Below are 57,671 nucleotides of genomic sequence, written 5' to 3' on the forward strand. Positions count from 1 at the left end.
CAATTTTTGAGATTCGAACCACTTATCCTCCTAAGGTAAAAAAAACAAAAACAGAGATGCAGCTACGCATCTCTGTTGCGGACAAGTTATTCCGTCACTTGATTCAAGAATGGTGTGATATCGACGTTGAGTGCTTCCGAGAGACGCGCGCCGAGGTCGCGGTCGGCCCGGTAGAAGTTGCAAATCAAGAGCAGCACCGTATTCTCGTGGCGAACTTTTTTAATGTGTGCCACCAAGTTGTTCACGAGCGCCGTTTTCTCTTCTTCCGAGTAGCGACGGTACACTTCACCCGCTTGACCGAAGTCGTTCGTCTTCTCGATTTTTTGACGACCGGCTACGCCTGTGAGCGGTTGTTCCGTCTCTATATAAGCCGCGTCCGGTTTCGGTGCGTCCTCATAGCGGTTTGGTTCATAGTTGACCGGGCTCGTCTGTTGTTTGAACGGCATCGAGCCATCACGCTGATTGTTCGACACTTGTGCGAACGGGCAGTTGATTGGGAGCTGCAAGTAGTTTGCCCCGATGCGGTAACGTTGCGTGTCCGAATACGAGAACAAGCGGCCTTGGAGCATCTTGTCTTCAGACGGTTGAATTCCAGGAACGAGCACACCCGGGTTGAAACCGACCGACTCTGTCTCGGCGAAGAAGTTGTCGACGTTCTTGTTGAGTGTCATCGTACCGACAAGTTGATACGGGATGACGTCTTCGAACCAATCTTTCGTCGCGTCGAGCGGATCGAAGTCAAAGTTGTCCATATCGGCCGGGTCGAGAATTTGGACGTAGAGATCCCATTCTGGGAAGTCGCCTTCCTCGATGGCGTTGAACAAGTCGCGTGTCGCATGGTTGAAGTCTTCGGCCTGCACTTTCGCCGCTTCTTCCATCGACAAGTTTTTAATACCTTGTTTCGGGACCCAACGGAGTTTTATGTACACCGTGTTTCCGTATTCATTGACCCATTTGAAGGAATGGACCGATGAGCCGCGCATATGACGGTATGACGCTGGAATTCCTTCATCGCTGAACAAGTGGATGAGCATGCTCGTCGATTCCGGCGTGAGCGACATGAAGTCGAAGAAACGGTCCGGATCTTGCAGGTTCGTCCGCGGGTCCGGTTTGAGTGAGTGAATCACGTCTGGGAATTTGATGGCGTCACGGATAAAGAAGACCGGCAAGTTGTTTCCGACGAAGTCGTAGTTCCCTTCTTCCGTGTAAAACTTGACCGAGAATCCACGTGGGTCACGAAGCGTCTCTGGTGAGCCGAGACCATGAATGACGGTCGAGAAGCGAGCAAAGATTGGTGTCTCTTGTCCCTCTTCCTGCAAAAATTTGGCTTTTGTATATCGTTTCATGCTATTTTTAACTTTGAAGACACCGTGGGCTCCGGCGCCACGGGCATGAACGACCCGTTCCGGTACGCGCTCACGGTCAAAGTGGGCGAGTTTCTCAATTAGCTGATAATCTTCGAGAAGTGTCGGGCCGCGACGACCCGCTGTGATGGAGTTGGCGTTATCCCCGATTGGGACGCCTTGGTTAGTAGTTAGATGACGGTGTTGATCCATTAATATTGCCTCCTCTTAATAATCATTATTACAAGATTAATAATATTAAAAGATAATAATTATTACAAATAAAACGCTCGATGGACTCGAGCGTTTTTGAAATCGCTTTCAATTTTTATGTTTGTTACGTTGTTCTTTCCGATGGATTTCGGTCACAAGGAGAGCCGCAATGATACCTCCGAGTGATCCCGCGACGATGTCGACCATCGTGTCATCATTCCCGTTCCCTTGCATCGTCGTGTTCAACACCAAGTCCGATGTGAATTCATACATTTCCCAAAGCGCTGCCCCGGCCATTGCGAAAACAACGATATAGACGAAGACGAACCGCTTCGGCATCTCGAGCCGGATGTCCTCATCAAGTCGACTTAAGAAATCGAAGCCGAGAAACGCCAAGAACACGCCGCTCAACACGTGCAGAAACGTGTCCCACCATCCGTTCGAATATAAACCGACGATCGAGCCCAAATATTGCGATGCGAACAAGAACAAGATATAGGCGACTTTCATCTTGGCGTCGAACTCGGTCTTGAACGTTTTCTCGAGAATGAACGGAATCAATCCCGACACAATCCCCGCCCCAGCGACGCTCGCGTCAAACCATTCCCCTTCGATAATCGACGTGATGAGAATGATTGCCATGAACAACACGAACCCGAATTCCAATAGACGTCCTCGTGTCAGTTTCAATGTAACGCGCCTTCTTTCGTTAGAATGTCTCATCTTGTTCATTCCCGTTTCAGCGAACATTTCAACAACCCAGTTCGAAAATTCGTGCTTTTGTCGGATTCTTCAAGCGTCCATATGTTCCATACTGAAAAAAAACGATTCAAGGAGGAACTCTCATGCCGATCAATCCTTATCTCAACTTCAACGGTGACTGCCGCGACGCCGTGCTATTTTATGCGGACGTGTTCGGCGAGCCCGCCCCGGACATCATGACGTTCGCAGCCCAGCCTGGACCGGACGGCGAACCGGTACCAGACGAGCTGGCCGACCTCGTGCTCCATGCCCGTCTGAGCGTCCATGGTACATCGCTCATGTTTTCGGACGCGATGTCGGACGGTCCGGTGACGTTCGGGCAAAACATTACCCTCGCCGTCGTGACCGACGACCTCGAGGCGATTCGTCGCGAATTCGAGGCCTTGTCAGACGAGGGCCGTGTCCTCATGCCGCTCCAAGAGACGTTTTGGAGCAAGGCGTACGGCATGGTCGAAGACCGTTTCGGTGTCCAATGGCAGTTCAGTCACGAGGCGTGACTATGACAAAGACCCCATCGCAGTTTAATCCGCGATGGGGCCTCGTTTATTTCTGGGCGACAAAAAAGATTCGTTCTGCGTTCGGGCCCGGGGCTTGGTCCGTGAAGTCAGCGGTGACCGATTTCACATGGAAGCCGGCCCCGATGAGCCATTGCATATATTGCCCCGGTTCGTACGTCCGTTGCTCATGCGTCTCTTCAACACGCTCATACGTGCCATCTTCGAGGGCGACGAAGAACGTCAAATCGTGCACGACCGAGAGCGGTGCTTCGCCTGGGTCGGCGAACCAGATATACGAGCAATCTTCTCCGTTCGAGGCATACGTCTTCTGATTGAAGAGCGTCTGCATCTTGTTCGGCGAATGCACATCGAAGATGAACATGCCGCCCGGTTTCAATTGTTCGTACACCGCCTCGAACGTGTCGATGACGTCGGCCTCATCCTCGAGGTAGCAGAGCGAGTCACAAAGGATCGTCACGGCGTCAACCGGGTGTGGCAATTCAAGCTCCCGCATGTCCTGTTGCCAGAGCGGGAGCGTGATGCCTGCCTCGAGCGCCTTCTCTTGGGCGACTTCGAGCATCGACTCGGATAAATCGAGTCCGATCGTCTCGTAATGTTCCGCCAAGCGAATCGTCGCCGAGCCCGTCCCGCATCCGACGTCAGCAAGCGATGCACCGTCTTGGACGTGGCGACGCACAAAGGCGACCCAATCCTCGTACGGGGCATCTTTCATTAACTCATCGTAGACGTAGGCGAACCCTTCGTACGCCATTAGCCGACTTCCACTTCAACGTGTGGCGCATCTGCCCACAATTTTTCAAGGTTGTAGTAGTCGCGGTCATCGCGATGGAAGATGTGGACGACGACGTTTTCGAGGTCAGCGAGCACCCAACGTGCCGAGTCCATGCCTTCGAATTTGTGGAGCGGAAGCTCATGCTCGCCGGCCACGTCTTTGATTTCGCGTGCGATCGCTTGGACTTGCTTCTCTGAGTTACCATGGCAGATGACGAAATAATCTGCGACCGGTGAGATGCCTTCCATGTCGAGGACGACGATATCTTCGGCACGCTTATCGTCAGCGGCCTTCACGATCAATTCTAATTCTTCTTTTACAGTCATACTGTACCTCCTATGGTGTTTTCACAAAATGGTTATACGTCTCAATCGTCAGTGGAAAGATTCGCACCGACTTCTTCAATAAATAATCGATTGTCTGACGCAACGTCGCGACGACGGCCGCTTCGAGCGAACGGTCCGCGAGGTCACGCAACGTGTCGACGCCCGGATACGACCGGTTCGGTTCAATCGCGTCCGCGACGAATAAAATCTGGTCGAGGCGTGACATGCCAGGCTCTCCGGTCGTATGGTTCTTAATGGCCGATACAACGGCCGGGTCAAGGTCATACGCCCGGTCTAATAGAATCGCGCCGACCGGTGCATGCAGCAGTTCGTCATCGAACGCAAGCAAGCTCGGGTCAAGGTTTTCCTCGACCACGACTTGGCGCATCATATCGCTATCCAAATATTTCGCATAGTCATGCAACATCGCCGCGAGACGTGCTTGCTCCACATCGGCACCGTATAAACGGGCCAATCGATCTGCCGTCTCAACGACACCGAGCGTGTGGATATAGCGTTTCTCCGGCAATGTCGCCTCAATCAATGATTGTGCTTCCTCATACGTCATACAAGTTGCGCTCCTTGATATAAGTTTCGACATCGCGTGGGACGAGATATTTGATTGACTTGTCCCGCTTCGCTCGTTCCCGGATATCGGTCGATGAGATCTCGAGTTGCGGCATATCGATTGTGCGCACATCTGCCTGTCTCGGGATGCGGTACCGGCTACCCGGACGCGCAACGGCCCCGAACGTGACGAGGGTCACGAGCGTGTCGTAATCGTACCACTTCTCGAGCGACTCGAGCGAGTCCGCCCCGATCAAGAAGAAAAACGTGTCATCTGGGTACATGTCCCGCAACCGTCTCATCGTCTCGACCGTGTAAGACGGTTCGTCGCGTTCAAACTCGATCAAGCTCAGCTTGAAATCGGCTTGGTCCGCGATCGCCCGTCGTGTCATCTCGATCCGATCCTCGGCCAGACTGAACCCCGCCTTGTGAGGCGGGATCGCCGCCGGTAGAAACCAGACCTCGTCGAGGGCGAGCTGTTCACGTGCCTGCTCGGCAATCAACAAATGACCGAGATGCGGCGGGTCGAACGTGCCTCCCATCAGGCCGATGCGGCTCATGGGAGTTTGATTTGGCGATTTTCTTTCTCAGTCGCCTGTTTGTACAAGACGATGACTTTTCCGATCACTTGAACGACTTCGGCTTTCGTGCCCTCAGCCAATTCACCGGCTACATCTTTCGGCGTATCGGCACAGTTTTGGAGCACTTGAACTTTCAAGAGCTCACGTTTTTCGAGCGCGTCGCTGATGTCTTTGCACATCGCTTCGCTGACTCCATTTTTCCCGACCTGGTAAATCGGTGAAAGGTGGTGTGCTTCAGCACGTAAAAAGCGTTTTTGTTTACCTGATAACATACTATTTATTCCTCCAATAAGCTTTCAATTAACTTCATTCCGACAAGTTGATCCGGTCTCACACCTGTCCAATATTCAAACGCCAAAGCACCTTGTCCGACGAACATGGCAGTTCCGTTGACGATTTTCGCGTCATTTTTGGCGGCTTCCTTTAAAAACGGTGTGACGAGTGGACGATATATGATATCACAAACGACGGTGTTTTGTCGTAAACCTTTTAATGATCGAGGCGAATGGATACCATCCATCCCCACCGAAGTCGTCTGGATGATCACGTCATAGCATGAGGAATCAACGTCGGTGAGCGCCTGCGCTTCAATGCCGAACGTCTCCGCGAGGCGCTCCGCTCGTTCAATCGTTCGGTTCGTGACCGTGACGGCTCGGGTCGGCAAGGCGCTGATAATCCCGCGCGCTGCCCCACCTGCCCCGATAACGAGCACACGTCCCGTCCAATCGGTATGACGGTCGAGTGCGCTGACTAGACCCACACCGTCCGTATTCGTCCCAATCAGCTTTCCGTCCCGTTTATAGACGGTGTTGACGGCACCGGCGGCTTCAGCCGCCTGATCAAGTTCGTCGAGATACGGGATGACCGCCTCTTTGTACGGAATCGTGACGTTAAAGCCGTCCCAGACGCCGTCCCGCATCGCTTGAAACAAGTCCCCGAGCTCGTCCGGGGCGACATCGAGTGCCTCATAGCGCCCGAAAAGCCCAGACGCGCTCAGCCACTGCTCGTGCAGGACGGGAGAGAGCGAATGAGCAATCGGGTGACCGAGAACGGCCAGTCTCATACGAGCGCCTCACGCAATGTGACGGCCACTCCTTTTGGTGCCCATGCGGCGATGCGTCCACCTTTTCCGTGAATCGCAACCCAACCGAGTCCGCTGAAGACGATGTCGGTCTTGACGCCGTCACGGAGACTGAACTCGTGACGCACGAGCGGAGGCAACATTTGTAATGTCTTCTCGTTCGGCGGGTTGAGCATCTTACCGATATGGTTTTCGTATAGTTCATCTGCTTTGTCGAGCTTCGTCCGGTGTGTCTTCAACTCGTTTGACATGTAGACAACGAATGAGCGCTTGTTGCCTTCCATGTAGTCGAGACGGGCGAGTCCACCGAAGAAGAGCGTCTGTTGCGGGTTCAACTGGAACACGTGCGGCTTGATCTCTTTTTTCGGGGTGATCGTTTTCAAATCTTTCGCATCGACGTAATGCGCCATTTGGTGACGATTGATAATCCCTGGCGTGTCATAAAGGTTCGCATCATCATCGAGCGGGATATCGATCAAGTCGAGCGTCGTTCCCGGGAAATGACTGACCGTGATGATGGCCTCGTCCTCTGCCCCGAAACGTTTGATGACTTGGTTGATGAGCGTCGACTTCCCGACGTTCGTACAACCGACGACATAGACGTCCTTGCCTTTCCGATAATATTCGATCTTTTCGGCAAGCTCGTCGATCCCGTGACCTTTTTTCGCACTGATCAAATGGACGTCGATCGGTTCCAAACCGAGCTCTTTCGCTTCGGCCTTCATCCAGTTAGACATCCGGTTCGGGTTAACCGATTTCGGCAACAAGTCGACCTTGTTCCCGACCAAGAGGACGGGGTTTGTGCCGACCGAGCGTTGGAGCCCCGGCAACCAGCTACCGTTGAAGTCGAAGATGTCGACGATTTTGATGACGAGCGCTTCTTTCGCGCTGATGCCGTTTAAGATACGCAAGAAGTCGTCATCTGTCAGTTCGACGTCTTGAATTTGATTGTAGTGCTTCAATTTGAAGCAGCGTTGGCAAATGACGATCTCGCGATCGAGTGCCGATTTTGGTGCATAACCGACACCGGTCGGGTCTTCCGTTTGAATGGCGACGCCGCAACCGGCGCAATAACGTTTTGTTTCTTCCATAATGTTGTCTGCTGTCATTTGAGTTACCTCTTCTTCATTCACCGTAGCGCCTCGCCGCTACTCCTGAAGCGTTAATTCCGACGCCTTACGCGCCGTACATGGACAGCCTCCTTCTTCCTGTGCGTTCGAGGTCCTTATTCATCTTTTTTATGTGAATCTTCGGAACGAGAGTGCATCGCTTCACCGATTTTCTCAGCGACCGCCACTTTGGCGCGCTTCGCATCGACAGCGATTTCCTCAACTTTTTTCGTGATCAACACGTACTTCCCGCGACGTTTCATATGGGCGAACACGACTTTTTCAAGCATGCGATTGAACTTGGTGACGAGTCCGTCCGTCTTGACGACCGGTTGCACGTGGATGACGTGAATCCCGGCCATATTGGCGCCGAGCACGTCCGTGAACAATTGATCGCCTAAGAAGATGGCTTCTTTCGTCGAGTATCCATATTTTGCGAGCGCCTGTTTGAATCCAGACGGCAACGGCTTTTTCGCACGCGCCACATAGTGAAGGCCGAGCGGTTCCGTGAACGTACGTACGCGGTTCTCGTTGTTATTCGAGACGACGATGACATCGAGTCCGTGTGATTTCACTTTTTCAAGCCATAGCAAAAGAAGCTCTGGTGCGTGCGGGACGTCCCAGGCCACGAGTGTATTATCAAGATCCGTCAAAATGACGCGAACCCCACGGTCTTTCAATTCTTCAAGGTCGATGTCAAAAACTGACGCGACGAACTGTTTCGGATAAAGTCGATTAAACACGTTTAAATTCCTCCAATTAGCTAAAGCGATTCAACTACTATACATGTAGTGATATCCCTTCTATGGTAAACGAAAACCGACCAAACGACTAGTGTATCGTTCGGTCGGCCTGAAAAAGTTTTAAAAATCAATCGTTTTGCATCGTACCGATGACTTCTCCGAGTCGCACCGGACCGATTTTGGCTGGGTCGATCGTGACGCGGTCTTTCTCAAAACATAGGATGACGGTCGAACCGAACGAGAAGTATCCGACCTCTTCTCCTTTAGCAGCGCGGTCGCCGTCGAGCGTCCATTCGATCGTGTTGACGTTTAAGGCGCCGACCATGATATGTTCGTACAACCCTGCCGTCGTTTCAAAGCGTGTGACGCGGCGATAGTTTCGTGAGAGCGGACGAACCGTCTCCGTCAAGCCGATGTCATTGACCGGGGCCGAACGGTCACCGAGCTCGTAGTGGCTGAGCACCCGTCCCGCGAGCGGGACGTGGACGCGATGATAGTCGCGTGGGCTCAAGTAGAGGACACAGACCGTGCCGCCGGCGTAACGTCTCGCTTCTTGTTGCGACCCGAGCAGTTCGGCGAGCGTGTACGATTGTCCCTTCACTTCGAAGCGGCTATCGTCCGTGATATCGGCCACGATGGATAATTTCCCGTCACATGGCGAGACGACCGAGTCCGGACTTGCATCGATTGGCCGGACCCCTTCTTTCAAATGACGTGTAAAAAAGGCGTGCAGGCTCGGATAAGCCTCGATCGGCTCCGCCGCTTCATCAAGATTGATTTGATACGTTTTCGCAAACGAAGGGATGAAGGACCGGCTCGCTGACGATTCAGCGAAGGCACGGAGTCGTTTGGCAATGACCGGGGTCGCGTTCAACTCAAACAAAGTCTGATACAAGCGGCTTTTGATCACTGTGCGCCCTCCTCGTTTTTAAAGAACGTCTCGTATTGTTGTTCAGAGACGGCACCTTCCACACGACCGACTTCTTTTCCATCTTGGAAACGAATCATTGTCGGTGTTCCGTTGATGCCGTAAGTCGTCCAGACGTTGTGGTCGGCCAAGTTGATCGACACGGCGTCGTATTCTTCGATGAGTGGCTCGACGTACGGTTTGACTTGCTCACAGTATTCGCAACCTGTCTGCCAGAAGTAGACGACGACTTCCTCTTCTTCTGAAATCTTCGTCTCAAGCTCGTCCGGTGTGACAGCGTTGACGCCTGTCTCCTCGTTCGCATTGTTCAAGAAGAACAAGAGAGCGATCCCGACGATGATGATGACACCGATGATGGCGAACGTGATGAAGTTCGCCCGTTTGGCACTATTTTTCATATTCGATTCCTCCTAAATAATATAAAAAGAACTGACTCGGATATGAGCCAGCTTGGTTGTAGACGTCTTACTTCTCTTGTGCGACGTCGCTAATCCCCATATCTTGGTTAAGCGTGTCCAAGAGTACAATAAAGATCGTGATGACGACGCCAAAGAATGTCGCGAGCATCGCGTTGAACGACACGCCATCGACAGCAGAAATGATAAAGATTGCTGTATTCGAAAGCAAGATCGCCCAGAACAATGTGACTAAGTAACGCATCGATAGTCCCCTCCATCTCACAGATGATTCATGAAAAATTCATACGACCTTAGTATAGCATTGTTACCGTAAAATGTGCGACCTCGATTGTATATTCTTTCCGTCGAAACGGGAAATATGGTACGGTTTGAGAAATAAGCATCTCGTAGAAAAGAGGAACCCTTTATGTCACGTTATTTAATCGCAGTCGATTTAGATGGAACGTTGTTGCGCGACGACAAGACGATCAGTGAGCGCAACGTGCGCGCGCTTCAAGCGGCCCGTGAGGCCGGTCATGAAGTCATGATCGCGACCGGACGCCCACAACGCCATTCGATCATGTATTACGAAGAGCTCGGCTTGACGACACCGCTCATCAACTTTAACGGAGCGCTCGTCCATCACCCGAAAGATCCGTCATACAAAGTGACGCACCGGCCGATCCCGCTCAAGACGGCGCACGAGATCATCGAAGAAGTCTCGGACACGAAAGCGCACAACATCGTCGTCGAAGTGACCGACCACGTCTACTTCCATAAAGACCCGCAAGAGTTTTATAGCCCGTATGCCGAGCGCGCGCTCAGCGTCACGTCAGGCAACTTGCTCAAGCATTTGCAGGATGAGCCGACATCGCTCCTCATCCACGCGACGAAAGAGCACGTCGACAACGTCCGCGCTCGTTTGAATAAAGTCCACGCCGAGGCCGTCTTGAACCGCCAATGGCGCATGCCGGAGCACATGATTGAGGTCATGAGCCAGAACACGTCGAAAGCGCTCGGGTTGCGCGAAGTGTCGAAACATCTCGGCATCAACCGCAAAAACATCATCGCGTTCGGCGACGAGGAAAACGACCTCGAGATGCTCGACTACGTCGGCACCGGCGTCGCGATGGGCAACGCCATCAGCCAGTTGAAAGCCGTCGCGGATGAAGTGACCGCGTCGAACATGGAAGACGGCATCGCCATCTACCTCGAAGAAAAACTTGGCATCAAAGCATAATCCACACACCGACTGTTCCTGCAGTCGGTGTGTTTTGCGATTTGCCTACAGAAAGCGCATCAAATAGTCGTCAAAAATCTTGGTCATGACTTTCGGGGTGTTCGCGATGTACACATTGATTTGCTCCGCGTTCGAGTCATACGGATCCGCGTCGCGTTCATCCGTCGGGAAGTCAGAGATGCCTTTGATGATGATACACTCGACGTCATTTTTCTTGCAGATATAGGCAATGGCGCCTGCTTCCGTATCCGCGATGGTGACGTTATGCTCTTTGAGTTCTAGATAATCGTTCCACATCACGACCGCTCAATCAACCGTCCTCATGAAGTACTCGCCATACGGGTAGCTGAACCACTCATCCGCTTTGACGTCATAATACTCCAATGTCGCTTCATATTCCCACTTCGTCGCAATACTGACTCCAATCATCACACGTCCACCCCATCTCTTTTTATTCCTATCTATAGAATAACCCCCGCTGAGCGTTCAGCGGGGGTTCATTTCAGCGTCGGAACGCACCTTCGACATTTTCAGTCGGAACCATGTTGATGAAGACGCTTGGATCGGCGTCTTTACAGATTCGCGTGATTTCACGCACTTCGTGGCGCTGGGCGACCATCATGAGCGTCGCTTTCTCGACTTTCGAATACGTACCGATTGCCGGCATGAGCGTGATGCCGCGGAAAACATGCTGATGCAGTTCTTTCGTCACTTCGTCCGGATGACTCGTGACGATGAAGAGCGTCTGCCGCTGCGTGTTCGTATAAATTTCGTCGATGACTTTCGACGTGACGTATAAGAAGACGATTGTATAAAGCGCGGTCGGCCACCCGAACAAAGCACCAGCCCAAAGCGCGATCATCATGTTCATGAGGAAAAGATAGACGCCGACCGAATTGTTCGTGAACTTCGCCAAGATGAGGGCGACGATATCAAATCCACCGGTCGAGGCACCGAAGCGAATCGTGATCCCCGAACCGATGGCGAGCAAAACCCCGCCGAACACAGCGTTCAAAAGCGGGTCGTCCGAAATGATTGACGACTGCGGAAGTACGCGAATAAACACGGTAACTGCCGCAACACTGATCAACGTATGAATCATCATGTTCTTGCCGAGCATGAAGTAGCTGACGATCAAGAGCGGCACGTTCAAGACGAAGAACCAAATCCCTTCTCCGAGCTCAAATGGTGTCCCCGCAAACAGTTTCGTAAAGATTTGGGCGAGCCCTGTAAATCCGGTCGAGTATACCCCCGCCGGGATTAAGAATAATGTCATAGATAATGCAACGAACACTCCCCCGATAATCGAAACGATCCCGATGCGTGCGTGTTCTTTAACGGCTTCCGTCAAGTCCTGTCTCCCCTTTCAAAAATGGCTAAGAATCAAGATAACATAGTTTTCTAGTGCTGCCTACCATAAAAATAATGGGATGTGTCCGCGCTTCTCATAAAAAAACAAGCCGGCCGGAGCCGACTTGTTGAGCTGATGCATTTGGTCACGCTTTCACTGTCTCGATGGTCACCGCATCGTTTGCCGGGACTGTGACGACGTTTCCGTAGACGCGGATTGACACGTCCGTACCGCCCGTCTGTTTGATCGTCACTTGTTCACGCGTCGACGTGACCGTCAAGTGATGACCGCGCCAGAGCATGTTGAACGAGTACCCGTTCCAGCCCTTAGGAATCATCGGGCTGAACGTGAGTTCCGTCTCGAGGGCGCGCATGCCTGCGAAACCGTGAACGATCGACATCCATGAGCCGACCATCGATGTGATGTGAAGCCCGTCTTCTGTGTCGTTGTTATAGTTGTCGAGGTCGAGGCGCGCCGAACGCTGATACAACTCGACCGCTTTATCTTCGTAACCGACTTCGGCCGCAATGATTGAGTAAACACAAGGTGACAAGCTCGACTCGTGAACCGTACGCGGCTCATAAAAATCGAAGTTGGCCCGCTTCTGTTCGACCGTGAAGCGGTCGCTGAACGTATACAGCCCTTGGAGCACGTCCGCTTGTTTGATGAAGTTCGAGCGGAGGATGCGGTCCCACGACCAGTTTTGGTTGAGCGGCAAGTGTTTCGGGTCAAGGTCTTTCACCAAGATCTGTTCTTTATCCATGAAGCCGTCCTGTTGCATGAACACGTCTGGGACGAGGTCATCTTTCGGATAGTACATCTTCGTTTGGATATCGTTCCACTTCGCGAGTTCTTCATCTGAGAGACCAAGCGTCGCGACAAGTTCTTCAAGGCGCGCCGGCTCTGCTTCTTTCAAATAGTTGTACACTTCTTGCGTGTACTCGAGCGTCCAAGCGGCAATCAAGTTCGTATACCAGTTGTTGTTGACGTTGTTGTCGTATTCGTTCGGACCTGTGACGCCTAGGATCATATACACGTCTTTGTGCGGGACAAAGTTGACGCGGCTCGCCCAGTAACGCGAGATCTCGACCAATACTTCAAGTCCGTATTGACCTAGGTATGACTTGTCGCCCGTGAAGTTCGTATAGTTGAAGATGGCGTGGGCAATCGCACCGTTCCGGTGAATCTCTTCATGCGTGATTTCCCACTCGTTGTGGCACTCTTCCCCGTTCATCGTCACCATCGGATAGAGGGCGCCTTCCATGCCGACGTTCTTGACCGAGTTCTCTTTTGCTTGCGGCAATTGATTGTGACGATATTTGAGCAAGTTCCATGAGACTTCCGGTTTCGTCGTTGCCAAGTAGAAGTGGAGGCAATACGCTTCCGTATCCCAGTATGTGGCACCGCCGTATTTCTCACCGGTGAACCCTTTCGGTCCGATGTTGAGGCGCGAGTCTTCGCCCGTGTACGTCTGATACATATTGAAGATGTTGAAGCGGATGCCTTGTTGCGCTTCAGCGTCCCCATCGATGCGGACGTCGGCATCTTCCCAGCGAGCGAGCCATGCTTCTGTCTGCTCGGCGAGAAGCGTTTCAAAGCCTTTCTCAAACGCCATCTCAACGCGTTGCATTCCCGTCGACTGCAATTCCTCGACTTCGTAGTCACGGTTCGTGACGACCGAGACGTATTTGTACGCTGTCGCCGTCTCGCCAGCTGCCGCCGTGACCGTGAATTTGTTGGCGACGTAAAGATCAGTCGCTTCGAGCACTTCACAACGGGCTCCTTCGACGTCTGCGATCATCGAGGCCGTGATGTGCCAATCGAGCTTCTTCGTTTTCGTTGTCACGAATCCGAAACGTTCTTCAACACCATGCTCGACCGGTAACCAGAACTTCTCATCATAGTTCGAATCCTCATTGACGACATCGCCGTCCAAGTAAGGTGTGAATTCAACTTTCGCTTCGTAGTTCACCGGAGTGACGTTGTAACGGATTGCCAAAATCTCTTTATCGACGATTGAGAAGAAACGGACGACTTCGACGTTCGTCTCTTCCGTTCCGTTCACGAGCGTGAACGTCCGTGTGAGAACGCCGCGTTGCATATCGAGCTCACGCGTGAAGTCTTTCACTTCCCACTTCGCTAAATCGACCGGTGTCCCGTTGATGGCAACACGAAGACCGACGACGTTCGTCGCGTTCAATACTTTTGCGAAGTACTCCGGATATCCATTTTTCCACCAACCGACACGTGTCTTATCTGGATAATAGACGCCGGCCACATAGAAGCCTTGGTGTGTATCGTTTGAATAATCTTCTTCAAAGTTACCGCGCATCCCCATATGACCGTTACCAAGCGAGGTAATCGATTCTGCGAGGCGGTTTTCTTTCGGATGCAAGTTCTCTTCCGTTACTTTCCATTCATCGACTGCAAACAATCGTTTCATCTGTCTGCCACTCCTTTTTCTCTACAAGGCTACTCGTCATCAGACAATCGAATCATGCAACCGTTTGTCTATGAAAGCGCTGTATTTCAATCTCACCTCTCATTTTACACGACTCACACAAGAATGCAATCGTTTGCATAAACTTTTTTCTTTGTTTTTTTCGTGACTTCCAGAAACCAAAAAACCTACCTAGCCACTAACGGGCCAAGCAGGTCAACTCCAGTCATTTCTTTTGGTCGCGTCCAAACGCGGCGTTCGCTTCGTGACCCTCGAATGCCGGGTTGTTCCCGTCATTGAATCCCGTATCCGGTTCGTCGAGGATGAGGGCATACCCTCCGTTTAAAATGTCTCCGTACGCCCGGTTGACGTCATCGTCAGTGAGACCAAGGTCAAGCAAGGCCCGCTTCACTTCCTCCTCTCCTTCCGCGACGCCAGTGAATTTCTGCATCCAGTTCGCGCTCGCTTCTTCCACTTTCGCATCGGTCTTCCGTTTGACGAGCGAGACATCGTCTTGATCTTTCGCGACGACGAACACATCACTTTCGTCGTAACCCTCTTCGGTCAGTTGATCGATTTTGGCGACGAGTGCCGCCTCCTCTGGATACGTATCTACAAAACGACGTTTACTCATTGTGTCTCATCCTTTCGCGTTGTATGGTCTTCGACCGTGACATCGGCTTGTCCGACTTCGGTCACTTCGATTTCTTCTTTGCGGAGCGTTTCCGTCATCGTCTTGACGTCTTCGGTCACTTGTTTTCGAACGATGATTTCTTCGACGACGACAGGACGCTTCACGATGAAAGCCCGTTCCTCGATGACTTGGATTCGTAAGTGGTCCCCTTCGTCAATCGTGCGAATGCCGGGTTGATCGAAGTCATAATCTTCGACCACATCTTCTGATCCGGTCGTCCGCTCCACATGGATCTGTTCCCTCCGAACGGGCACTTCAATCTCTTGTTCGGTCTCCGATACGTGACGATTGATGACGACTTCTCCTGCTTGGACCGCTTGCTTCTCGATCGTCAGCCGTTCCTCGTGTAAGGCGAGCGTCTGTTCTTCCGTCTTCGGTGCAGGTTCGGTCTTCGAACTCGTAGCATTAACCTGTTGTTCACTCCGGTCCGCGTCGACATAGAGGAAGAGTCTACCTTGTTCGACTTCTTTCGCGAAGCGGTCTTGTTGCTCTGACGTCAAGCGCATGCTTTTGAGCCAGCGTTCGATTGGCCGCTCACTTGACGTGACGAGCGAGGCGACCGTTCCCGGTTCATCGGTGACGAGAACATAGAGGTTCGAGTGACGGCGGACAGCGTCCGCCACATCGGCCCGCTTGACAAGGACGTACATGTCTTCTTCTTCATACCCTTCTCGTTTTAAATCGACCGTTCGATTGAGCAACGCTTCGGGATGATCAAATACTTCTGAGATGATTGCATGTTTCATGGCGTTCGTTCCTCCTCTAGTCAATTGGCGAAAAAAAGGATGGTCCCTCAGAGAGAGCCATCCTTGTCGAGGTACTTAGTCAATCAGATTAGAAGCGGTCGCGCTCATCACGACGTGTATGGTCGCGGTCATGATCACGATGGCGAAGGTCGTCTTCCCCTTCGACGTGCGCCTCTTCTTTACGTAACGTCTCACGTACCGTTTCTGTATCTTTCACTTTCTCTTTGCCGACGACGATTTCTTCGGCGACGACATCTTTCTTCGTCACATCGACGCGCTCTTCCGTGACCGGCACGCGAATCTCATCGCGGTCCGTTGTCGCATCGAATGAATGTCCTGTCGCTTCACGGTCCCCATCAACGCGACGGCGTTCGACGTAGACTTCGTCGCGCTCGACTTCGACATCGACACGTTCTTCGTGTTCGACGACATCTTTCTCGACGCGAACCTCTCCTGTTTGAACACGCTCTTTGTTCACTTGGAGACGCTCTTCATGCAATTCGAGCTTTTGCTCATCCGTCAAATCCGTGCGGTTACGAATATCTTCATCCATATCGTTGAATCGTTCCGATGGAATTCCAGTGTTTGAAGCTCCTGTCATCCCGACGTCACGTGCGGTCATGTTGCCTGCTTCGTTACCTTCTGAACCGTAGCCAGCTGATGTGCGGCCACCTTCGAACGTCGAGTTACGACCGTCATCTAAGATGCCGTCGTTCGAGTCCAACAAGAGGACGAATCCACCGTTCTCGATGTCTTGACGGTGACGTGCTGTCTCTTCTTCTGAGAAACCGAGTTTATCGAACGTATGACGAACTTCGTCTTCTCCGTCCGCGACTCCAAAGAAGCGATCAAGCCATGACGCTTTCGTTTCTTTTACTTCTGCATCCGTTTCGCCGCGAACCATCGAAAGGTTCGATTTATCTTTCACAACGACGTACAAATCGTCTTCGCGATGCCCCTCGGCACGAAGTTGATCAATTTTTGACACGAGCTCTGACTCCTGATAGTAAGTGCCTACATAACGTTTGTTATCCATGATTGTATCTCCCTTTCACATTCTGTATTTTTTGGTTATTGGCTGGGCGGATTCAAAATGATCTGCCATTCGGCCGGTAATGTAGATGTTCCCTTGCAACTCCGTTTCAATCGTTTCTTTCATGATTGTAATCTGTTTGTAACATCATGACTTTCGACCGATTGCTTTCGCTTCTATTATATGCATTGAGATTTTCCGCAAAAAAACCTTCCGCATGATACGGAAGGTTTGCACTCATTCAACGATTTCAGTCTTCTTTTTCTGACCGCACGACTGGCGTACGACCAAATAGTGCGGCACGATGACGCGTTTCCCGTAAGGTGGTGCGCTATCGCCGATCTGTTCAATCAAACAGTTCGTCGCCTCGAAACCAAGGCCGAAAATGTTGATTTCGACCGATGTGAGTGGCGGGTTCGAGTGTTCTGCGATGTAGACGTTGTTAAAACTGACGACGGCGACATCCTCAGGGATTCCGAGTCCCATCTCACTGAGCGTGCTGATGACACCGAGCGCCATCATATCGTCACTGACGACGACGGCTGTCGGTGGTTCCTCTAGTTGGAGCAACTCGCGCACGGCTTTGGCGCCGCCTTTCGTCATGAACTCGGCCCGGGCGATATAGTCTTCGCGAACCGGGATCCCTGCTTCCATGAGCGCCGTCGCATACCCGTTGCGCCGGTCTTGCGTGACCGCCAGTTTATCCGAGCCTCCGATGAAGGCGATACAGCGATGGCCGAGATTGTATAGATGTTTCGTCACTTCTCGTCCGGCCAAATAGTTGTCCGTGTCGACGTATGTGATTGATGAAGCATCCCCGAACGGCTTCCCGACGACGACGAACGGGAATTTCGTCTGACGTAAGTATTGAACGACTTTGTCGTCTTCTCGTGAATACAAGACGATGACCCCGTCGACGCGACGTCCTTGCACCATCTCGATGACACCGGACAATACTTCTTCTTCGGTGACACCAGTCGTCATATAGAGCGAGTAGCCGTTTTGATGGGCTTTCGTACTGATCCCACGCAACACTTCCGGGAAAAATGGGTTTTGTAGCGTCTTCGTCGCTGCGCTCGGCATGACGAGACCAATCGACTGCGTCGAGCGGTTGGCGAGGCTTCGCGCGTGAATGTTCGGATGGTACCCGAGTTCTTCCATCGAACTGCGTACACGCTCTTTTGTTTTTTGACTGATACGCGGACTGTTGGCGATGACGCGTGACACGGTCGACGGTGCGACATTGGCGTGTTTGGCGACATCTTTAATCGTGATTTGCATGATGCTCCCCCTTGCTTCCGTTAGTTCAAAGTTCCCTATCACAGGGTATCGTCAGCTCGCACTCTTGCGACGCTTCCACATGACCAATCCAGTCAAGAAAATCGGGATGGCGACGACGAGTAGACCAATCGTCCACATGTTCACTTCCGATTCTTCGACGATGTAGGCGTTTGCACTTTCTCCTGCGAGTTTGATGGTGAACGTGCCACGGCTGTCCGTGACAAGTTGTGAGAACAAGAGACCACGAAGCCGTGTATCTTCTCCGACCTCGCTTACCTCGAATTCAATCTCTCTGTCCTCGGCGTTCATATTGATGGCGTACAGTGCGACATCGTCGCCGTCACGACGTTCGAACACGGCCATGCCGTCTTTCGAAGCGATCATCCGTTGTTCGCCGGTCGCAAACACCGGGTAATCGGCCCGCATCCGGTTCATCGTCGCAACGTATTCATGGAGCTCTTCATTTCCAGGGAAATCGGTCATGACCCGGTTCGCGGGGTCAGCCCCGCCCTTTTGTGCATTCTCCGTGCCTTGGAAGACGATCGGCATCCCCGGTGACGCGTAAAGGGCGAACAATCCGAGGCGGAGCCTGCGTTCGGCCGACTCGGCACCACCTAGTTCCGCGACGTGCATGAAACGTTCGACGTCATGGTTATCGAGGAAGGTCGCCATTTGGTTCGGATCATTAAAGAAAGTCTCGGCGTAACTTGCGGCCACGTCGATTTCGTCGACGTTCGCCGTCTTTTGCGTCATCGTCTTCGAGACGCGGTCATAAAACGTGAAATTGGTGATGCTGTTGAAGCCTAAGTCATCATACTCGGCGACATACTGCGGGTCCGGATCGAACACTTCGGCCAAGAGATAAAAATCTGGATCGACTTCACGGACCGCTTTGACGAAATCTTCCCAAAACGGCTTATCGACGTGGCGCACCGTATCGAGACGATAGCCGTCGATCCCGGTCTCTTCGATCCAATACGTGGCCGCCTCGAGCAAGTAGTCTTTCACTTCCGGGTCTTCGGTTTTAAAGTCGGGCAAATCGAACAGCCAGTGCGTCTCGACTTGTTCTTGATCGTTCCACAACACAATCGGTAGCTCGTCATGGAACCAGTCTGGTTTTTCTTCGACCCACGGATGGTTCGGCCCGACGTGGTTGACGACAAAGTCGAGGATGACTTTCATATCCCGCTTATGCGCCTCATCGACGAGTTCCTGCAAATCTTCTTTCGTCCCGAATTGGGGATCGATGTCATAAAAATCTTTAATCCAATAGCCATGGTAACCGCCCGGCATGTTTTCAAACACCGGCGTCAACCAGATGGACGTGAATCCGAGCGACTCGATGTAATCAAGTTTTTCAATCACGCCTCGGATATCGCCCCCATGAAAGGCTTTCGGGTCATTCTGATCGACCTGGTCATTGTTATCGGGATTCCCGTCAACGAACCGATCGACCATGATAAAGTACATGCGTTCCTGTTCCCACGATGCTGCTTCTTTCGCTCCGACGACTGTTGGAAACAAAAGAAGCGACAGAAGAACGAGCACGACGCCTCGCCTCATATCGCTTCCCCCTTAAGTGAGTATTATCCTTTCGTACCACCGGCAGTAAGACCCGAGACGAAGTAGCGTTGGAACATGAAGAACAAGAGAACGATTGGGAGGGCCGAAAGGACGGCGCCTGCCGCGAACAACGTGAAGTTGTTGTCGAACTGTCGAGAAATCATGTTGTAAAGACCAACCGCGAGCGTCTGTTTCTCTGGTGTCCGAAGGACGAGCGATGCCAAGATGAAGTCGTTGAACGGGCCCATGAAGTTGAAGAGGGCGATCGTTGCGACGATTGGCTTCGCGAGCGGCAAAATGATTTGCCAGAAGATACGAAGGTGACCGGCACCATCCATCCGAGCGGCTTCATCGAGCTCTTTCGGAATCGTATCGAAATAACCTTTTGCCAAGTACGTATTCATCGGAATCGCGCCACCGGCATACAGCAGAATGAGCGCTGTGTGCGTGTCGAGAAGACCGAGCATGTTGAGCAATACGTAGATGGCGATGATGGCGACGAATTGCGGCACCATTTGCAAGACGAGGAACAAGACGAGCGAGTTCTTCCGTCCCACGAAACGATAGCGCGAGAACACATAACCAGTGATCGTCACCAAGATGACAGCGAGCGCCATCGTAATGAAAGCGATTTTCAACGTGTTCACATACCATAAACTATAATCCGAAATCGTTAGATCAAACAAGTTTTTATAGTGAATGAACGTCGGATTTTCTGGAATGATTTTTGACGTGATGGTACGACCCGGGTTGAATGACGTCCCTACCACCCAAAGCATTGGATAGAGAATGATGATCGACGCAAGCGTCAAGATGACATAAGAGAACGCCAAATTGATTCGTTTTTGTTTTTTCATATCAGATCATATCCTCGTCTTTGAAAGATTTTGTCCGACGGAACTGGATGACGGCAAGTGTCATGATGAAGAATGACAAAATGAGCGTGATCGCAGCCGCAAGTCCGTATTGCGGGTTGGCTCCGAGAGACAATTTGTAAATCCATGAAATCAAGATGTCGGTACCACCGGCAGTTTGTCCCGGTACAGCCGGTCCACCGCCGTTAAAGAGATAGATGATGTTGAAGTTGTTGAAGTTGAACGTGAACTGCGTGATGAGAATCGGTGCTGTTGCGAACAAGAGCATCGGTAACGTAATCAAGCGGAACTTGTCAAAGATGGTCGCACCGTCAATCGTCGCCGCTTCATATAAGTCGCCAGGGATCGATTGCAATACCCCAGTCATGAGCGTCATGATGAACGGGAAGCCGAGCCACCATTGAATCAAGATGAGCGCGCTGCGCGTCGCCGTCGGATCGGTCATCCAGTTGATCGGATCAAGTCCGAACGCTGGAAGGATCGTCGTGTTGAACACACCGAACGATTCGTTAAACATCGAACGGAAAATCAAGATTGTGATGAACGCTGGAACGGCCCATGACAAAATCAAAATCGAGCGGAACAAGCGGCGGAAGCGAAGGCCTTCTTGGTTCAAGAGGACCGCGAGGAAAATCCCGATCGCGATGACACCGACCGTCGAAGCGACCGTCCAGACGAGTGTCCAGCCGAGAACGCCGACGAATGTGTCGCGCCAAATGTCGATTTCAAAAATTCGTGTGAAGTTCTCAAACCCAATCCACTCGACAAGTTTTGCCGGTGGCGCGTTGTTGTAACGATAGTTCGTGAACGCGATCAAGAATGTGAAAATGAGTGGTAATACGACTGTGAAGACGAGCAAGATGAGCGACGGGATCAACATCAAGTATGGGAATCCATGGTCGCGCAAGTTGCGGAGTTGCACTTGGAACGTTGGGACGTTTAGGTGCTGATCACGAATGCGACCGACTCGGTAGGCGTCACGAATGTTCCAGATGTAGAACGCGATTCCGAAGAAAAGTAAGATTAATGCGACAATCCCTTCTACCATCAAGAAGATGGAGTGGTCGTTACGAGGTCCTGCCACTTCGCCAAGCGTGATCAATCCCCAAAGGCCACCACGGTCGCCAGGTCCTGCGCCCGCTCCTTTGAAAAAGAGATCGTAGTTTACTGCAAAATAAGACATGATGACGATAAAGAAAGCGATCGCTTTCGCTTTTTGATTGTTATAGAATTGACCGGCTCCCGGAATGATCGAAAGTAATGCGGCGTTCCGAGCATGATTGGTCGGTTTTTCCGGACGTTGTTCCGGCGTTTTAGGGTTCGCGATTGAAGCCATCCTCAATTTCTCCTTTCAATTTGAGCAAATCAATCGAGCAAGCGTTTGCTCAATTCTAGAAAATGAGGGGGAACGCCAGTCGACGTACCCCATCATTTCATATCCTTATTGGTTGTTTGCTTGGATTTGTTGCTCGATGACTTTAACAGCATCGTCAGCTGATTTTTTTGCATCTTGCTTGCCAGTTGCTACGAGCTGAAGCGCTTGTGCCATTGGCTCCCAAACTTGTCCCATTTCAGGAATGTTAGGCATTGGGATCGCGTTCGTTGCTTGATCGAATACCGCTTTCGCAACTTCGTTCGACGTGATTGTCTCGTTCGACTCGAGTGCTGCTACTGGTGGGATCTCGTTGTAAGCTTCAAACATCTTCAATGCGTTCTCTTCGTTCGTGAGTTCTGCGAGGAACATTTCAGCCCACTCTTGGTTTTCTGTGTAAGCCGAAAGTGCATATGTCTTCACGCCCATGAACGTCTTGATTGGCTCACCGTTTGGAAGTGTCGGCAATGCAGACGCTCCAAGGTTGATGCCGGCATCTGTGTAACCAGCTACGGCCCATGGTCCGTTCATGACTGTGTGTGCTTTCTTCTCAGTGAAGAGTTGGTCCATCGCTTGGCCGCCAGACTCGCCGATCAACCCTTTAGGGAAGAGGCCTTCTTGGTACCATTTGCCGATGTACTCGAAGCCTTCGACTGCGCCTTCGTTGTTCAAGCCGATGTCAGTTGGATCGAGCGCGCCGCCGTCTTCTTTGAAGACGTAACCGCCGAAGCCAGCCACGACACCGTGAGCGAAGTAGAAGTTATCCCAAAGACCGAGGAATCCGTACTCGCCTTTATCTTTAAGATCTGTAGACAACTTGTACAAGTCGTCCATTGAAGCAGGAGCTTCTGATACCAAATCCTTGTTGTACATGAGGACTGGCGTTTCAACTGATTTCGGGTAGCCGTAAGCTTGTCCGTCGAACATGACAGCCGATTTCGAAGCGTCTGTGAACGCGTCAAGTGCGCCTTCGTCAGTAAGTGGAGCCAAGTGACCTTGGTCAGCGATCGTTCCGATTTGGTCGTGCGGTACGAGAACGATATCAGGACCTTTACCAGCCGGGCCGTCAAGCGCCAACTTGTCCTTTTGATCCGTCATCTGGACTTCAACGACTTCAACTGCGACGCCGTGTTCTTCTTCAAACGCCTTCGCAACTTCTTTCGTCGTTTCCGACTTTTCAATATCTTCCCAAATTACGATTTTTTCTGGCTTGTTCTCGCTAGAAGAACCGCCTTCGTTAGTAGAACCATTGTCCGTACCGCCACCACATGCAGCAAGTGCACCGAAAGCGAATACTGCCGTTGAAAGTCCTGCTACCATTTTTTTCATCTTCATGATGAAAAACCTCCCCAAGGAAATAGTATGGTCAGATTTGCGCAATCGCACTGGCCTACTGATTTTAATCAACTCCGCTACAGAATCAGTAGGTTAGTGAAAACGTTTGCATCCTCACCTCAATTTTTATTATACAGTTGTGTAAGCGTTTTACAAGTCTTTTTTTTCGCTTTTTTTATTGTGGTTGTCCCATTTATCTCTTTTTGAATTATTTATGACCCTATTTCGCAAAAAATGACGAATCGGGCGATTGACAAAATGTAAACGCTTTATTACCCTTTGCTTGAGCAAACGTTTTCACAACTGTTGTTTCTTTTCTGAACAGACAGTGTAAAATGGTTATAACCCTTAATAGAGAAAGGAACTCAAACCCATGATCAAAGAAGCCATCTACCACCGCGCCATGTCCCCTTTCGTGTACAAGTATGACCGAGAAACGATACATATTCGCTTCCATACGAAAAGAAATGATATCCAATCTGTTGACTTAATTTGGAACGACCCGTACGACTGGCACTCGGAAGATCCGGCCATGTGGAATTTCGACCCGGACAAGCCGAGCTTTTGGCGTACGTTCGAGACGCCGATGGAAAAAATCGGCCATGATGATCAATACGACTATTGGTTCATCGCCATCAAACCGCCATTCCGCCGCCTCCGTTACGGCTTCCGGCTCCATGACGGCAATGAGACGGCCGTCTATACGGAAAAAGGTTGGTTCGAAGATAAACCGCTCGACGACACGGGCTACTATTTCTGCATCCCGTTCATCAACCCGGTCGACATCTTCCACGCCCCATCGTGGGTGAAGGACACAGTCTGGTATCAAATCTTCCCGGACCGGTTCGCGAACGGTGACCCTTCTAACGATCCCGAAGGCACGCTCCCATGGAATAGTACCGAACCGACGATCACGAACTTCTTCGGCGGCGACTTCCAAGGGATCATCGACCATATTGACCATATCGTCGATCTAGGGATCACCGGGATTTACTTCTGCCCGATCTTCAAAGCGACGACGAACCATAAATACGACACGCTCGATTATATGGAAATCGATCCGCAGTTCGGAACGAAAGAGCAGTTCAAACAACTCGTCGATCTTCTCCACGAGAACGGTATCAAAGTCATGCTCGACGCCGTCTTCAACCATGTCGGCTACAACCACCCTTGGTTCTTAGACGTCGTCGAAAAAGGACCACAGTCAGAGTACCGTGACTGGTTCTATCTTCGTGACTTCCCGATCGAGACGACGCCGAAGCCGAACTACGACACGTTCGCGTTCGAGAAGAACATGCCGAAGATCAATACGGAGCACCCGGCGTTGAAAGCTTATCTATTAGAAGTGGCCCGCTACTGGGTCGAAGAATTCGGCATCGACGGGTGGCGGTTAGACGTGGCTAACGAGGTTGATCACGCGTTCTGGCGCGATTTCCGTAAAACGGTCAAACAAGCGAATCCGGATGCGTACATCCTCGGTGAGATTTGGCACGATGCCCAGCCATGGCTCAAAGGTGACCAGTTCGATGCGGTCATGAACTATCCGTTTACGAACGCGAGCCTCAACTATTTCGCGCTCGACCGGACGTCTGCTTCCGAGTTTCGCAATGAGTTGACACGCGTCGAGATGATGAACACGACGAACGTGAACGAAGTGACGTTCAACTTGATCGATTCGCACGACACGCCGCGTGCCCTTACACGAGCGAAAGGGCATAAAGGAAAGTTCAAGTTGCTCATGACGTCGATGCTCACGTACACGGGCAGCCCATGTATCTATTACGGGGACGAGATCGGCCTCGAAGGTGAACAAGACCCGGGCTGCCGCCGTTGTATGCCGTGGGACGAAGCCGAAGAAGATCGCGAATTGTTCCGCTATGTGCAGAAATTGATTCGACTCCGCAAAGAGCATCCGGTGCTCGCGAACGGCGGCTCGTATCGTTTCAATCTCGTCGACGATGAGGATAACGCCCTCATCATCGAGCGTTGTACGAAAGATGAGACGTATTTGATATACTTCAATAACTCTGATTCCGTATCGAAACTTAACCCGCTCGGCCATACCGGAAGCGCTTACGACTTGCTGCGCGACCGGGATGTAGACTCGCTCGAAGTCGAGCTCGCACCGTACAGTGCCACGATTTTAAAAATGAAATAAATTCCGTTTCGCACCCGTTTCGGCGGGTGTTTTTTTTGTTGAAAATAATTTGCCAAATCCCTTTCTTTTTCATTTCAAAAGGAGTAACATGACCCTTGTGATTTTGACAACGTAAATATTTCATATAGAGAATTGTAGAAACAAGGGAGAATACAACATGCCGACAAAAGACACCGAACAGCTCAGTTTATTTAAAATTTCGTGGCCGATTTTCATCGAACTCGCACTCCATATGGGGACCGGGATCATCGCCACGCTCATGCTCGCCCATTACTCCGATGCTGCCGCTTCCGCGGTCGGCGTCGCCAACCAAATCTTGAACGTCTTCTTAATCGTCTTCAGCGTGACCTCGGTCGGTGCGACCATCTTGATCGGTCAAGCGATCGGCGCCAATCGGATGAAGAAGAGCCGTGACTTCGCCCGTTCCGCCGTCAGCTTGAACATGTGGCTCGGCGTGCTCATGGTCGCGGTCGTCTTCTTGTTCGGTGAGACGTTCCTCCGTTTGTTCGGCTTATCGGATGAGCTGTTCGACCATGGCCTGTTATTCTTGCAGATTGTCGGGTTGTCGCTGTTCACCGAAGCGCTCATCATGGCGCTCAGTTCCGTCCTCCGGAGCCACGGGATGACGAAGCACGCGATGCTCGCGACACTTCTCATCGATATCATCACAGCTGCCGGGGCGATGCTCGCCGTCATGGGCTGGTTCGGTCTCCCAGTCACGGGTGTCGCCGGCGTCGCATGGGCCATCGTCATCGCCCGTTTCTCGGCGATGGTGCTATTGTTCTGGATCGTCAAGAAGCGGCTCATGCTCCGCTTCCCGCTCAAGGAATTGATTCGTCCGAAACGCGACGACATTCGCGCCTTGCTCCAAATCGGCGTACCATCAGCCGGAGAGAACTTGTCATATCAGTTCTCGCAAATCATCATCACCGGTTTCATCGCCACGATGGGCGAGGCTTCCCTCGCCGCACGGGTATACGTCATGAACTTGTCGATGCTCGCCTTCTTGTTCACGGTCGCCGTCGCGCAAGGGACGCAATTATTGATTGCCCGTGACATCGGCGGGAAACGGTTTAAAGAAGCGTATACCCGCGCCGTTAAGACATTGAAGATTGCCATGTTCGCTTCACTCGTGGCGTCGCTCGGGCTCGCTGTCTTCGGCAAGTCGCTGCTGGGCTTGTTCACATCGAACCCGGATATCATCGCCGTCGGGGTGCCGATTTTATGGGCGACGCTCATCCTTGAGCCAGGTCGCGCCATGAACATCGTCTTGATGGGATCGCTCAAGTCGGTCGGCGACGTTCGCTTCCCGGTCATGATCGGGATCGCCTCGATGTGGGGCGTTGCCGTCGTCTTCAGTTATTTGTTCGGACTCCAAATGGGGCTCGGCGTCCTCGGCATTTGGCTCGCCTTCTCGCTCGACGAGTGGTTCCGCGGTTTCTTCGCCTTCCGTCGTTGGAAATACGGCACGTGGCAACAAAAAGGCTTCCAGTTCGAACCGAAGCCAACTTCATAATCAACCAAAAAGAAGCGGTCGCTGTGACCGCTTCTTTTTTCATCGATTTAGGAACGCCTGCATCGCCTGCCGATGAACGTCCGTCTGACCACATTTCCGTTGCCAGATGATCTCTTGCTCGAGACCGTCCTCGAACGAGTCGGCCCGGAATAACGCCTTCATGCCTTGCACCGCCGTCGGTGACTTGGCTGCGAGCGTCTCGGCATAGGCCGTCAACCGCTCCAAGTACGCCTCATCCTCGACGAGCTCGGTGACGAGACCGAACGTTTCGGCCTGTTCGGCATCAATCGTGCTGCCGCTCCACATCCAAGCGAGCGCGAGATCGGGCCGCATCAAGCGCCGTAAATGGTACGGTCCCCCGGCATCGGCGACGAGACCGATTTTGATGAACGCCGAACTGAACTTCGTCGACCGGGCGACGAGACGGACGTCCGCCGCGAGCGCCAGACTGAGTCCCGCCCCCGCCACGACCCCGTGAATGCCGGCGATGATTGGTTTCGGACAGTCGGCAAGCGCCCGCACGAGCGGATGGTACACCTCTTCCAAATACACCCCATAGTCGGCGTCACTCTCAATCGTCAAGTCCTGTCCCGATGAGAAGGCACGCCCTTGCCCGACGAGCACGATGACGTGGACGGCCTCATCCGCCACGAGCTGCTCCATCGCTTCCCTCGCCTCACGAAGCAACGTCTCATTTAATGCGTTCAATTTTTCCGGCCGGTCCCATTTCAGCCAGCCGACCCCGTTCCGCTGTTCCAGTTGAATCGTTTCCATCCCATTTCCCCCTTTACTAAAATGAATCACTATTCATTTCTATATCGTTCATTCTGTTTCCTTCTTGTCATAGAAACTTTCCGAGTTCGATTGCCCGACGCTACCACTATTTGCTATTCTTAAAAGAGTCGTTCAACGAAAGGGTGGGGCTGATGCAACTGACGAATGCCGCAAGACAATTGAAACAACGGAACATCCCGTTCACGTACCACTCCTACGAAGTGGACGCGTCCGACGTCTCCGCCAAACATGTCGCCGCGTCACTCGGTAAACCGCTCGACCAGCTCTATAAAACGATTTGTCTCGAGAATGAGCAACGGCGCTACGCCTTCTTCCTCATCTCAGGAGATTTAGATATCGATTTGAAAGCGGCCGCGAAAGCCTGGGGCGCCAAAAAAGCCTCCCCTGTCCCGATGAAGGAGCTCGAAACGCTGACCGGCTACATCCGCGGCGGTGTCTCGCCAATCGGGGCGAAAAAACGGTTTCCTGTCTTCTTGCATGATAGTGCCAGACAAAAAGATACGATCATCATCTCGGCCGGCAAGCGCGGCTACCAACTCGAACTCACACCGACCGATTTGCTCCGGTTCACGGACGGTCACTGGTTCACTCAATGACAAAGAAAGATGGAGGCAATACCTATGTGGAAAGAACGAATCCGCTCATGGATTCCTAACTCGTTTACGTTCGGCAACTTGTTCTGCGGCGTCTTGGCGATCGTTTATGCGGCGCGCGGTGACTTCTCGAACGCGACGCTGCTCATCATCATCGCCATGATGCTCGACAGTTTGGATGGACGGCTGGCCCGTATGCTCGGCGTGGCCGGTGACTTTGGAAAAGAACTCGACTCGCTCGCCGATGTCGTCACGTTCGGGGTCGCCCCGGCGCTTCTCGCCTACTATACGTTTTTCATCGATTACGGCAACTACGGTCTCTTCTTCGCCGCCTTGTTCCCGTTGTTCGGTGCTTACCGCTTGGCCCGCTTCAACTTGTCGGCGACGAACGTCACGGCCAGTTACTTCTCGGGCGTCCCGATCACCGCGGCCGGTGGCTTGCTCGCCGTCGTGACGACGTTCGGGGACCAGATCAACGAGTTGCTCACTCCGATTTTCTTCACGGGTCTCGCTCTGCTCATGGTCAGCCGTGTCCGCATCCCGAGCTTTAAAGACGTGCCGCTCCCGCGCCACTCGTTCATCATCACGGTCAGCCTCATCTACTTGACGTACATGATTTTTGCCCGGTGGAAAGAATGGCCATCGTTCTGGTTCATCGCCGTCACGTTCTATGTCTTATTCATCGCTTTCTCGTTCGTCAAAAAACGAAAACGGATGGCGAATTGATAGGTCCCTCTCGAGGGACTCTTTTTTTTACATGCATTTATTAGACGCAAGCCGCAAACCTCTCTAGAATGAGAATAGAGGTGATGAAATGAAAGTGTATCCATGGATTTGGAAATGGTTTTTGGTTTGGTATGTCGTCGGGGTCGTCCTCGTCGGCTTTGATTTGTTGCCGAGTTGGCTCGAATGGGCAAACCCGGTCTTCTTATGGCTCGCCGGTCTCATCGGCGGTTGGGTGATTGCGGACGGCGTCCGCCACGCCCGCCTGATCGTCCCGTTCATCTTCTTCGGTTCAATCGCTGTCGAGACGCTCGGTGTCAAAACCGGCTTCCCGTTCAGTGAGTACATCTACGCGGAGGCGTTCGGTCCGACCGTGTTCGGTGTACCGGTCACAATCGGGGCGGCTTGGCTCGCCGTCATCGGCTCGAGTTTTGCCGTCGCTTGCTTGTTCTCGTTCAAGAACCGGACGCTCTGGCTCGTCCCGTTCCTCGCCGTTTGGCTCGATATGGCGATTGACCCGGTCGCAGCGAACGTGAAAGGCTACTGGGAATGGGCCAATGACGGTCTGTATTATGATATCCCGACGCAGAATTTCGTCGGTTGGTTCGGACTGTCACTCATTTTCTCTTGGTTGCTCGACCGGTTTGAAGTCGAAGCCGAGCCGATGTTACTCGGACACGGACGTTATTTGTTCGTCATGCTGCACGCCCTGTTCGGTGTCACGGCCGTCAACGCCGGTCTTTACGGCATCGGCGTACTCAGCGTTGTCACAGCCGCAGGCCTCATCTTGATAGAACGGAGGAGCCGACATGATCGAAGCGAGCAAAAAGAAATGGTTCAATAATCTGTTCTCGACGTTCGTCAAAGAACGTCAAATCCGTCCGTTTTTCCATACGATCCACGTCCGGGCCGATGACGTGCCGACACCAGGATTGTTTTTGAGCACACATAGCTCGTGGTGGGACGGGATGATTTTGCTCATGTTGAACGAATACTATTTGCGTCATGACGTTCACGTCTTGATGGATGAGGACGGGTTGCGCCGCTTCCCGTTCTTCCGTCACTTGGGCGCGTTCTCCATCAAAAAAGGCAAACTGTCGGACGTGCGCGCCTCGCTCGACTACGCCAATCGGCTCTTACTTGCAGGCAAGTCCGTCTGGGTGTTCCCACAAGGACGCGAGTATCCACAAGAGCATCGTCCGCTCGAGATTGGCTCAGGTGTGACGATGCTGCTCCACCAGCCGGAAGTCCGGCTATGCGCCATCTATTATACGTTCGCGTCACACGCCGCTCCGCTCGTCTACGTGCGCTTCCGCAACCATACGGTCGTCTCCGAGACGCGGCGGCTTCAAAAACAAGAGCTCGCCGAAGCACTCGAACGCCTTTATGACGATACGCGCGACGACGTAATCAAGCAGTCCGACCGCTATATCGCCTTGTTCCCACCGAAGCGCAGTTTGGCAGATTGGACGGAGCACTTGCTCCAAATCGGAAGAGGCCGCTGATGGTGATTTTGTCGCTCACGTTTTTGATGCTGCTGTTCACGTTGGTCAACTTGCTATTCCTCCGTCCGCTCACCGCACCCATCCCAGCTCCTCCGACCGCGGTGTGCATCCCACTGCGGAACGAAGAACGGAACGTGCCAAAACTGATCACGAGTTTGAAGGCCGCCTTGACGGATGAAAGCCACGTCTATTTATACGAGGACCGGTCCGAGGACGCTACATACGAGGCACTCGTCCGGGAAATCGCGGACGATGCCCGCTTCACCATTTTCCGTGGGGTGCCGCTCCCGGAAGGTTGGGCCGGCAAAGTCCACGCGTGTCACCAGCTGGCGACCCGCACGACCGAGCCGTACGTGTTGTTCCTCGATGCCGACGTGACGATCGACCCGACGTTCATCGGGCGACTGCACGGCACACTCGCCCGTGAAGAGGCGGTCTTCTTGTCAGGTTTTCCTCGTTTCCCGACACCAACGTGGCTCGGGAAACTGTTGATTCCGATGCAACACGTCTTGATCGCCCAACATTTGCCGTTGTTTTGGCGAAAGGTGCGTCATCCCGCCTTCGCCGCCGCCAACGGAATGAACGTGCTCGTTGAACGGAAAAGTTATGACGACGTCGGTGGACACGCCTCGATCCACAATTCATTGATCGATGATATCGATCTGTGCCGTGAGTTCAAGCGACGCAAAAAAGTCACGTCGCTCGTCAACGTCTCGCCTTACATCACATGTGACATGTATGCGACGAACGAAGAAGTGTGGAACGGGTTTTCAAAGAACGTATTCAAGGGAATGAATGAAGCAGTGGGCATCGCCCTTTATTTCTTCTTATACTACGGCACCCAGCTGTCTGCTTTCATCGCACTCCTCGTCCGCATGGACTGGATCTCGTTCTTGGCGTGCGTGTTCGTCTTGCTCGCTCGACTGGCGATCGACGTCAAATCGGGAGGACGCCACTTTTGGCTCCATCCGTTCAGCCTCATCGCCTACTTGTTGCTCCTCGCGAGCGCGGTCGTGCGCAAATGGCGACGAAAGCCGATTTCATGGAAAGGCCGGACGTATCAATAATCTCGCTAGGAGGCACAACATGAAACATATCGCTATTATCGGGGCCGGGCTCGGCGGCTTGAGCGCCGCCGTCACCCTTGCCGCCCGCGGTTACGACGTGACCGTCATTGAAAAGAATGAACATGTCGGCGGAAAACTCATGCCGATCATCACCGATGGACACCGGTTCGACTTCGGGCCGAATACGATTACGATGCCGGACGTGTTCCGCTCCGTCATTCGCAACAGCGGGGCCAACCCGGATGACTATTTTGAGCTCGTCAAACTTGAGTCGCACACGGTCAATCATTTCTCTGACGGTTCGACGTTCACGTTTCATTCAGACCGCGAGAAAATGGAGGCCGAGGTACGCCGTCTGACCGGCGATAAGGCCGACAAGAATCAATTGACCGACTACTTAGACGAGGCGGAGAAGTTGTTTGAAATCGCCAATAACCGGTTCTTCACACGGATGGATTCAAAAATCGATACCGGCCTTTGGGCTGACATGATGAAAGTACATCCGCTCAAGAGCCTTCATGCGCTCCATAAGAAGTATTTTAAAGACCCGCGCATCATCCAGGCGCTCGACCGCTATGCGACGTATATCGGCAGCAGTCCGTACGTCACACCCGGCACGTTCGCGCTCATCTCGCACCTGGAGCTGAATGATGGCGTCTATTTCGCCAAAGGTGGGAACTGGACGATCGCGAAAGGCTTCGCCAAACGGGCGAGCGAGCTTGGCGTCGAGTTCCGGCTTGGTCATGAAGTCACAAAAATCGAAGTGACGAACGGAAAAGCGCATGCGGTCGTCATCGACCATGAAGAAGTCATGTCTTGTGACGCCGTCTTATTGAACGGAGAACTGCTCACGCAGTATCCGCGACTCGTCGATGCTTCTGACCGTCCGTCGTTCCCGGTACCGACGCGTGACACGATTGAACCATCGGTGTCCGCTTTCGTCATCATGGTCGGCTTGAACAAGCGGTTGAACTTGGCGCATCATAACGTCTACTTCTCAGACGACTACGAAGCGGAATTCCGGGCGCTGTTCGACGAGGAACGGTATGCGGACGAACCGACGATTTACATCTCGAACTCGGCCCATACGGACCCTTCGATGGGAGAAGCTGGCGACAACTTGTTCATCCTCGTCAATGCGCCGGCCCATATGACCGACATCGATGCCGAGACGTATGAACATTTGATTCGCCGACGCCTCCGGAAATTCGGCGTTGAATGGGAAGATCGCGATGTCGTCTTCCATCGCCGTGTCACCCCACTCGACTTGACGCGTGATTTTTACGCGTATTACGGGGCACTCTATGGGACATCGGCCAACTCGAAAAAAGGAGCGTTCTTCCGACCTTCCGCTCGCTCGGAAGATGTGTCCAACATTTGGTTCGCGGGCGGCTCGACCCATCCTGGCGGCGGCAGCCCGATGGTGACGCTTTCAGGACAATTTGCGGCCCGGTCGATGTTAGAGGACATACCTCTGACAATTTGAACATTTTGTGAACAGAAGATTCGACACTTGTCGACACGGGATAGACGTGATAACATCATATTCGAGTTCAAGCAGTTTTGTAACGTTTGTTACACCTGTAGCGATCGAATGGCTTCCCCGAGCCTATCGCGTTTTGAACTTGTCACACCCGAGAAAAAAGTGATGAGCGAGTTTCCCCACTCGTATCCCGCGGCTGGAACAGCATGCATTATGATGTTCCCCCTTAGTCCATCAAGCATCCTGCTTCAGCGAAGATGCCCCATCGTTTCATTCCCCATGAGACGAGGCACATCTTTAGGGTTCATCACGTCCGATTCGTTCGTTTCCCCGATGAACGAATCACACAACGCTTACACCACTTTTGGTCCCCCGCCAAAAGTGGTTTTTTTGTGCACAAAAAAGGCAGCCGTTTTGCGACGGCTGCCTGATTTTATAACTTGGCCAACAGTTTCCCTTTTTGAATCGTCGAGACAAACGCCCGTTTCGTGAAGACGTCGTGCCCATTCTGCCGGGCCGCGTCCAAGATGCCTTCATAGAGCAATCCCGCCGCGCTGACCGGCTTCCGGCTCGTCGCAGGATATAAGTGATGGGTCTCCCGGGCCCGAACGTATAGGTGTTCGGCCCGGCGCGCCATCGTCTCCCAGACGTCGATAAACGCCGGGGTCACTTGCCGCGCGAACAAATCGGCTTCCGCGACACCGAACTCGGCGAGCAACGATTGTGGGACATAAATCCGATCTCGATCGAGGTCTTCCCCGACGTCACGCAAAATATTCGTCAACTGCATCGCGATGCCTAAGTCGATCGCACCTTGTTTCAACTGGTGCCGTCCCGTCGCATCCACGTCCGGAGCGAGGATCGGCAACAGCATCAAACCGACGGTGCTGGCCGCATAGTAACTATATTGCTCCGTCTCCTCGAGCGTCGCGTAGCGCGTTTTATGTAAGTCCCACTTCATGCCTTCAGCCAATTCAAAGAACGGTTCGACGTCCATGTCGTACCGTCCCCAAACGTCACGCAACGCCACCCAGAGCGCATCGGTCAGATGTTCACCGGCCAAGAAACGATCGAACTCGGCCAAAAAGTCCGTCAAGCTCTCTTCAGGACGGTCGGATTCATCGACCGCGTCATCGAGCGTCCGACAAAACGCATAGACCGCGGCCACGGCCTGACGGTCTGGTTTGGAGAGCAAAGAAAAGGCCCTATAAAACGTGAGCGAGCCTTTTTTCATTACGTCTTCACAGTGACGATACGCTTCTTGTGTCGTCATGGTACAATGCCCCCATTTCTTCTTCCATTCTCTTCACTAACAGCTGCGAGCCGATCATGACGATCGGGACGCCTCCGCACGGATGCACCGATGCTCCGACGGCGTAAAGTCGGTCGATGTGCGCGTACGGGCGAGCCTGTGGTTTGAACGCGGCCGATTGGGCCAATTTCGGGGCGATGCCGAAGCTCCCGCCTTCGAATAACCCAAATCGTTCCGCATCCATCGGCGTCCGAACTTTCATCTCAATGACACGATCCCTGAAGTCGGGGACCATCTGTTCGATCCGGCCAATCAAATGCTCAATCGCACCGCTCGTTTCAAAGTCCTCACGCTCCAATTTACGTGGGACCGGCACGAGGACATAGAGAACGCTCGTCCCGTCCGGTGCCAGCGTGTCGTCCATCAAAGACGGATTGAACGTATACATCGCCGGATACTTGCTTAGTTTACCATCTTCGAAGATGGTCCGCATCGACCCGGCAAAATCATTCGGCAAGTCGAATTGGTGGATTGGTAAATCGATGTCCCCGGTCACGGTGAAGTAAAGCAGGAGCGTCCCGCTCGACGGTTCGTATGATTTCGGCTTGACGCCATCAATCAACCGTTCCATGAGAGGGAAATCACCATTGACGACGACCGCATCGTACGGATGAACGACACCATCCACGATGACCGCGTTCGCCCGGCTTTGTTCCACCTGCACCCGTTCGACGTTCGCGTTCAACTCGAACTTGACGCCGCGTCGTCTCAACTCTTGTTCTACTTTCGTCGCAAGCGAGAAATATCCTCCCTTGACGTACCAGATTCCTTCTTCTTGTTCGCGGTACGGGATCAAACCATAGAGGGATGGGGTATCATATGGGTTACCACCAATATAGAGCGTTTGGAGGCTGTAGGCGACGCGCAGACGCTCGTCTTTGAAGAAGCGTTTCATGTTCTCGTGGGCCGTCTCATACGCCTTCAAGCGCATGAGGAGCATCAATAGTTTCGGTTCGAACAAATCGGTCTTGCCTTTATAGCCCCGGTCTAAGAATGCATCGAACCCGAGGCGGTACTCTTCCCGTTTTTGAGTCATATATTTTCTAAAACCGTCGCCCTCGTTGAACAGACGGTCGATTTCGGCCGCCTGGCGCTCGATATCACGGTATTTGTAGAACGTCGTGCCATCCTCGTAACGGAGGCGATAAAGCGGGTCGACCTCGACCAACTCGAGCTCTCGCTCCGGGAAACCGGCCTCGAGGAGCTGACTTTTCAATTTTCCGGGCAATAAGACGATGGTCGGCCCTTCATCGACGCGGGCGCCGTTCTCGAACTCGACATAATTGAGCCGGCCGCCGACACGAGCTTCTTTTTCATAGATGGTCACGTCTAGCGACGGATATTTGTGGGTCAGGAGCAAGGCCGCGTAAAGCGACCCAATGCCGGCACCGACGAAACTGATGTTCATTGGCCGACACCTGCCCGGTCACGCAACAGGTTGGCGGTGATGCGCGCCGATTCAAAAATCGTCGGCAGTCCGCTGCCTGGATGTGTCCCACCGCCGACGAGCCAGACGTGGTCGAGCTCCTCGAACTGGTTATGGGGACGGAAATACATCATCTGTGACAAGTTATGTCCTAAGTTGAACGTCGCCCCTTCATAGACACCGAACGCTTCCCAATCGTTTGGCGTGAGCGGCTGCATCACCTCGATATGGTTCCGGATCTCACGATACGGCGAACGAGTCTCGAGTGCATCGAGGACGCGCTCGGTCATCGTCGTCTCGAGCGTCTCCCACGGTAAATTCGACAGGTTGTTCGGCACCGGGACGAGCACATAAAGCGAGGATTTCCCTGACGGTGCAAGTGTTGGATCAATCCGTGAAGCATTTTGGACATAGAACGAGAAGTCTTCGCTCAGCTTCAGGTCTTGCGTCATCTCTTTCACATTACGCTCGTAGTCGTCGGCGAAATGGATCGAATGGTGCGCGACATCATCATAGACACGGTCGAGTCCAAGATAAAGCATGAACGTCGAACACGAGTAGCGTTTCTTCTTCAGCTGTTTTGGACTCCAACGTGTGAGTGCGTCGCTTGGGACGAGTGTCGTCATCGCATGTGCGAAGTCGGCACCGACAATCACTTCGTCAAAGGCATAGTGGACATTGTTCGCTACGAGTCCGTTGACGCGTTTCCCGTCGAGCAAGAGCCGGTCGACGCCTTCTTTGAGACGAATCTCCCCACCCTCTTCTTCGATGACACGGGCCATCGCTGTGCAGAGTTGATTCACGCCGCCGATCGGATGATGGACGCCGTAAGCATGTTCCATATACGACAAGATTGAGAAGCCACCCGGGCAATCCCACGCCGACATGCCGAGGTATTTCGCTTGGAACGTGAACGCGTACTTCAGCTCTTCGCTCGTGAAATATTCTGACAAGACATCGTATAACGACTTGCCGATCGATAAGAACGGGAGCGCCTTCAAGACGCGCGTCGCCACGTAATCGGTCAATTTGTCATGTGCCGTCTGGAGCACCGGCATCAGTTTCGACAGCTTGATGGCTTGTTCGGCCATGAAGCGTTCGTACCCTTCCCCGTTGCCTGGGAACTGCTCTTCAATCGCCTGATGCATTTGATCGCGATCGGTCGTCATCGATAGGACCCGATTTCCTTTATCGAAATAAAGATCATACATCGGCTCGAGTCGTTTCATCTCGACATAGTCGTGTAAATCTCGACCTGTCTCTTCGAAAATCTCTTCTAAAATGTATGGCATATTTAAAAAAGTCGGGCCACGATCGAACGCGAATTCTCCGACTTGCAGACGCGACGTCCGTCCACCGACGAACGCCTGCTTCTCAAACACTGTTACTTTCACACCACGACTTGCGAGCAGCATAGCGGCCGCAAGTCCTCCTGGTCCGGCACCGATTACGGCGACTCTTTTTTCCGACACGTTGAACAACTCCCTATGTGAAAAGTCTCTTATGCTTCTATCCCATTATAGAAATGACTGGAGACAAGTTCAAATCTGAATCGGCTCGTCGTGTGTCCGCGATGTGTCAATTGTCGCGTTTCGCGATGACAATGTACCATGACCCTTCTGGGATGAACGGGATGAAACGGACGTTGTCGAAACCGACCTTGTGCATTTGACGACGTAACTCACGAATCGTTGGGAGCGGATAGAGGTTATCATGCAACGTCATGAACGCATTGAACGCTGAGGCAAATCGAGCACCGAGCGGCGTCTCGGCGAGAGGCGTGACGAGGACCGCGACACCTGCTTCGTCTAAGTTTTCGAGCATCCGTCCGAGCAGTTCGATTCGTTGTTCCGGGGAGAAATAATACAACATATTATTCATCATGACGGCATCAAATCGTTCGTCGTGATCCCACTCCATAAAATCGGCTACTTCATAGCGAATCTCACCGGACTCATCTTGTTCCCGCGCCTCTGCGATCACGTCTTCCTCTAAATCGATGCCGGTCAACTGCCAATCGGGTTCGAGTCCGTGCAGTTTGCGTAAGTAACCCCCGTGGCCGCACCCGATATCGAGCATCGTCTTGACGTCGGCTTGCCGCAACAGCTGCTGCACGACCGGGAACGCGACCGTCTCGACGAGCGTCGACGTCTGTGCGACGACCTGGCCATGTGTCGCCCCATCGAACGTTTTCTGTTTGCCCGACTCTAAAAAGTCAGGATATGCGATGAGTGCCGGAATATGAAGTTCCATCATCTCTTGGAGCATGAAGCCGATGCTGCGCTCATCTTCGTGCGACAACTGATATTTCAAACTACGGGTCGGGAAATAGCGCCAACCTTTCTTCTTCAAATGGCGCACGGCGACCCCGACGTCGAGCCAACGTTCGAGCGCGAGTTTCGTCAACGGTTGCTTCAAGCGAAGCGTCATCTCCGCAAAGCTCGCCCCGCCTTGGAGCGCATCGAACAACCCATATTTATAGCCGATATATCCGTGCCAAAGCGGCAGGAACGATTCGGTTTGTTTCATCCATCTGCGTGCGTGCAAGACGCGTGACCATTCATTCATCTGTTGTTCCATCGTTTCACCTCATCATCGTTATCACTGATTTTTTTATTTTCCCCTAATAATTTACGGACAAACAAAAAAATCCCACTCCGATGTGCGAAGTGGGAACCAAACTTAAATGAAGTTGCTGAAGAACGACTGTCCATACGGCAACGCATAGCCGATGAAGATTGTCACAAGCGCGAGAATCGCAAAACCGCCGAACATCGTGCCCGCAGGTTTGTTCTTCTTCACACGGATGAGCGTCATCTCACCAAAGATGAGTGTCAAGAGTCCGACCGTGATCTTCACGTGGTAGAACATGCCGCCTTCGAGTAATTGAAGATACAAATAAAGTCCCGTGCCGAACGCGACGAGCAACATGAGTCGAAACGCCATGTGGGCGATCTTCCCGCTCTTGTTGGCATTTTTGTAGCCGATATAGGCGACAGCGAACAAGACGAGTAACAAGACCCAGCTCGTGACGTGCGTGTGTAGGAATGCAATCAATGGCATTCTAAGTCCCCCTTTCCATTATGTACAACCTCTATTGTACACGAGTCACTCTGATTGCGGTCAAGCGGGCCACTGAAAAATCTGATCGCCTATCAAAAAGACGCCTGATCGAGGAATGATCAGGCGCCTTGTCGTATTTCATTTATTAAGCTGTCGTTGACTCTTGTTCGCGAACCGCGTATTCGAAGCTCGGAATCACGACCGTGAACGTCGACCCTTGATGTTGGACCGACTCGACGTGAATCTGTCCGGCGTGACCGCGCACGATCTCTTGACAGATCGGAAGACCGAGTCCGGTTCCGCCGATTTCTCGGCTGTCGGAATTGTCGACCCGATAGAACTTGTCGAAGAGACGGTCAAGCGCGTCGCTCGGAATACCGATACCTTGGTCCTTCACTTTAATCGACACCGATTGATCGTGGTGGGCCAATTCGACGGTGATCTTTCCGCCGCGCGGTGAATACTTCACGGCGTTCGAGAGCAAGTTGCTCATCAACTGCTTGAACTTTTGACAGTCGGCGAACAGTTCATACGGACGGTCATCGGCCGTGACGAGTTCAAACTTATGCTTCAGCGAAGAAGCCTCATAGAACGTCATCATGTCGCGGATGACCGGCTCGATATCGAGCTGTTCGCGGTCGTACATCTGACTGCCGGCTTCCATCCGTTGCACGTCGAGGAAGTCGTTGACGAGATGCGTCAGGCGCTCCGTCTCGGCGTGAATCGTCTGCAAGTACTTCGCTTGCTTCTCGTTCGGCAACTGCTTCTTGACCATGAGTTCGGTGAACCCGTAGATCGACGAGAGCGGTGTCCGCAACTCGTGGGAGATCGTCGAGATGAATTCGCTCTTCAAGCGTTCCGCCTCGGTCTCGCTCGTGATGTCACGGAAGACGAGCAACGTCCCTTTCGACAACCCGCCGACGACGATGCGTTCCGCATACATCTGCAAGTTCATCTCGCCTTTACGAATCGAGAAGCTGACGCTGTCATGCGGGAAGTCGTCGGTGAAGAGGCGATCGGTATACTTCAAGAAATCATCTTCTTGGTCGACTGTCGTCGAAATCGTCTCTCGCCATTCGTTCCACGACAGTTCCGCGAGTTCTCTCGACGTGATCTCATCGAGTTCAGGGAACATTTCATAGAGTGGTCGGTTGACGAAGACATCATCGGTCGAATGCTCGACGTAGATGACCGCCTCGCGAATCGAATCGAGGATCCGTTCCGTCTTCCCTTTCTCACGGGTCATCTCTTCAAACAGACGCATCCGGAGAAGTGAGAGCGACAACTGACGAGCGAACGACATGATGTCACCCATCTGTGTCTGCGTAAAGCGATCTTTATAACGGACGAGATAGATGAACGCGATGATCGAGTCATCCGTCGGGTCATGGACCGGTACAGCCGTCTCATACATATAGTATGGGTACGGGAGCGGGTGGTCGCTTGCGACTTGTTTCGACGAATGGACTGTCGTCCGAAGCGTCATCGCCCGCGTCAAGACTGAGTTCTCGCTGTCGAGCAACTGACGCGTGAGCGTCTCATTCAAGCCGTGGCTTGTGATCGAGAACGAGCCTGTCGCATCGACGAATACGAGGGCGCCGACTTCAGAGTCGGTGATGGCGACCAGTTTCTCGATAATCTCTGGGTAAGCCGTCAACGAGTCACGGGCCGCGAGCGTCTCGGTCAACTCGTTGCGGTAAGCCAAGTGTTGCTCGTTCTGTTGTGTCTGCTCCAAGATTTCTTCGAGTTCTTGCTGTTGCGCTTGAAGTTCTTCTTGTTGCGCAATCAACTCTTCTTGTTGCGCCTGTAATTCGTGGTTCTTTTCAATCAAGTGACGTTCATTGTCACGAAGCGTCTCGGCCATCTTGTTGAACGATCGTGACATGATCCCGATTTCGTCTTCACGTTCCATCTGATCACTCAAATCGACGATCTCGCCTTTCAACAACCGGTCAGATGCGACCGAGAGACGTGAAATCAAACGCGTTTGACGGCGCAAGAATGGTTGGATGAACAACAAGATCAATGCCGCGAACGACAAGATGCTCGCGATCCACAAGAATTGAAGAATATCATTGTTTAACTTCCAAGCGTCATATACTTTCTGCTTCTCGCTATCCATCAATGATTTATAATCTTCTAACGCCGTCTCAATCTGTTGGATTGGGCCGAGTGTATCGATGCCGCGTTCCGGGTTATAGGGAACGACGCCTTGTTCAATCAAACGTTCGGCAGTCGGCAATGCCAATATTGTCTCCGGATCAATCGTATCTTCGGTAATTTCACCTTCGGCGCGCAATTGTCCGTATTCTGTCGTCACCGGAAGGATGACGCCAAAATAGAAGTCGTGGAATTCTTGCAAGTCGTCTGCGAAAATTTCACCTTGCTTCGTTTGGACGACGCTCTTGAACCAGTTGATTTCTTGCTGGAACTCGTTCTCTTTCGACTGAGCCCGTTCAAGCGACTCGGTGTCTCCGAACAAGAGATAACCGCGCGAATCATACTGGACGCCTTGCCACTCATCCCACAGCGTGTTCAACCGCTCAATCCGTTCATCAACGTCTTCAAGCCGTTGTTCGTTTTCAGCAACTCGCTCTTGCATGTACGTGTACATGATCATCGATCCGACCAGCGCGAGCGCGAGGAAGGAATAGAGAACGACCATGAGGTCGCGACCGAGTTTTTGTTTAAACCATCTGTTCAATTCACGATTCCTCCTATAATCTTCACCAACTCAAGTGGACTGAACGGCTTAGATATAAAGTAGTCGACGCCAATCTCGTTCGCGCAATCACGATCAGATTGTTGGCTCTTCGCCGTGAGCATCATCACTTTTGTATGTTGACGTCCCGGTAGTTTCCGAACTTTCTCGATGACCTCAAGACCGGTCATGCCTGGCATCATATGGTCGACAATCACGAGGTCATACTCGTTCTGTTCGATTAGCCGGTAGGCTTCAAGGCCGTCTGGCGCTTCATCAATGTCATATCCTTCATCTTCTAATGTATCTAAAACAAGCATCCGTAATACTTCTTCATCTTCTGCTAGTAAAATTTTTACCATGACGATTCCTCCATTTTTTATCCCATTTCATTATTTTAACGGATTCAGTTCGTAATCACAAAAAATAAGGGTGTACGGTGTATAACCGTACCCCTTTTTCTTCACAACGTCTACATTATAATACAACAATTTCCTGTAATTCGAGCGAATAAATGAGCATCTGCCCGACCGTGATCCCCCAAATCGCCTCGATGGCCTCGCGATAGAGCGATAATTGGACATGATAACGGTCGCGCAACATTTGTTTCGCCGCGTCACGGGATTCGCTCGAAAAGAGCACAGAATCCGATTTATAGTCGAGAAGCACGTATGTCTCGCCGTCATGGAACAGACAATCGATAATCCCTTGAATCAGCACATGTTCGTCAGTGAACGTCCCGCTCGGATTGACCCGTTCGGCCGGAACCGTGTACGTAAACGGCAACTCGCGCCAGCCAGTCCCGGTTTGAAGCGCTACCGTTAATGCGCGCCCCGTGTCTGAAGCAAAGAACGCCTCGATTTCAGGGATGGCAAGCCTTGCCGTCTCGACCTCGACCGGGCTAAGCATGCCGTCGGCTTCCCAGCGATCGATTTGTAAGGCGAGCGGTTCAGACGGGTCGATCAATTGAAAGACAAGGTGTAACGTCGTACCCCGCTCGGCTCCCGTCTGTTTCGATTGTTTCCACTTCGGCTCTCGGTACGGGGTGTCACTCGCCCGGTACGTCTCTTCAAACGCCGCCTGCTCGAGCTGGAGCGCGCGTTTCAGTTCCGTGACCGTTTGCTTGGCAGCCGTCTCGGTCGCGGCTTGGGCCGGATATTCATAAGTGAACGCCCGGCGGACAAAATCTGTGACGTTCGCCTCGTCTTTGACCGGAAAGTCGATCGCTTCGAACTGTTTGACGTGATGGAGCTGCGCCATCATCTCGTGGAGCGTGGCGACTTCCGCCAAGTCCTCTTCGCCGATGATACGGTACGTCCACGGGGTCGCTTCCGATTGGGGTGCGACGATCGGCAACCCTTGCTCTTCTAAAAATGGGGCCGCCCCTTCGAGTTTTAAGAGCGCCGGAGCGACCCAATCGAGATACGTCTTCGCCTCACGACGCGCATCGGCCGATAAAGTCGTCCCGGTTTGCTCGACGTGCAACCATTGCCCGATCTGTTTTCCAGGCTCTTTGACCGTCCCGACCAAAATCAGTTTTTCTTTCGCGCGCGTGAGCGCGACATACAAGACGCGCATCTCTTCGGCTTTCATCGTCGCATCGAGATCGCGGCGAATCATCTCTTTGACGAACGTCTCCGTTTTCGTGCGCGTGACGACGTCAATCGCGTCGAGGGAGATTCCGTAACGTTTATGGAAGATGACGCGCTGCATTTGATCGCGCTTGTTGAACTGCTTCCCTAGCTGAGCGACGATTGTGACCGGAAACTCGAGTCCTTTCGACTTATGGACAGTCATGATCCGGACGACGTTTTCTTCTTCACCGAGTGAGCGCGCCTCGGACAAGTCCTCACCGTTATCCTGAAGCCGATCCATCACACGGAGGAAACGATACAAGCCGCGGTAACCACTCCGCTCATACGACAACGCCCGGTCATAGAGCGCCTTCAAGTTTTCTTGGCGCCCTTTCCCGCCCGGCAGTCCGCCGGCAAAATCATAAAATCCTGTGTCGTTGAACACTTGTTGAATCAATTCTGACAAGCTGTGGTTGCGAGCGAACGTGCGCCACGCTGATAACGCGTCAAGAACATCGCCACACTTCAGACCGAGATCGTCCTCATCATCTGCTTTCGCTTTGAGTGCCTCAAAAAACGACTCTTCCGACTCAAGGCGGATTTTCGCCAACTCTTGGTCGCTGAACCCGAACATCGGCGAGCGAAGCGCCCCGGCAAGCGGGATGTCTTGGAGCGGGTTGTCGATCAGTTTCAACACCGCGAGCATCATCCGAATCTCCGTCGCTTGGAAGTATCCCCCGTCCGAATCGGTGTAGGCCGGAATGTTGTATTGTGTCAAAATATCCATCAACTGTTCGACCCGCTCTTTCTTTGAACGGACCAAGATGACGATGTCACGATATTCACACGACCGGAGCAAACCTGTCGCTTCATCGGTCACTTTGAACGGTTCCTCGCCCGAGACGAGCTCTAAAATCCGGGTCGCGATGGCCCGGCCTTCGAGTTCTTGTTTCGACAAGTCGCGGCTCTCCCCGTTGACGAGAATGAGTTCAGGACTCGCCTCGAGCGCCTCATAGTCACGCCCCGGGACGAGACGTGCCGCCTCATCGTATTCGATTTCGCTCACTTCCTCGTCCATCAACCGGACGAACAAGTCGTTAATGCCGTGGAGTACTTCGGCTCGGCTTCTGAAGTTTTGGGACAAGTCGATCCGTTGTCCCGACCCATGCTGTTTGAAGCGCGTCGCCTTCTCGATGAACAAGCGTGGTTCGGCATGGCGGAACCGGTAAATCGACTGCTTGATATCGCCGACCATGAACAGATTTCCGACATGCTCGACTTCATTGCTGACAAGCCCGATGATCGTCTCTTGAATCTCGTTCGTGTCCTGATACTCATCGATCAATACTTCGGCGAAACGTTGCTTGTAAAGCGAAGCGACCGAAGATGGTCCTCCCTCGTCTCGTAAAATGGCGAGCGCATAATGCTCGAGGTCGCTGAAGTCGACAAAAGCACGGTCCCGCTTCGCCTGTTCATAGGCGGCACCGAACGTCCGAACGGTCTTAACGAGCGTCTCGACGAGCGGACGTTGTGTCATCAACACGTCCAAATAATCGGCCCCACTCGTGCTCGCTTGGGCGATGGCTTCACTTAACTTCTTTTTCGCCTGATCGTACGCCGGCTTCAATACCGTGTGATAGACGTGATGTTCTTCTTTCTTTTGAACGGATTTCATCGTCCCGAACTTGACGGCGCGGGAAGCCGTCTCGAGCTCGCTCCACTTGAACGAGTCCGGATCGAGATTCGCAAATGGTAAAATCGCCTGTTGCACGTTCTCAGATTGCGCCTCATAACCGGCGAGGCGAAGTTCGATGGCGACGCGACGGAGCTGACGCAATGCTTTTTCGATGTCTACCCAAAGCAGGCGCCCGAATTCAATCAACAGTTGTTCCTCGTCAGGATCCCCATCGAACTGATACAACGACACAAGTTCGTCCAAGTACGCTTCCGGGTCTGGTAGCGTCCGTGCATAGTGATAGAGACCGAGAATCAATTCCTCGATCTCACTGTCGCCCCGGTCCGACGTATAAGCGTCAATCAAAGCGAAGAAAGCTTGGTCTTGTTGACCGTACGCCTCCTCGAGCACATCTTCGAGCACATCGTCCTGCAAAAGCACCAAGTCCCGTTCCTCGGCGATTTTGAACGCCGGGTCGAGGTCGAGCAAATAATAATTCTCCCGAATCACTTCGAGACAGAACGAGTGAATCGTCGTGATGAGTGCCCGGTTGAGCATTTGGCGTTGTTTTCGAATATATGCGTTCTCGGGATCATCACGGAGTGCCCCGTCGAGTGCTTTGGCGATTCGACGTTTCATCTCGGCCGCCGCCGCATTCGTGAATGTGACCACGAGCATGCGGTCCGCCGTCAATTCGTCCGTCTCATCCAAGAGACGGCTCGCGAGCCGTTCCACGAGGACGGCCGTCTTGCCGGAACCGGCTGCCGCCGAGACGAGCACGTGCGATCCTCTGGCATCGATGGCCGCTTGTTGGTCATTCGTCCACTTCATCGACGTCACCTCCTAATCTTGACAAGACGTCATCTTTTTCTAATTTCTTCAATTGCCGTGGCTCATTAGACAGCGCCTCATCAAAGTGACAGACACTTTGGAACGGGCACGTCTGGCAGGGCCGTCGTTCTTTATATTCATATGGCTCGACTCCGATTTCACCGTCATACATCGCCTCGGCGCTCGCCTCCGCCAAATTAAGGGCATGGTCCATCAATTGCTCGAGCTGCGGCGGGGAGACGACTTTTTTCGTCGTATTCGCATCGATCGTCCCGTCTTTCTTGTACTTGACCGGGATGACGATTGATTTTTTCTGATCGAGTTTCGCCGTCCGGTCCATCGCCTCTAAAATGGCCGGATCGTCGACGAGCAACCCTTGCATCTGATACGACTCGAGCACCTTCCGCTCGGTGTCCGTGTCCGTCTCGCCCGGTGCGACGAGCGGCCGGTGGACGTGGAAATAAAGCGCCGCTGCTGGGGCGACATTCTCTTGCGTCCACGCGTTCGCCTGCTCGATCAGCACTTTCAAGTAGATGAGCATCTGCATGGCGAGCCCGTAATAGATTTCGGCGAAGTCGATTTCTCGTTTGCTCGACTTATAGTCGACAATCCGGACGTAAAGCTGATCATGGACCGAGGCCGTGTCGACGCGGTCGATGCGACCGACAAGTTCACACGTCGCCCCGTTACTGAGCGTGAACGACACGGGCGGGAAATTGCCGCTGCCGAAGGCGAGTTCGAAAGCGACGGGGTCGAATCCGTCCCGTTTCGATTGCTCGATCAATACTTCCGCCGTCTTGCTGACGACATCGGTCAATTTCTTCTTCAAATAGCCATACCGGTTCGAACTCATCAAAATCGCATTTTGAATTTCCGGCGTGACGAGTTCGACGGCCGCCTCGGCGAGTGACGAACACTCGTCGCGGCTCACATCCCGCCATTCTTTCCCGTCCATTTTCACGGTCTGGGACATATGCTCAATCGTGCGATGGTACAAGTTTCCGATATCCGGCGCTTCTAACCGATACAGGCGACGTTCTTTTAAACGGAGCCCATAGCTCGCAAAGTGACGGAACGGACAAGCCTGGAACGTCTCGAGCCGCGAGACGCTCGCTCGAATCGAGTTTGTATAAAGTGACTTGGCGACATCTTCCGGCAACGGTTGTGGCACGTTTTGATAGAAGAGTGCACTCGTCAATAAGCGAATCCGTTCGCGGCCTTCCGGATGTTTCAACAGTTCGTTGTACACCGTGAACCACGTATCTTGAATCGGATAATGCCGGCTGAGTCGTTGCAGTTCGAGCGCTGTCACCGCTGCCGTCTGATTCACGTTCGTGATAAAAGACAGCTGGTCGCTCGGGCGATGTTCCCCGGCTTCCGCGAAATGGGTCGTCACGACTTTCCCGCCACTGAGGCGGGCTTTCAGGTCAGCGATAAAACTCGCCGGTTGAATCGCCTTGCCAGCCCGGTCGACGAGGGCATAGCTGACGAACACACGATGGCTCGGTGCCGTGAGCGCCTTGTATAAATAGTACGTCTCGTCATCAAATAAATGCTCGGTCGCTTTCCCGGCCCGAACGCCGTTGTCATGCATGAAATCAAGGTCCTGGTCGGTCAACAGTTTCGACTGGGTCGCTACGAGCGGGATTTGATCTTCGTTTGCCCCGAGTAAGAAGACGACCTTTTTATCAATCAAGCGGCCCCGGACGTAATCAGTGACCGTCAATTGGTCCAGAGATGGCGGGACGAGCGCGTAACGCAAACTGTCGAGCCCGGTATCCATCATCTGCAGGAACAGTTCGGTCGAGAGCGTCTCATCTGGCGCCGCCGCTTCCAACTGTTCGAGCAAGTGCAACACGGCATCCCACACTTGGGTATGTTCTCTCGCTTCGAGCAATCTCGATTCCTCGAGCGCCTCCTCGCGCCAATAGGCGAGACAAGACGCCACATCAATCCGTTCTAAAAAGGCATAGATGGCGTGCGTGTAAGCTTGCATCGTCTTCGCCGCTTTTAAATCGGCCAACAGCGGGTCGAACGTGTCAACGACGGTTTGGCGGTAACGATTGAGTGCCGTCTCCAAGTCCAGTTCTTCCCCGGTCAGCCGTGCCTCTTCTTCGGCTCGGCGTCGCAAATACCAATCCTCGTGCCAGTGATAATGTTTGATCCCGCGCTCTATGACGAACGCCTCGAGCCGGTCGACCGACGTGCGTCGATGCTCCGCATCGAGCAAAATCAGTTCGGTTTTGAGCGCCCGAAACACCGGTTCTTCCCGGTAGCCGCGAATCGCGACCTCAATCGTCGCCTTCAATAATTCGACGACGGGATGATCGAGCATCGGTTGACGCTCATCGAGGAAGAACGGCAACCGCATTTTTTGGAGCGCTTGTGTCGCCAAGTCGCCGTACTCCTCAAGCGAGCGTGACACGAAAGCGATATCGCGATAGCGGAATCCTTCCTCGCGGACGAGCCGAACGACCTCACGGACGGCCGCCTCGACTTCTACCGACCGGTCGACGGCCGCGCTCAACACCACATTCGAATCAGGACGCGTGTATGGGGCTGCCGTCACTTGCCCGAACGTCGCCTCGAGATAGGCCAGGCTCGGATGTTGGAAGCGCGGAGATCCTGTATGAGGGTGGTCGTTTGACGAGAGACCGCGCTCAGCCAACAGCTCTTTGAAACGCATGAGTGTCCGTTGCGTCGGTCCGAACGACGGATGAGGCCGATAGAGCGAATCCGGGTCAATCGTCAACAGCACGTCGAGCGGCGCCTTCTCCGCTAAAGCGACGAGCACGGCTAGCTCCTGTTCCGAAAATTCATTGAACCCATCGACATAAAACTGCGTCCCGGTCAAATCGATGTCCGGCAACAGTTGTAGCAACACGTTGAAATAGTCTTCCGCGTGGAGCGATTTCCCTTCCGTCATCGTCAAGAAACCCTCGTAAAGAATCGACAAATCTTGGAGTTTGAGTGACCGATGTTGGTCTTGCTCGCTTAAGCGGAGCAACTGCTCGGGATCGACGAGGCCGCGCTTGAGGAGCGTGATCAACTGGTTCAGTTCCTCGTAAAAGCCGAACTGGTTCATCGTTCGGCGGAACAACGTCAGTCGTTCCTCGTTCATCTCGACGACGCGGCGCAACAGCAAGTGCGTCCCTGTCTGATCTAAAAACTGTTCGGTCGCGACGCCACGGTCGCGCATCATCAAAAAGGCGAGTCGACGCATTGATAAGACTTGAATCCGGGTCGACCCGTTCAAGCCGTCCGTCATCGCCATCTTCCGTTCCATCTCGAACGACATTTGGTCTGGGACGAGCATATAGATGGTCGGTCCGCTCGGGTCACGCTTCAGCTCTTCGATGACATGTTTCGTCATCCATTCGCTTTTTCCGCTCCCGGAACGCCCGACATGAAAAGTGACCGTCATTTAGGCGAACACCCCTTCCCTTTTTTCTTTATTATGACCCATTCGACCTCGTTTGTAGAGGGAAATCCTTTAACAGCCCGGGAAGAAAATTGACCAGCCCGCTTCAGTCCCCTTTTCCGCAAAAATCGATTAGACTGAACGTATGAGGGGGAAAGAAGATGAGTGCATATGAACAATTTGGAGGCGAACGTGGCGTTCAGCAACTCGTGGACGCTTTTTACGACCTCGTCTACGCCGATCCGATCTTATTGCCGTTGTTCCCGGACGACAAAGACCGGGTCAAAGCGCATCAGTTTGAGTTTTTAACACAACTGCTCGGGGGACCGAAACTGTATACGGAACGTCGCGGTGGCGGCAACTTGGCGATGATCCATCGCGACCACCCGATCTCGGAAACGCACGCCGGCCACTGGCTCGGCTGCATGGAGCAAGCGCTCAAAACAGTCGATGCCCCCGAATCGGTCAAGCAACAACTGTTCCATCGTTTGATCATGTCATCCTCGAACGTCGTCCGCGTCTGCTCCCACCATTTTGAGTAGTCAGCCTTTCGAAAAGCGGGTATGATAAGAAAGTAAGTAAAGGAGGTCGTTTTTCATGACAGAAGAAGAAAAAAAAGAGGCCGTTTCCTCTGAAGAAGAAACGGAAGAAGTAGAACCGACGGCAGTCCTCGCCGACGCCCTCGCAGAGGATGAAGAGGAAGAAGACCAACCCGAAGAAAAGAACATGGACCATATTAAAGGCGTGTTCAACTACCCACATGAGAATGGACGAGAGTACCGCGTCGTCTTCTATAACGATCGCAAAAACCTCGTGTTCCGTGAACTCGGGAACGGGAAAGTCGAATTCGTCGGCCGTTTCACAGACGAGTCGTATGACCAAGAGAACGAAGCAGAGATGCGTGAACTCGGCGAGCAACAGCTCGAACGGATTCTCGCGGATCGCCTCAAATAAAAAAATCGCCCGCGGGCGATTTTTTTATTTGTGCTTGTTTTTGTTTTGTTTTTTCTTACGAAGCGCGTAAATCGCACCCGCAAGTCCTCCGGCGACAGCAATCCCGGCCATGACCGGTACGAGCACTTTTTTCGTCGGAATCATCTCTTTCACCCGTTCATACGGTGTCGGCACCGACAGCTCGAGTTGAACCGCCGACTCGCCGTGACCGTGCGCACGCGCCTGACGAGCCGCATCGGTAATGACGACACGTCCCGTCGTATAACGACGAACACCGTGTTCATCGGTGTACGGGCGACGGACACGTTTGACGCCACGCACGGTGCGCCCACGAGCCGCATCGGGTCGGACTATCCGTTCACTCGTCCACGAGCGACCCCCTGTCGCGCTATAAGCAGGGCGCATCTTGCGCCGATTGATCCATGTGTACGAATCATTCATGTCTATTCCCTCCAATATACTGAAGTACCTTTTCTTATTATACCCATACAACATCTGGGGGAAACATGAGTTGTCGTGAACGTTCGTTCACAAAAACAGAGGATGGCCCGGTTCGGACCACCCTCTGTTTGCCACATTACTCCGTGAACGGCTTATCTCGATGGCGACGTTTCGCCAAAATCAAGTAGTAAGCTGGAACGAGCACGAGCGTCAATACGGTCGAGAAGAGAATTCCTGACACGATTCCGATAGCAAGCGGTCGGAACAGTGGGTCTTCTCCAAGCGCGACCGGCAAGAGTGCCACAACAGCGGTCAACGCCGTCAACAGAATCGGACGAATCCGGGCGCGTCCCGCCTCATAGACGGCGGTCGTGACGGCCATGCCGTCGCGAATTCCTTGCTCGATGAACTCGAACAAGACGACTGCGTTCCGAACGACGATCCCGGCTAGTGAGACGATCCCCATCGAGGCCATGAAACTAAATGGTGTCTGGGTGACGAACAGTCCGACCACAGCACCGGCAATCGCCAAGTAAATCGTGAACAAGACGAGGAGCGGAAGTGACAGTGAATTGAACTGGAACGCGATAATCAAGAAGATCAAGAACAAGACGACGACGAACAACGTAGCAAGTTCAAGGAAGAACTCGTTTTGTGTGTCGCTCGCGCCGGATTGGTCGAACGCGATTCCTTCATCGGTCAATGACGCCTCGGCGTCAGCAAGCACGCGGTCGACGTCTTGTTTGAACGCCTCTTCGTCCATGCCTTCGCTCGCATAAATTTGGAGCGTCACGATCCGTTCCCCGTTCTCACGCGGAATCTGTTGAATCTGTTCTGTCGTCGTCTCAGTGACGAACGTACTGAGCGGTGCGACCGGAGGACCTGCCTCCGTCTGAACTGGGACGAGGATATCGTCTAAGGCGAGCGCCTCACGGTTCGCTTCCGCATCGACGACGATTTTCACATCGCGTTGTTCGACTCCGTCATCAAACGTGCCGATCGGGATGCCGTCCGTGACGAGGCGAATCTGGTCACTGATTGATTTCGCGGTCACACCAGCGGCCGCCATCGCGTCACGATCAAGTTCATACGTGAGCGTCTGGAACGGCTCTTTAATGTTGTCGAGCACGAGTGCACCGTCGATGGCTTCAAGGTCCGCTTTCACGGTATCCCGGGCCGTGACGAGTTGCTCGATCGTTTCACCGCGCATCGTGAACTCGACTGGTGCCGAAGTCGGCGGCCCTTGTTGCTGCGTATCCAAGAAGATTTCAGCATCCGGGTTGTTTTCCCGGATTTGTGTCGTATATTCGTCGATCAATTGAATCGCATCAATCGTCTCGTTGTCGACACGAACAACGATTTGACCTGTGTTTTCACCGGTCTGATCGAGCCCTCCCGTGAAGAGGCTCGGTAGGCCCCCACCCGCAAAGACAGATGTCTCGACGACACCATCAATACTTTGGAACTCTTCCTCGATCGCTCGAAGTCTCTGTTCCGTCTCCTCAAGGTCGGTTTGGACCGGCAAGGTGACACTCGTCACGACTTCTGGCCGGTTCGCAGCCGGGAAGAATTCGAACGGCGTCAACAAGATCAAGCCGTACAATGCGGTCGTGATGACGAAACCGACGAGACCGAACGTCCATGGACGCTTCGCGACTTTGGGTAATAACGTATCTGCATAGAAATTACTGAGACGGTTCAGTGGCCCACCTAACCAACCCGGCTCGCGTTTCGATACTTTCACTTGCTTCCGATTCAACCAGTACTGGGCGATCGGCACGAGCGTCAAACTGATGAGCATCGAAGCGAGCACCGACAAGGCCAAGACGGTCGGCAAGGCACGGATAAAGTTCCCGTTCGCTCCCGAGAGGAGTGTCAATGGCAAGAAGGCGAAGACGACGGCGAGCGTCGATGTGACGATCGAGCCCCACACTTCTTTCGTCCCGCGTACGGCACCGCCCATCGCCGTGTCACCTTTTCGGTAACGGCGCAGGATATTGTCATTGACGACGATGGCGTCATCGACGAGGATCCCGAGCGCAATGATAGCCCCGATGATTGAGATTTGGTTCAAGTCGACTCCGGTGAAACGAAGTGGAATCAACGCGAGCAAGAACGACAATGGAATCGCTAAGCTGACAATCAGCGAGCCTGAGAACGTGAGCCCGATCGTCGTGACGACGATGACCGCAATCATGGCAATGATGAATTCACGAGTGAGGGATGAGAAAATATCATCGACCGCTTTGGCCTGCTCGTAATATGGAACAAGTTCGACACCATTCACGTCCCCGACTTCATCCGCAACGACTTCGTCGACGCGTTCTTGAAGAGTCGGGATATCTTGACCCGGTTCAATCGTGACCGTCAAGGAAACGGCAGGTTGTCCGTCGAGTGAAACGAGGTCCGTGACCGCTTTCTCCGTCTCTTCGACCGTGCCGACGTCTTCAAGGAGGACAGGCGTCCCATCCACTGAGCCGACGACGACTTGGCCCATGTCATTGACGTTCGTCAAACTATCGATCGCCAATTGGTAAATCCCATCTTCAGTCGACTGGCGACCGAGCGGGGTCGTCTTATATTCTTCATTGATCGCCGTTAAGACGTCCGGAAAAGCAAGTTGACGCTCCCCGAGTTCCGCCGAGTCGAGCGAGACGACGAATTCCGTTTCCGGTAGTCCTTTGATCGTCACACCGGTAACCCCATCTGTCCGCAACAGACGTTCCTCCAACCGCTCGATATCTTCACGCACTGTCTGGAGTGTCTGGCGATCATCTGCCGTCAACAAGTAAGAAGCGACCGGCAACTGCCCAATCGAGTCATTGACGGTCGGGGCCAGCGCATTTTCTGGCAAGCGAGGCGCAGCGTCTGAGATCGCTTGGCGTACATTCGACTGCAGCTCACTTCGATCGAAGCCGTCTTCATACTCGACGGTGATATTCGAGAACTCGGATGCGGATAATGATGACACATTCTCGATACCATCGAGTCCTCTCAATTCAGTCTCCAAAATATTCGTAACGTTCCGTTCGACCGTCTCTGCGGTCGCGCCCGGATATGGCGTTTGAATCAAGATGATATTGACACTCGTCTCTGGAATTTCACGCTTCGGAAGTTGGAAGAACGTGAGCACTCCGACGACGACTGCGACGAGCAAAAACACGATGACCAGTTTTCCTCGTTCAATCATTTTTTGAAAAAACATGTTAACCCCTCACTTTCAGATAATGTGCAAATACACATATGAACTATTCTTCTTTATCATAGAGGGGTTCACCATTCATTTCAATCTTTAAACACAGTTGAATGTGTTTCAATGAAAGCGTTTTTGAAACGAATACGATAACTCGATGGACCGTTGCTTTTGCTTATAGACGGTATGATTCGAGACCGGGACCTCGACCGATTCACCCGAATGAAAGATAATCCGACTTCCTTTACCACTCTTCTTAGCATCGAGGACTTGAGAAAAATTGATCCAGGCACAGTCCGGACTTTCTTTTGCGATCGTCGGGAAAAAGATCGCATCTGCATGCCAATCCATGATGACAGGCGTCTTCCGGTGCGGGCCGAGTACGTTACGAGCCGCCTCGATCCGTCCTTGAATGCTTGAACCGTAATACAGACAGGCCGATTCGAGTAAATACAGGGGCGATCCCTTCATTCGCGATACACCGTCGGATTGATAGACGAGCGTCTCCGCCTCCCCATACTCATTGAAAACTGGAATCAAAGCTCTTGTTTCATTCGTCAACTGAGTCATCTGATTTGCCTCCATCATGGATATAGTGACTTACATGTCATTCATACCAAGAAATGAAGACTTAAACAAATCGCGTTCATATATTTCCCACTAAAAAACCAACCGATTATCGGCTGGTTTTTTAATTTCAGTGATCTAATTTCTTATTCTGTAACGATTTCGATTGAGGAAAGTGAAAATGTACACGTACTCCGTCTTTTGTATTTCCCAAGGCGACCGTCCCCTCATGGAGTGTCACGATTCGTTGAACGATGAACAGGCCAAGACCGAACTTCCCTTGTTTCCCTCGCGAAAACTGATGGAACAAGTCGAGGTTCGCGTCGACCGGGGGACCGTCATTCTCAATGGTGATGTCGACACCCGCCTCGGAGCGTGTCAGTTCGATTCGAATCGTCGACTCGGCATAGCGCAAGGCATTATCGAGCACGTTCTCGAAGGCGACACGGATTTGTTCTCCGTCCCCGAGCATCTCGCCGGCATGTCCTGTCACCGACCAGTCCAAGTTGCCGCGCAGTTTGAATCGGCTGACGAGCAGTTCCATCAACTTATCGAGATTGATCGGTTCAAGCCGCATCTCCTGGCCTTTAAAGTATTCGAGCTTCGTGACATATAACAAATCGACGACTTTCTTCTCGAGCCGGGACGCCTCTTCATCGATGACTTCGGCCGACCCTTTCAAGTCCCCGGTCGGATAAATCCCGTCCCCGATGGATTGGGCGTAACCGCGGATGACCATGATCGGCGTCTTCAAGTCGTGCGAGATGTTTTGGAGCAGCGCCTGTTGGGCCACGTCTTGCTCTTGCAACTCTTGCCGCATCGCGTCAATCGAGCGGGCCAACTGCCCGAGCTCATCTTGACGAGCGAGCGGGAGCACCGTCTCCCATTGTCGGTTCGAGATTTTCTCGACCGCCCGCTCCATCTCGACGATTGGTTTCGTCAACTCTCGCGACATCCATAAAGCCGGGATTAACGACAACAGGCTGATGACGCCGATTAAAATCGAGATGCGCCAGTAGAGCGTCGAGACAAGTTCACGCCGGTAAGCGTCCCAGGCGTAGGAAGCTTGGTAAATCAGAGCCCCATCGTACTCGTTCTGGCGGATGATATAGTAGACGTCCTCTCCATCAATCGTCGTCTGGTATTTGGCGACCTCGCTCGTCTGTGTGAGCGCCTCTTGATACATTCGGTTCGTCAATTCGAGCGGGGCCGAACCATAAATGATGCGTCCGTTCGGCAAAAAGATGAGCTGGTTGACCGATCGGGATTCTTGTTGGCGACGGTCATACTCAATCGGATTTTGCGGAATGTTTTCTAGCTCATTCGTATTCCCCAGGTAATAATCCACATCTTGCAACGTCTCGTACACTTGTTCATCGATAAACTGCGTGATCGAGGAACGAATCGTCAACAAAATCATCAAGGCGAGCGTTACGATGATCAGAAGGATCAATACCCAAATCTTCCACATGAGCCGTTTCGGCTGGAGACGATCGAGCTTCATGGCTTAACGAGTCGGTAACCGACGCCATAGAGCGTTTCGAGCTCAAGGCGATGCAGTTTCTTCCGGAGACGGCGTACCAAGTCATCGACGACGCGGTCCGAGCCGAAATAGTCATGGCCCCATACCCCTTCTAAAATCTGTTCGCGTGATAAGGCAGAGCCCGGATGTTCGAGGAAGAGCAGCAGCAAGTCGAACTCTTTTGATGTCAAATCGATCTCATCTTGTTCATGCTTGATGAGACGTTTCTCAGGATAAATCGTATATTCCCCATATTCGATATGCTCATTCGATTTCGAACCGTAGACACGGTCGATCAATTTTTTGACGCGGATGACCAGTTCCCGTGGCAAGAACGGTTTCGCGATGTAATCGTCCGATCCCATCTCGAGTCCGATAATTTTATCGATATCCTCATCTCGCGCCGAAATGAAAATCGTCGGCGTGAACGCGTTTTTCGCTTTGATTTGTTTCAGTAATTGGAACCCATCGAGGTCCGGGAGCATGATATCGAGCACCCATAAGTCTGGTTCGTCTTTGATTGCGGCCTGGGCCGAGGTCCCGTCGGTGAACGAACGGACCTGATACCCTTCTTGCTCTAAATACGTGACGAGCATCTTATTTAAATTGATTTCATCATCGACTAAATAGATTGTGTACATTCCAGTCACCTCTGCAACGTTTTTTATTTATCATATCAAACAATTGTGGATGAATGATGGGAATGCAGCCGTTTCCTCCGCGCTCAATGTGTTCACGACACGCAAACAAGCCCACAAAAAAAGAAGGGTTCCCCCTTCCTTACCGCGTCGGCCGAGTGCGCATCTGTTGTGCGAGGAATACCGTGCCGCCACTAAGGAGGGCCAGTACACCGCTGATCATCATGAGTTCCATCATGTTCCACCTTCCTACTGATAGCGATTCTCATTATCACCTATAATATAGCATACTTTTCTTAGCATGAACATGACAAAAAAACTCCCGCCATGGTAGGCGGGAGCTCTCGATTATGCGTTGACGTCGTAACCCTGTTCTTCGATGGCTTCGATCATCGTTTTCACTGAAATTTTATCGTTGTGGATGACATCGACCCGATGGTCCTGTAACGAGACGATCGCTGACTCGACGCCTTCAAGTTCTGTCAAGGCGCCTTCGACCGCCGCCTTGCAGTGATTACATGTCATACCTTCTACTTTTAATGTCGTTTCATTCATTTGGATGTTCCTCCTTGTGTTTTCAATCGTAACGCGTTCAAGACGACCGAGACCGAACTGAACGCCATGGCCGCCCCGGCAATCCATGGGGCAAGCAAACCGGCCGCTGCGACCGGGATACCGAGACTGTTATAGGCAAGCGCCCAGAACAAATTTTGACGAATGTTACGCATCGTCAATGCACTCATCTCGATGGCACGGTTCACCCCATCGATATCTTGCCCCATCACGGTGACATCGGCCGCCTCAAGGGCGATATCCGTCCCGCTTCCGAAGGCGATGCCGACGTCAGCGACAGCAAGCGCCGGCGCGTCATTCATCCCGTCCCCGACCATGGCCACACGGCCCTGGCGTTTCAGCGCCTCGACATGATCCGCCTTCTCGACGGGCAATACCTCGGCGATGACATTCGTTTCCGGAATCCCGAGTTGACGGGCGACGTCGAATGCGACTTCTTTCCGATCACCGGTCAAGACGTAGACTTGTCTCGTCTTGGCAAGTTGTTGGACGACGGCACGGCTTTGGTCTTTCAACCGATCTTGCAGACCGAACGCCGCAACGACCCCAGACTCGTCGGCCACATAGACCGGCGTCATCGCCTGCATGTCCCACTCCGGTAATGCAAATCCGGCTTCTTGCATCATGCGGACCGAGCCGATAAGAAGAGGTTTCCCATCTACGACCGCT

The 57,671-nt window shown here is 52.7% G+C and carries 54 protein-coding genes (1 of these 54 running past the window's edge); 12 read left to right on the forward strand and 42 right to left on the reverse strand.

Features of this window, described 5'->3' with window-relative positions; all coding sequences use genetic code 11:
* Positions 1–86: 86 nt before the first annotated feature.
* Both KNP60_RS06715 and KNP60_RS06720 read right to left on the reverse strand, forming a co-directional pair.
* Positions 87–1,556, reverse strand: a complete 1,470-nt coding sequence (locus KNP60_RS06715; protein WP_214797168.1) for a catalase — start codon at positions 1,554–1,556, stop codon at positions 87–89.
* 108 nt (positions 1,557–1,664) lie between these two features.
* Positions 1,665–2,246 carry a DUF2238 domain-containing protein gene (locus tag KNP60_RS06720; RefSeq protein ID WP_052090087.1) on the reverse strand — a complete coding sequence of 194 codons (582 nt, stop codon included), beginning with the start codon at positions 2,244–2,246 and terminating at the stop codon, positions 1,665–1,667.
* A gap of 155 nt (positions 2,247–2,401) precedes the next feature.
* Between KNP60_RS06720 and KNP60_RS06725 the strand changes: the two genes are divergently transcribed.
* Positions 2,402–2,815 (forward strand): VOC family protein, encoded by a 414-nt coding sequence (locus tag KNP60_RS06725; RefSeq protein WP_214797169.1) that lies wholly within the window; start codon positions 2,402–2,404, stop codon positions 2,813–2,815.
* 46 nt (positions 2,816–2,861) lie between these two features.
* Here KNP60_RS06725 and KNP60_RS06730 read toward each other — a convergent pair whose 3' ends face one another.
* The 11 genes from KNP60_RS06730 to KNP60_RS06780 form a co-directional block, all read right to left on the reverse strand.
* Positions 2,862–3,587 (reverse strand): class I SAM-dependent DNA methyltransferase, encoded by a 726-nt coding sequence (locus tag KNP60_RS06730; protein ID WP_034776641.1) that lies wholly within the window; start codon positions 3,585–3,587, stop codon positions 2,862–2,864.
* Positions 3,587–3,934, reverse strand: coding sequence for a ribosome silencing factor (gene rsfS / locus KNP60_RS06735; protein WP_034776639.1), 348 nt, complete (start codon positions 3,932–3,934; stop codon positions 3,587–3,589). The genes KNP60_RS06730 and rsfS overlap by 1 nt, the downstream gene beginning before the upstream one ends.
* 10 nt (positions 3,935–3,944) lie before the next feature.
* On the reverse strand, positions 3,945–4,502 hold the full coding sequence (yqeK, locus tag KNP60_RS06740) for a bis(5'-nucleosyl)-tetraphosphatase (symmetrical) YqeK (RefSeq protein WP_214707941.1): 558 nt from the start codon (positions 4,500–4,502) through the stop codon (positions 3,945–3,947).
* Positions 4,492–5,061 carry a nicotinate-nucleotide adenylyltransferase gene (locus KNP60_RS06745; protein ID WP_214797170.1) on the reverse strand — a complete coding sequence of 190 codons (570 nt, stop codon included), beginning with the start codon at positions 5,059–5,061 and terminating at the stop codon, positions 4,492–4,494. The genes yqeK and KNP60_RS06745 overlap by 11 nt, the downstream gene beginning before the upstream one ends.
* Complete coding sequence (yhbY, locus tag KNP60_RS06750) at positions 5,058–5,354, reverse strand: ribosome assembly RNA-binding protein YhbY (RefSeq protein ID WP_034776635.1); 297 nt, start codon at positions 5,352–5,354, stop codon at positions 5,058–5,060. Before yhbY ends, KNP60_RS06745 begins: the two co-directional genes overlap by 4 nt.
* A 5-nt stretch (positions 5,355–5,359) precedes the next feature.
* Positions 5,360–6,145, reverse strand: coding sequence for a shikimate dehydrogenase (gene aroE, locus KNP60_RS06755; RefSeq protein WP_214797171.1), 786 nt, complete (start codon positions 6,143–6,145; stop codon positions 5,360–5,362).
* Positions 6,142–7,254, reverse strand: a complete 1,113-nt coding sequence (gene yqeH / locus KNP60_RS06760; RefSeq protein WP_034779781.1) for a ribosome biogenesis GTPase YqeH — start codon at positions 7,252–7,254, stop codon at positions 6,142–6,144. The genes aroE and yqeH overlap by 4 nt, the downstream gene beginning before the upstream one ends.
* 134 nt (positions 7,255–7,388) lie before the next feature.
* Complete coding sequence (locus KNP60_RS06765) at positions 7,389–8,015, reverse strand: YqeG family HAD IIIA-type phosphatase (RefSeq protein WP_034776630.1); 627 nt, start codon at positions 8,013–8,015, stop codon at positions 7,389–7,391.
* Positions 8,016–8,142: 127 nt separating this feature from the next.
* On the reverse strand, positions 8,143–8,925 hold the full coding sequence (locus KNP60_RS06770; RefSeq protein WP_214797172.1) for a phosphatidylserine decarboxylase: 783 nt from the start codon (positions 8,923–8,925) through the stop codon (positions 8,143–8,145).
* On the reverse strand, positions 8,922–9,341 hold the full coding sequence (locus KNP60_RS06775; protein ID WP_034776627.1) for a thioredoxin family protein: 420 nt from the start codon (positions 9,339–9,341) through the stop codon (positions 8,922–8,924). The genes KNP60_RS06770 and KNP60_RS06775 overlap by 4 nt, the downstream gene beginning before the upstream one ends.
* 67 nt (positions 9,342–9,408) lie before the next feature.
* Positions 9,409–9,603, reverse strand: coding sequence for a YjzD family protein (locus tag KNP60_RS06780; protein WP_034776626.1), 195 nt, complete (start codon positions 9,601–9,603; stop codon positions 9,409–9,411).
* Positions 9,604–9,768: 165 nt separating this feature from the next.
* On the opposite strand from KNP60_RS06780, the gene KNP60_RS06785 reads away from it, so the two are divergent.
* Entirely contained in the window at positions 9,769–10,581 is an 813-nt protein-coding gene (locus tag KNP60_RS06785) for a Cof-type HAD-IIB family hydrolase (protein ID WP_214797173.1), read from the forward strand.
* 45 nt (positions 10,582–10,626) lie between these two features.
* On the opposite strand, the gene KNP60_RS06790 is transcribed toward KNP60_RS06785, so the two are convergent.
* From KNP60_RS06790 to KNP60_RS06840, 12 genes are all read right to left on the reverse strand, one after another.
* On the reverse strand, positions 10,627–10,878 hold the full coding sequence (locus tag KNP60_RS06790; protein ID WP_232939043.1) for a nucleoside phosphorylase-I family protein: 252 nt from the start codon (positions 10,876–10,878) through the stop codon (positions 10,627–10,629).
* A 9-nt stretch (positions 10,879–10,887) separates the two neighbouring features.
* Positions 10,888–11,010: a hypothetical protein gene (locus tag KNP60_RS15575; protein WP_256441343.1), complete on the reverse strand. Its 123-nt coding sequence runs from the start codon at positions 11,008–11,010 to the stop codon at positions 10,888–10,890.
* 73 nt (positions 11,011–11,083) lie between these two features.
* Entirely contained in the window at positions 11,084–11,932 is an 849-nt protein-coding gene (locus KNP60_RS06795) for a YitT family protein (protein WP_034776620.1), read from the reverse strand.
* 145 nt (positions 11,933–12,077) lie between these two features.
* Positions 12,078–14,375, reverse strand: coding sequence for a glycoside hydrolase family 65 protein (locus KNP60_RS06800; RefSeq protein ID WP_214797174.1), 2,298 nt, complete (start codon positions 14,373–14,375; stop codon positions 12,078–12,080).
* A 223-nt stretch (positions 14,376–14,598) separates the two neighbouring features.
* Positions 14,599–15,006 (reverse strand): general stress protein, encoded by a 408-nt coding sequence (locus KNP60_RS06805; RefSeq protein WP_214797175.1) that lies wholly within the window; start codon positions 15,004–15,006, stop codon positions 14,599–14,601.
* Positions 15,003–15,812 (reverse strand): YsnF/AvaK domain-containing protein, encoded by an 810-nt coding sequence (locus tag KNP60_RS06810; protein WP_214797176.1) that lies wholly within the window; start codon positions 15,810–15,812, stop codon positions 15,003–15,005. Before KNP60_RS06810 ends, KNP60_RS06805 begins: the two co-directional genes overlap by 4 nt.
* Positions 15,813–15,900: 88 nt before the next feature.
* The gene (locus KNP60_RS06815) at positions 15,901–16,848 is read right to left on the reverse strand and encodes a YsnF/AvaK domain-containing protein (RefSeq protein ID WP_214752405.1); all 948 of its coding nucleotides are present in this window, start codon (positions 16,846–16,848) and stop codon (positions 15,901–15,903) included.
* Positions 16,849–17,082: 234 nt separating this feature from the next.
* Complete coding sequence (locus KNP60_RS06820; RefSeq protein ID WP_034776611.1) at positions 17,083–18,126, reverse strand: LacI family DNA-binding transcriptional regulator; 1,044 nt, start codon at positions 18,124–18,126, stop codon at positions 17,083–17,085.
* 51 nt (positions 18,127–18,177) lie between these two features.
* Positions 18,178–19,689, reverse strand: a complete 1,512-nt coding sequence (locus KNP60_RS06825; protein WP_034776609.1) for an alpha-amylase family glycosyl hydrolase — start codon at positions 19,687–19,689, stop codon at positions 18,178–18,180.
* Positions 19,690–19,712: 23 nt separating this feature from the next.
* A complete protein-coding gene (locus tag KNP60_RS06830; protein ID WP_034776607.1) occupies positions 19,713–20,546 on the reverse strand; it encodes a sugar ABC transporter permease in 834 nt (277 codons plus the stop codon).
* A 1-nt stretch (position 20,547) separates the two neighbouring features.
* A complete protein-coding gene (locus KNP60_RS06835; protein ID WP_052090084.1) occupies positions 20,548–21,900 on the reverse strand; it encodes a carbohydrate ABC transporter permease in 1,353 nt (450 codons plus the stop codon).
* Between the two features lie 105 nt (positions 21,901–22,005).
* Positions 22,006–23,271, reverse strand: a complete 1,266-nt coding sequence (locus KNP60_RS06840; RefSeq protein ID WP_034776603.1) for an extracellular solute-binding protein — start codon at positions 23,269–23,271, stop codon at positions 22,006–22,008.
* Between the two features lie 373 nt (positions 23,272–23,644).
* On the opposite strand from KNP60_RS06840, the gene KNP60_RS06845 reads away from it, so the two are divergent.
* Positions 23,645–25,429 carry a glycoside hydrolase family 13 protein gene (locus KNP60_RS06845; RefSeq protein ID WP_034776602.1) on the forward strand — a complete coding sequence of 595 codons (1,785 nt, stop codon included), beginning with the start codon at positions 23,645–23,647 and terminating at the stop codon, positions 25,427–25,429.
* A gap of 157 nt (positions 25,430–25,586) precedes the next feature.
* Positions 25,587–26,945, forward strand: a complete 1,359-nt coding sequence (locus KNP60_RS06850; protein WP_034776600.1) for an MATE family efflux transporter — start codon at positions 25,587–25,589, stop codon at positions 26,943–26,945.
* 39 nt (positions 26,946–26,984) lie between these two features.
* On the opposite strand, the gene KNP60_RS06855 is transcribed toward KNP60_RS06850, so the two are convergent.
* The gene (locus tag KNP60_RS06855; protein ID WP_138859858.1) at positions 26,985–27,719 is read right to left on the reverse strand and encodes an enoyl-CoA hydratase/isomerase family protein; all 735 of its coding nucleotides are present in this window, start codon (positions 27,717–27,719) and stop codon (positions 26,985–26,987) included.
* A 152-nt stretch (positions 27,720–27,871) separates the two neighbouring features.
* On the opposite strand from KNP60_RS06855, the gene ybaK reads away from it, so the two are divergent.
* The 6 genes from ybaK (at position 27,872) to KNP60_RS06885 (ending at position 33,114) form a co-directional block, all read left to right on the forward strand.
* Positions 27,872–28,336, forward strand: coding sequence for a Cys-tRNA(Pro) deacylase (gene ybaK / locus KNP60_RS06860; protein ID WP_034776595.1), 465 nt, complete (start codon positions 27,872–27,874; stop codon positions 28,334–28,336).
* A gap of 24 nt (positions 28,337–28,360) precedes the next feature.
* Positions 28,361–29,059 (forward strand): CDP-diacylglycerol--serine O-phosphatidyltransferase, encoded by a 699-nt coding sequence (gene pssA, locus KNP60_RS06865; protein WP_021066674.1) that lies wholly within the window; start codon positions 28,361–28,363, stop codon positions 29,057–29,059.
* 88 nt (positions 29,060–29,147) lie between these two features.
* The gene (locus KNP60_RS06870) at positions 29,148–29,900 is read left to right on the forward strand and encodes a carotenoid biosynthesis protein (protein ID WP_214797177.1); all 753 of its coding nucleotides are present in this window, start codon (positions 29,148–29,150) and stop codon (positions 29,898–29,900) included.
* Entirely contained in the window at positions 29,866–30,561 is a 696-nt protein-coding gene (locus KNP60_RS06875) for a lysophospholipid acyltransferase family protein (RefSeq protein WP_034776590.1), read from the forward strand. Before KNP60_RS06870 ends, KNP60_RS06875 begins: the two co-directional genes overlap by 35 nt.
* Positions 30,561–31,628, forward strand: a complete 1,068-nt coding sequence (locus tag KNP60_RS06880) for a glycosyltransferase family 2 protein (protein WP_034776588.1) — start codon at positions 30,561–30,563, stop codon at positions 31,626–31,628. The genes KNP60_RS06875 and KNP60_RS06880 overlap by 1 nt, the downstream gene beginning before the upstream one ends.
* A 19-nt stretch (positions 31,629–31,647) precedes the next feature.
* Positions 31,648–33,114 carry a phytoene desaturase family protein gene (locus KNP60_RS06885; protein ID WP_034776586.1) on the forward strand — a complete coding sequence of 489 codons (1,467 nt, stop codon included), beginning with the start codon at positions 31,648–31,650 and terminating at the stop codon, positions 33,112–33,114.
* Positions 33,115–33,544: 430 nt separating this feature from the next.
* Here the strand turns inward: KNP60_RS06885 and KNP60_RS06890 are convergent, their stop codons facing one another.
* The 9 genes from KNP60_RS06890 to addB form a co-directional block, all read right to left on the reverse strand.
* Positions 33,545–34,384, reverse strand: a complete 840-nt coding sequence (locus KNP60_RS06890) for a phytoene/squalene synthase family protein (protein WP_034776584.1) — start codon at positions 34,382–34,384, stop codon at positions 33,545–33,547.
* Positions 34,353–35,831, reverse strand: coding sequence for a phytoene desaturase family protein (locus KNP60_RS06895; protein WP_214797178.1), 1,479 nt, complete (start codon positions 35,829–35,831; stop codon positions 34,353–34,355). Before KNP60_RS06895 ends, KNP60_RS06890 begins: the two co-directional genes overlap by 32 nt.
* Positions 35,828–37,354, reverse strand: a complete 1,527-nt coding sequence (locus KNP60_RS06900; protein ID WP_214752876.1) for a phytoene desaturase family protein — start codon at positions 37,352–37,354, stop codon at positions 35,828–35,830. The genes KNP60_RS06895 and KNP60_RS06900 overlap by 4 nt, the downstream gene beginning before the upstream one ends.
* 73 nt (positions 37,355–37,427) lie before the next feature.
* Complete coding sequence (locus tag KNP60_RS06905; RefSeq protein ID WP_034776575.1) at positions 37,428–38,429, reverse strand: class I SAM-dependent methyltransferase; 1,002 nt, start codon at positions 38,427–38,429, stop codon at positions 37,428–37,430.
* Between the two features lie 102 nt (positions 38,430–38,531).
* Positions 38,532–38,912: a YisL family protein gene (locus KNP60_RS06910; RefSeq protein WP_034776573.1), complete on the reverse strand. Its 381-nt coding sequence runs from the start codon at positions 38,910–38,912 to the stop codon at positions 38,532–38,534.
* Between the two features lie 145 nt (positions 38,913–39,057).
* Positions 39,058–41,616, reverse strand: coding sequence for a sensor histidine kinase (locus KNP60_RS06915; RefSeq protein WP_214797179.1), 2,559 nt, complete (start codon positions 41,614–41,616; stop codon positions 39,058–39,060).
* Complete coding sequence (locus KNP60_RS06920; protein WP_021066686.1) at positions 41,613–41,975, reverse strand: response regulator; 363 nt, start codon at positions 41,973–41,975, stop codon at positions 41,613–41,615. The genes KNP60_RS06915 and KNP60_RS06920 overlap by 4 nt, the downstream gene beginning before the upstream one ends.
* Before the next feature lie 115 nt (positions 41,976–42,090).
* A complete protein-coding gene (gene addA / locus KNP60_RS06925) occupies positions 42,091–45,693 on the reverse strand; it encodes a helicase-exonuclease AddAB subunit AddA (RefSeq protein WP_214797180.1) in 3,603 nt (1,200 codons plus the stop codon).
* The gene (gene addB, locus KNP60_RS06930; RefSeq protein ID WP_214797181.1) at positions 45,677–49,117 is read right to left on the reverse strand and encodes a helicase-exonuclease AddAB subunit AddB; all 3,441 of its coding nucleotides are present in this window, start codon (positions 49,115–49,117) and stop codon (positions 45,677–45,679) included. Before addB ends, addA begins: the two co-directional genes overlap by 17 nt.
* Positions 49,118–49,275: 158 nt before the next feature.
* Here addB and KNP60_RS06935 point away from each other — a divergent pair, with 158 nt between their 5' ends.
* Both KNP60_RS06935 and KNP60_RS06940 read left to right on the forward strand, forming a co-directional pair.
* A complete protein-coding gene (locus tag KNP60_RS06935) occupies positions 49,276–49,656 on the forward strand; it encodes a truncated hemoglobin (protein WP_138859867.1) in 381 nt (126 codons plus the stop codon).
* A gap of 55 nt (positions 49,657–49,711) precedes the next feature.
* On the forward strand, positions 49,712–50,068 hold the full coding sequence (locus KNP60_RS06940) for a hypothetical protein (protein ID WP_034776562.1): 357 nt from the start codon (positions 49,712–49,714) through the stop codon (positions 50,066–50,068).
* A gap of 24 nt (positions 50,069–50,092) precedes the next feature.
* Here the strand turns inward: KNP60_RS06940 and KNP60_RS06945 are convergent, their stop codons facing one another.
* The 7 genes from KNP60_RS06945 to KNP60_RS06975 all read right to left on the reverse strand — a co-directional run.
* Complete coding sequence (locus KNP60_RS06945; protein ID WP_034776560.1) at positions 50,093–50,509, reverse strand: hypothetical protein; 417 nt, start codon at positions 50,507–50,509, stop codon at positions 50,093–50,095.
* Between the two features lie 136 nt (positions 50,510–50,645).
* Positions 50,646–53,714: an efflux RND transporter permease subunit gene (locus KNP60_RS06950; protein ID WP_214797182.1), complete on the reverse strand. Its 3,069-nt coding sequence runs from the start codon at positions 53,712–53,714 to the stop codon at positions 50,646–50,648.
* 108 nt (positions 53,715–53,822) lie between these two features.
* Positions 53,823–54,272, reverse strand: a complete 450-nt coding sequence (locus KNP60_RS06955; RefSeq protein ID WP_034776556.1) for a competence protein ComK — start codon at positions 54,270–54,272, stop codon at positions 53,823–53,825.
* A gap of 127 nt (positions 54,273–54,399) precedes the next feature.
* The gene (locus tag KNP60_RS06960) at positions 54,400–55,773 is read right to left on the reverse strand and encodes a sensor histidine kinase (RefSeq protein WP_214797183.1); all 1,374 of its coding nucleotides are present in this window, start codon (positions 55,771–55,773) and stop codon (positions 54,400–54,402) included.
* A complete protein-coding gene (locus KNP60_RS06965; protein WP_034776554.1) occupies positions 55,770–56,432 on the reverse strand; it encodes a response regulator transcription factor in 663 nt (220 codons plus the stop codon). Before KNP60_RS06965 ends, KNP60_RS06960 begins: the two co-directional genes overlap by 4 nt.
* A gap of 345 nt (positions 56,433–56,777) precedes the next feature.
* On the reverse strand, positions 56,778–56,984 hold the full coding sequence (gene copZ / locus KNP60_RS06970; RefSeq protein ID WP_029595964.1) for a copper chaperone CopZ: 207 nt from the start codon (positions 56,982–56,984) through the stop codon (positions 56,778–56,780).
* Positions 56,981–57,671, reverse strand: partial view of a heavy metal translocating P-type ATPase gene (locus tag KNP60_RS06975; protein ID WP_034776553.1) — the 3' end only. Its footprint extends 1,421 nt past the window's final position; the window shows 691 of its 2,112 coding nt (coding positions 1,422–2,112); its start codon lies off the right edge, out of view — the gene reads right to left on this strand; it ends in the stop codon at positions 56,981–56,983. The genes copZ and KNP60_RS06975 overlap by 4 nt, the downstream gene beginning before the upstream one ends.

It is taken from the genome of Exiguobacterium sp. s5, from assembly GCF_018618075.1.
Lineage (GTDB): Bacteria > Bacillota > Bacilli > Exiguobacteriales > Exiguobacteriaceae > Exiguobacterium > Exiguobacterium mexicanum_A.

Bases quoted from the DNA above. Each gene is read 5' to 3' on its own strand.
- KNP60_RS06805 (WP_214797175.1), bottom strand. From the start codon at position 15,006: ATGAGTAAACGTCGTTTTGTAGATACGTATCCAGAGGAGGCGGCACTC.
- KNP60_RS06960 (WP_214797183.1), bottom strand. From the start codon at position 55,773: ATGAAGCTCGATCGTCTCCAGCCGAAACGGCTCATGTGGAAGATTTGG.
- addB (WP_214797181.1), bottom strand. From the start codon at position 49,117: ATGACGGTCACTTTTCATGTCGGGCGTTCCGGGAGCGGAAAAAGCGAA.
- KNP60_RS06875 (WP_034776590.1), top strand. From the start codon at position 29,866: ATGATCGAAGCGAGCAAAAAGAAATGGTTCAATAATCTGTTCTCGACG.
- KNP60_RS06800 (WP_214797174.1), bottom strand. From the start codon at position 14,375: ATGAAACGATTGTTTGCAGTCGATGAATGGAAAGTAACGGAAGAGAAC.
- yqeK (WP_214707941.1), bottom strand. From the start codon at position 4,502: ATGACGTATGAGGAAGCACAATCATTGATTGAGGCGACATTGCCGGAG.
- KNP60_RS06955 (WP_034776556.1), bottom strand. From the start codon at position 54,272: ATGACTCAGTTGACGAATGAAACAAGAGCTTTGATTCCAGTTTTCAAT.
- KNP60_RS06715 (WP_214797168.1), bottom strand. From the start codon at position 1,556: ATGGATCAACACCGTCATCTAACTACTAACCAAGGCGTCCCAATCGGG.
- KNP60_RS06725 (WP_214797169.1), top strand. From the start codon at position 2,402: ATGCCGATCAATCCTTATCTCAACTTCAACGGTGACTGCCGCGACGCC.
- KNP60_RS06780 (WP_034776626.1), bottom strand. From the start codon at position 9,603: ATGCGTTACTTAGTCACATTGTTCTGGGCGATCTTGCTTTCGAATACA.
- KNP60_RS06730 (WP_034776641.1), bottom strand. From the start codon at position 3,587: ATGGCGTACGAAGGGTTCGCCTACGTCTACGATGAGTTAATGAAAGAT.
- pssA (WP_021066674.1), top strand. From the start codon at position 28,361: ATGTGGAAAGAACGAATCCGCTCATGGATTCCTAACTCGTTTACGTTC.
- KNP60_RS06905 (WP_034776575.1), bottom strand. From the start codon at position 38,429: ATGGAACAACAGATGAATGAATGGTCACGCGTCTTGCACGCACGCAGA.
- ybaK (WP_034776595.1), top strand. From the start codon at position 27,872: ATGCAACTGACGAATGCCGCAAGACAATTGAAACAACGGAACATCCCG.
- addA (WP_214797180.1), bottom strand. From the start codon at position 45,693: ATGAAGTGGACGAATGACCAACAAGCGGCCATCGATGCCAGAGGATCG.
- aroE (WP_214797171.1), bottom strand. From the start codon at position 6,145: ATGAGACTGGCCGTTCTCGGTCACCCGATTGCTCATTCGCTCTCTCCC.
- KNP60_RS06885 (WP_034776586.1), top strand. From the start codon at position 31,648: ATGAAACATATCGCTATTATCGGGGCCGGGCTCGGCGGCTTGAGCGCC.
- KNP60_RS06950 (WP_214797182.1), bottom strand. From the start codon at position 53,714: ATGTTTTTTCAAAAAATGATTGAACGAGGAAAACTGGTCATCGTGTTT.
- KNP60_RS06940 (WP_034776562.1), top strand. From the start codon at position 49,712: ATGACAGAAGAAGAAAAAAAAGAGGCCGTTTCCTCTGAAGAAGAAACG.
- KNP60_RS06815 (WP_214752405.1), bottom strand. From the start codon at position 16,848: ATGGATAACAAACGTTATGTAGGCACTTACTATCAGGAGTCAGAGCTC.
- KNP60_RS06855 (WP_138859858.1), bottom strand. From the start codon at position 27,719: ATGGAAACGATTCAACTGGAACAGCGGAACGGGGTCGGCTGGCTGAAA.
- KNP60_RS06850 (WP_034776600.1), top strand. From the start codon at position 25,587: ATGCCGACAAAAGACACCGAACAGCTCAGTTTATTTAAAATTTCGTGG.
- KNP60_RS06945 (WP_034776560.1), bottom strand. From the start codon at position 50,509: ATGAATGATTCGTACACATGGATCAATCGGCGCAAGATGCGCCCTGCT.
- KNP60_RS06835 (WP_052090084.1), bottom strand. From the start codon at position 21,900: ATGGCTTCAATCGCGAACCCTAAAACGCCGGAACAACGTCCGGAAAAA.
- KNP60_RS06910 (WP_034776573.1), bottom strand. From the start codon at position 38,912: ATGCCATTGATTGCATTCCTACACACGCACGTCACGAGCTGGGTCTTG.
- KNP60_RS15575 (WP_256441343.1), bottom strand. From the start codon at position 11,010: ATGATTGGAGTCAGTATTGCGACGAAGTGGGAATATGAAGCGACATTG.
- KNP60_RS06830 (WP_034776607.1), bottom strand. From the start codon at position 20,546: ATGAAAAAACAAAAACGAATCAATTTGGCGTTCTCTTATGTCATCTTG.
- KNP60_RS06880 (WP_034776588.1), top strand. From the start codon at position 30,561: ATGGTGATTTTGTCGCTCACGTTTTTGATGCTGCTGTTCACGTTGGTC.
- KNP60_RS06935 (WP_138859867.1), top strand. From the start codon at position 49,276: ATGAGTGCATATGAACAATTTGGAGGCGAACGTGGCGTTCAGCAACTC.
- KNP60_RS06810 (WP_214797176.1), bottom strand. From the start codon at position 15,812: ATGAAACATGCAATCATCTCAGAAGTATTTGATCATCCCGAAGCGTTG.
- KNP60_RS06920 (WP_021066686.1), bottom strand. From the start codon at position 41,975: ATGGTAAAAATTTTACTAGCAGAAGATGAAGAAGTATTACGGATGCTT.
- yqeH (WP_034779781.1), bottom strand. From the start codon at position 7,254: ATGGAAGAAACAAAACGTTATTGCGCCGGTTGCGGCGTCGCCATTCAA.
- KNP60_RS06840 (WP_034776603.1), bottom strand. From the start codon at position 23,271: ATGAAGATGAAAAAAATGGTAGCAGGACTTTCAACGGCAGTATTCGCT.
- KNP60_RS06775 (WP_034776627.1), bottom strand. From the start codon at position 9,341: ATGAAAAATAGTGCCAAACGGGCGAACTTCATCACGTTCGCCATCATC.
- KNP60_RS06965 (WP_034776554.1), bottom strand. From the start codon at position 56,432: ATGTACACAATCTATTTAGTCGATGATGAAATCAATTTAAATAAGATG.
- KNP60_RS06895 (WP_214797178.1), bottom strand. From the start codon at position 35,831: ATGAACATCAGTTTCGTCGGTGCCGGCATTGGGTCGCTTTACGCGGCC.
- yhbY (WP_034776635.1), bottom strand. From the start codon at position 5,354: ATGTTATCAGGTAAACAAAAACGCTTTTTACGTGCTGAAGCACACCAC.
- rsfS (WP_034776639.1), bottom strand. From the start codon at position 3,934: ATGACTGTAAAAGAAGAATTAGAATTGATCGTGAAGGCCGCTGACGAT.
- KNP60_RS06820 (WP_034776611.1), bottom strand. From the start codon at position 18,126: ATGCAAATCACGATTAAAGATGTCGCCAAACACGCCAATGTCGCACCG.
- copZ (WP_029595964.1), bottom strand. From the start codon at position 56,984: ATGAATGAAACGACATTAAAAGTAGAAGGTATGACATGTAATCACTGC.
- KNP60_RS06785 (WP_214797173.1), top strand. From the start codon at position 9,769: ATGTCACGTTATTTAATCGCAGTCGATTTAGATGGAACGTTGTTGCGC.
- KNP60_RS06745 (WP_214797170.1), bottom strand. From the start codon at position 5,061: ATGAGCCGCATCGGCCTGATGGGAGGCACGTTCGACCCGCCGCATCTC.
- KNP60_RS06870 (WP_214797177.1), top strand. From the start codon at position 29,148: ATGAAAGTGTATCCATGGATTTGGAAATGGTTTTTGGTTTGGTATGTC.
- KNP60_RS06890 (WP_034776584.1), bottom strand. From the start codon at position 34,384: ATGACGACACAAGAAGCGTATCGTCACTGTGAAGACGTAATGAAAAAA.
- KNP60_RS06845 (WP_034776602.1), top strand. From the start codon at position 23,645: ATGATCAAAGAAGCCATCTACCACCGCGCCATGTCCCCTTTCGTGTAC.
- KNP60_RS06790 (WP_232939043.1), bottom strand. From the start codon at position 10,878: ATGTGGAACGATTATCTAGAACTCAAAGAGCATAACGTCACCATCGCG.
- KNP60_RS06825 (WP_034776609.1), bottom strand. From the start codon at position 19,689: ATGAGGCGAGGCGTCGTGCTCGTTCTTCTGTCGCTTCTTTTGTTTCCA.